This is a genomic window from Deefgea salmonis (genome assembly GCF_020531905.1).
Taxonomy (GTDB): Bacteria; Pseudomonadota; Gammaproteobacteria; order Burkholderiales; family Chitinibacteraceae; genus Deefgea; species Deefgea salmonis.
In genome coordinates this window covers 57,074-114,744 of the sequence record NZ_JAJAWG010000006.1, presented here as the reverse complement: position 1 = coordinate 114,744, position 57,671 = coordinate 57,074, and the positions used below count along the sequence as shown (strand labels likewise).

The 57,671-nt window shown below is 47.5% G+C and carries 50 protein-coding genes (2 of these 50 running past the window's edge); 15 read left to right on the top strand and 35 right to left on the bottom strand.

Going from position 1 to position 57,671, the window contains the following annotated elements; genetic code table 11:
* The 4 genes from dprA to LG219_RS10630 form a co-directional block, all read left to right on the top strand.
* Positions 1–762, top strand: the 3' portion of a protein-coding gene (gene dprA / locus LG219_RS10645) for a DNA-processing protein DprA (protein WP_226764471.1). 348 nt of this gene lie to the left of the window's left edge; the window shows 762 of its 1,110 coding nt (coding positions 349–1,110); the start codon falls outside the window, past its left edge; it ends in the stop codon at positions 760–762.
* Positions 763–770: 8 nt separating this feature from the next.
* Complete coding sequence (locus tag LG219_RS10640; protein WP_226764470.1) at positions 771–1,229, top strand: DUF494 family protein; 459 nt, start codon at positions 771–773, stop codon at positions 1,227–1,229.
* Between the two features lie 53 nt (positions 1,230–1,282).
* The gene (gene topA, locus LG219_RS10635; protein WP_226764469.1) at positions 1,283–3,577 is read left to right on the top strand and encodes a type I DNA topoisomerase; all 2,295 of its coding nucleotides are present in this window, start codon (positions 1,283–1,285) and stop codon (positions 3,575–3,577) included.
* 177 nt (positions 3,578–3,754) lie between these two features.
* Positions 3,755–6,271 (top strand): sensor domain-containing phosphodiesterase, encoded by a 2,517-nt coding sequence (locus LG219_RS10630; protein ID WP_226764468.1) that lies wholly within the window; start codon positions 3,755–3,757, stop codon positions 6,269–6,271.
* An 81-nt stretch (positions 6,272–6,352) separates the two neighbouring features.
* Here the strand turns inward: LG219_RS10630 and LG219_RS10625 are convergent, their stop codons facing one another.
* From LG219_RS10625 to LG219_RS10585, 9 genes are all read right to left on the bottom strand, one after another.
* Positions 6,353–7,081 carry an amino acid ABC transporter ATP-binding protein gene (locus LG219_RS10625; protein ID WP_226764467.1) on the bottom strand — a complete coding sequence of 243 codons (729 nt, stop codon included), beginning with the start codon at positions 7,079–7,081 and terminating at the stop codon, positions 6,353–6,355.
* Positions 7,078–7,743: an amino acid ABC transporter permease gene (locus tag LG219_RS10620; protein WP_226764466.1), complete on the bottom strand. Its 666-nt coding sequence runs from the start codon at positions 7,741–7,743 to the stop codon at positions 7,078–7,080. The genes LG219_RS10625 and LG219_RS10620 overlap by 4 nt, the downstream gene beginning before the upstream one ends.
* Entirely contained in the window at positions 7,744–8,490 is a 747-nt protein-coding gene (locus LG219_RS10615) for an amino acid ABC transporter permease (protein ID WP_226764465.1), read from the bottom strand.
* Between the two features lie 67 nt (positions 8,491–8,557).
* The gene (locus tag LG219_RS10610; RefSeq protein WP_226764464.1) at positions 8,558–9,457 is read right to left on the bottom strand and encodes a glutamate/aspartate ABC transporter substrate-binding protein; all 900 of its coding nucleotides are present in this window, start codon (positions 9,455–9,457) and stop codon (positions 8,558–8,560) included.
* A 308-nt stretch (positions 9,458–9,765) separates the two neighbouring features.
* Positions 9,766–10,506, bottom strand: coding sequence for an amino acid ABC transporter ATP-binding protein (locus LG219_RS10605; RefSeq protein WP_226764527.1), 741 nt, complete (start codon positions 10,504–10,506; stop codon positions 9,766–9,768).
* Between the two features lie 72 nt (positions 10,507–10,578).
* On the bottom strand, positions 10,579–11,364 hold the full coding sequence (gene rsmA / locus LG219_RS10600; protein ID WP_226764463.1) for a 16S rRNA (adenine(1518)-N(6)/adenine(1519)-N(6))-dimethyltransferase RsmA: 786 nt from the start codon (positions 11,362–11,364) through the stop codon (positions 10,579–10,581).
* A 129-nt stretch (positions 11,365–11,493) separates the two neighbouring features.
* Positions 11,494–12,513, bottom strand: coding sequence for a 4-hydroxythreonine-4-phosphate dehydrogenase PdxA (pdxA, locus tag LG219_RS10595; RefSeq protein ID WP_226764462.1), 1,020 nt, complete (start codon positions 12,511–12,513; stop codon positions 11,494–11,496).
* On the bottom strand, positions 12,513–13,802 hold the full coding sequence (locus LG219_RS10590; RefSeq protein ID WP_226764461.1) for a peptidylprolyl isomerase: 1,290 nt from the start codon (positions 13,800–13,802) through the stop codon (positions 12,513–12,515). Before LG219_RS10590 ends, pdxA begins: the two co-directional genes overlap by 1 nt.
* 15 nt (positions 13,803–13,817) lie before the next feature.
* Entirely contained in the window at positions 13,818–15,995 is a 2,178-nt protein-coding gene (locus tag LG219_RS10585; protein ID WP_226764460.1) for an LPS-assembly protein LptD, read from the bottom strand.
* Positions 15,996–16,091: 96 nt separating this feature from the next.
* Here LG219_RS10585 and LG219_RS10580 point away from each other — a divergent pair, with 96 nt between their 5' ends.
* The 3 genes from LG219_RS10580 (at position 16,092) to tkt (ending at position 20,534) form a co-directional block, all read left to right on the top strand.
* A complete protein-coding gene (locus LG219_RS10580) occupies positions 16,092–17,084 on the top strand; it encodes an aminoglycoside phosphotransferase family protein (protein WP_226764459.1) in 993 nt (330 codons plus the stop codon).
* A gap of 152 nt (positions 17,085–17,236) precedes the next feature.
* Entirely contained in the window at positions 17,237–17,932 is a 696-nt protein-coding gene (gene murU, locus LG219_RS10575; protein WP_226764458.1) for an N-acetylmuramate alpha-1-phosphate uridylyltransferase MurU, read from the top strand.
* A gap of 601 nt (positions 17,933–18,533) precedes the next feature.
* Positions 18,534–20,534: a transketolase gene (gene tkt, locus LG219_RS10570; RefSeq protein WP_226764457.1), complete on the top strand. Its 2,001-nt coding sequence runs from the start codon at positions 18,534–18,536 to the stop codon at positions 20,532–20,534.
* Between the two features lie 456 nt (positions 20,535–20,990).
* Here tkt and LG219_RS10565 read toward each other — a convergent pair whose 3' ends face one another.
* The 4 genes from LG219_RS10565 to LG219_RS10550 form a co-directional block, all read right to left on the bottom strand.
* Positions 20,991–21,446, bottom strand: coding sequence for a copper chaperone PCu(A)C (locus tag LG219_RS10565; protein ID WP_226764456.1), 456 nt, complete (start codon positions 21,444–21,446; stop codon positions 20,991–20,993).
* 145 nt (positions 21,447–21,591) lie between these two features.
* Positions 21,592–22,545: a diguanylate cyclase gene (locus LG219_RS10560; RefSeq protein WP_226764455.1), complete on the bottom strand. Its 954-nt coding sequence runs from the start codon at positions 22,543–22,545 to the stop codon at positions 21,592–21,594.
* 5 nt (positions 22,546–22,550) lie between these two features.
* Positions 22,551–23,162 (bottom strand): chemotaxis protein CheX, encoded by a 612-nt coding sequence (locus tag LG219_RS10555; RefSeq protein WP_226764454.1) that lies wholly within the window; start codon positions 23,160–23,162, stop codon positions 22,551–22,553.
* A gap of 2 nt (positions 23,163–23,164) precedes the next feature.
* Positions 23,165–23,527 carry a response regulator transcription factor gene (locus tag LG219_RS10550; RefSeq protein WP_226764453.1) on the bottom strand — a complete coding sequence of 121 codons (363 nt, stop codon included), beginning with the start codon at positions 23,525–23,527 and terminating at the stop codon, positions 23,165–23,167.
* A 93-nt stretch (positions 23,528–23,620) separates the two neighbouring features.
* Here LG219_RS10550 and LG219_RS10545 point away from each other — a divergent pair, with 93 nt between their 5' ends.
* A complete protein-coding gene (locus tag LG219_RS10545) occupies positions 23,621–24,283 on the top strand; it encodes an energy transducer TonB (protein ID WP_226764452.1) in 663 nt (220 codons plus the stop codon).
* A 22-nt stretch (positions 24,284–24,305) separates the two neighbouring features.
* Positions 24,306–24,707, top strand: a complete 402-nt coding sequence (gene arfB / locus LG219_RS10540; protein WP_226764451.1) for an alternative ribosome rescue aminoacyl-tRNA hydrolase ArfB — start codon at positions 24,306–24,308, stop codon at positions 24,705–24,707.
* A 162-nt stretch (positions 24,708–24,869) separates the two neighbouring features.
* On the opposite strand, the gene LG219_RS10535 is transcribed toward arfB, so the two are convergent.
* From LG219_RS10535 to LG219_RS10520, 4 genes are all read right to left on the bottom strand, one after another.
* The gene (locus LG219_RS10535) at positions 24,870–25,367 is read right to left on the bottom strand and encodes a hypothetical protein (RefSeq protein WP_226764450.1); all 498 of its coding nucleotides are present in this window, start codon (positions 25,365–25,367) and stop codon (positions 24,870–24,872) included.
* Positions 25,368–25,522: 155 nt separating this feature from the next.
* The gene (locus tag LG219_RS10530; RefSeq protein WP_226764449.1) at positions 25,523–25,918 is read right to left on the bottom strand and encodes a YkgJ family cysteine cluster protein; all 396 of its coding nucleotides are present in this window, start codon (positions 25,916–25,918) and stop codon (positions 25,523–25,525) included.
* A 148-nt stretch (positions 25,919–26,066) separates the two neighbouring features.
* Positions 26,067–26,645: a hypothetical protein gene (locus LG219_RS10525; protein WP_226764448.1), complete on the bottom strand. Its 579-nt coding sequence runs from the start codon at positions 26,643–26,645 to the stop codon at positions 26,067–26,069.
* An 88-nt stretch (positions 26,646–26,733) separates the two neighbouring features.
* Positions 26,734–27,948 carry an MFS transporter gene (locus LG219_RS10520; RefSeq protein WP_226764447.1) on the bottom strand — a complete coding sequence of 405 codons (1,215 nt, stop codon included), beginning with the start codon at positions 27,946–27,948 and terminating at the stop codon, positions 26,734–26,736.
* A gap of 425 nt (positions 27,949–28,373) precedes the next feature.
* Between LG219_RS10520 and fba the strand changes: the two genes are divergently transcribed.
* Positions 28,374–29,408 (top strand): class II fructose-bisphosphate aldolase, encoded by a 1,035-nt coding sequence (fba, locus tag LG219_RS10515; RefSeq protein WP_226764446.1) that lies wholly within the window; start codon positions 28,374–28,376, stop codon positions 29,406–29,408.
* 169 nt (positions 29,409–29,577) lie between these two features.
* Here the strand turns inward: fba and LG219_RS10510 are convergent, their stop codons facing one another.
* The 7 genes from LG219_RS10510 to LG219_RS10480 all read right to left on the bottom strand — a co-directional run bounded on the left by LG219_RS10510 (position 29,578) and on the right by LG219_RS10480 (position 38,119).
* A complete protein-coding gene (locus LG219_RS10510) occupies positions 29,578–30,678 on the bottom strand; it encodes a response regulator (protein WP_226764445.1) in 1,101 nt (366 codons plus the stop codon).
* A gap of 168 nt (positions 30,679–30,846) precedes the next feature.
* The gene (locus tag LG219_RS10505) at positions 30,847–34,056 is read right to left on the bottom strand and encodes a hybrid sensor histidine kinase/response regulator (RefSeq protein WP_226764444.1); all 3,210 of its coding nucleotides are present in this window, start codon (positions 34,054–34,056) and stop codon (positions 30,847–30,849) included.
* Positions 34,053–34,652 carry a SpoIIE family protein phosphatase gene (locus tag LG219_RS10500; RefSeq protein WP_226764443.1) on the bottom strand — a complete coding sequence of 200 codons (600 nt, stop codon included), beginning with the start codon at positions 34,650–34,652 and terminating at the stop codon, positions 34,053–34,055. Before LG219_RS10500 ends, LG219_RS10505 begins: the two co-directional genes overlap by 4 nt.
* 136 nt (positions 34,653–34,788) lie before the next feature.
* Positions 34,789–35,202 (bottom strand): anti-sigma regulatory factor, encoded by a 414-nt coding sequence (locus LG219_RS10495; protein WP_226764442.1) that lies wholly within the window; start codon positions 35,200–35,202, stop codon positions 34,789–34,791.
* The gene (locus tag LG219_RS10490; protein WP_226764441.1) at positions 35,192–35,560 is read right to left on the bottom strand and encodes an STAS domain-containing protein; all 369 of its coding nucleotides are present in this window, start codon (positions 35,558–35,560) and stop codon (positions 35,192–35,194) included. Before LG219_RS10490 ends, LG219_RS10495 begins: the two co-directional genes overlap by 11 nt.
* A complete protein-coding gene (locus tag LG219_RS10485; RefSeq protein WP_226764440.1) occupies positions 35,560–36,447 on the bottom strand; it encodes a protoglobin domain-containing protein in 888 nt (295 codons plus the stop codon). Before LG219_RS10485 ends, LG219_RS10490 begins: the two co-directional genes overlap by 1 nt.
* A gap of 253 nt (positions 36,448–36,700) precedes the next feature.
* On the bottom strand, positions 36,701–38,119 hold the full coding sequence (locus LG219_RS10480; RefSeq protein ID WP_226764439.1) for a cryptochrome/photolyase family protein: 1,419 nt from the start codon (positions 38,117–38,119) through the stop codon (positions 36,701–36,703).
* Between LG219_RS10480 and LG219_RS10475 the strand changes: the two genes are divergently transcribed.
* From LG219_RS10475 to LG219_RS10455, 5 genes are all read left to right on the top strand, one after another.
* Entirely contained in the window at positions 38,109–38,279 is a 171-nt protein-coding gene (locus LG219_RS10475; RefSeq protein WP_226764438.1) for a hypothetical protein, read from the top strand. The two genes, LG219_RS10480 and LG219_RS10475, sit on opposite strands and share 11 nt — an antisense overlap.
* A 252-nt stretch (positions 38,280–38,531) precedes the next feature.
* Positions 38,532–39,086 (top strand): YqgE/AlgH family protein, encoded by a 555-nt coding sequence (locus LG219_RS10470; protein ID WP_226764437.1) that lies wholly within the window; start codon positions 38,532–38,534, stop codon positions 39,084–39,086.
* Complete coding sequence (gene ruvX, locus LG219_RS10465; RefSeq protein WP_226764436.1) at positions 39,083–39,499, top strand: Holliday junction resolvase RuvX; 417 nt, start codon at positions 39,083–39,085, stop codon at positions 39,497–39,499. Before LG219_RS10470 ends, ruvX begins: the two co-directional genes overlap by 4 nt.
* Before the next feature lie 137 nt (positions 39,500–39,636).
* A complete protein-coding gene (locus tag LG219_RS10460) occupies positions 39,637–40,599 on the top strand; it encodes an aspartate carbamoyltransferase catalytic subunit (RefSeq protein ID WP_226764435.1) in 963 nt (320 codons plus the stop codon).
* Positions 40,600–40,739: 140 nt separating this feature from the next.
* Positions 40,740–42,011 (top strand): dihydroorotase, encoded by a 1,272-nt coding sequence (locus tag LG219_RS10455; RefSeq protein ID WP_226764434.1) that lies wholly within the window; start codon positions 40,740–40,742, stop codon positions 42,009–42,011.
* Between the two features lie 103 nt (positions 42,012–42,114).
* On the opposite strand, the gene mltA is transcribed toward LG219_RS10455, so the two are convergent.
* The 11 genes from mltA to LG219_RS10400 form a co-directional block, all read right to left on the bottom strand.
* Positions 42,115–43,332, bottom strand: coding sequence for a murein transglycosylase A (gene mltA / locus LG219_RS10450; protein WP_226764433.1), 1,218 nt, complete (start codon positions 43,330–43,332; stop codon positions 42,115–42,117).
* 12 nt (positions 43,333–43,344) lie between these two features.
* Complete coding sequence (locus tag LG219_RS10445) at positions 43,345–43,596, bottom strand: PhaM family polyhydroxyalkanoate granule multifunctional regulatory protein (protein ID WP_226764432.1); 252 nt, start codon at positions 43,594–43,596, stop codon at positions 43,345–43,347.
* Complete coding sequence (locus tag LG219_RS10440; protein WP_226764431.1) at positions 43,589–45,874, bottom strand: NADP-dependent malic enzyme; 2,286 nt, start codon at positions 45,872–45,874, stop codon at positions 43,589–43,591. Before LG219_RS10440 ends, LG219_RS10445 begins: the two co-directional genes overlap by 8 nt.
* Before the next feature lie 209 nt (positions 45,875–46,083).
* Entirely contained in the window at positions 46,084–47,265 is a 1,182-nt protein-coding gene (locus tag LG219_RS10435; RefSeq protein ID WP_226764430.1) for a response regulator, read from the bottom strand.
* 243 nt (positions 47,266–47,508) lie between these two features.
* Positions 47,509–48,540, bottom strand: a complete 1,032-nt coding sequence (gene trpS, locus LG219_RS10430; RefSeq protein WP_226764429.1) for a tryptophan--tRNA ligase — start codon at positions 48,538–48,540, stop codon at positions 47,509–47,511.
* Positions 48,541–48,967: 427 nt separating this feature from the next.
* Positions 48,968–49,237: a hypothetical protein gene (locus tag LG219_RS10425; protein ID WP_226764428.1), complete on the bottom strand. Its 270-nt coding sequence runs from the start codon at positions 49,235–49,237 to the stop codon at positions 48,968–48,970.
* A 13-nt stretch (positions 49,238–49,250) separates the two neighbouring features.
* Complete coding sequence (locus tag LG219_RS10420; protein ID WP_226764427.1) at positions 49,251–51,518, bottom strand: mechanosensitive ion channel domain-containing protein; 2,268 nt, start codon at positions 51,516–51,518, stop codon at positions 49,251–49,253.
* A gap of 155 nt (positions 51,519–51,673) precedes the next feature.
* Positions 51,674–52,618 (bottom strand): DUF4396 domain-containing protein, encoded by a 945-nt coding sequence (locus LG219_RS10415; RefSeq protein ID WP_226764426.1) that lies wholly within the window; start codon positions 52,616–52,618, stop codon positions 51,674–51,676.
* A 135-nt stretch (positions 52,619–52,753) separates the two neighbouring features.
* On the bottom strand, positions 52,754–54,343 hold the full coding sequence (locus LG219_RS10410) for a peptide chain release factor 3 (protein WP_226764526.1): 1,590 nt from the start codon (positions 54,341–54,343) through the stop codon (positions 52,754–52,756).
* A gap of 61 nt (positions 54,344–54,404) precedes the next feature.
* Positions 54,405–57,293, bottom strand: coding sequence for a PAS domain S-box protein (locus LG219_RS10405; protein ID WP_226764425.1), 2,889 nt, complete (start codon positions 57,291–57,293; stop codon positions 54,405–54,407).
* A 4-nt stretch (positions 57,294–57,297) separates the two neighbouring features.
* Positions 57,298–57,671: the 3' portion of an ATP-binding cassette domain-containing protein gene (locus tag LG219_RS10400; RefSeq protein WP_226764424.1), read on the bottom strand. Its footprint extends 1,516 nt past the window's final position; only the last 374 of its 1,890 coding nucleotides appear in the window; the start codon falls outside the window, past its right edge; it ends in the stop codon at positions 57,298–57,300.

Sequence of the window (57,671 nt, the reverse complement as noted above, 5' to 3'; positions counted from 1 at the left end):
GCACTCAGTATAGTAGGTAGTCGAAATGCCACGCCGCAGGGGATTGATCATGCTGAGCAATTTGCTGCGCATTTATCCAGTGCGGGACTGTGCATTGTCAGTGGCATGGCCAGTGGTATTGATGCTGCAGCACATCGTGGTGGATTAGCCGGCCGTAGTTCAAGTATTGCAGTGGTGGGAACAGGGCTTGATCGGATCTATCCGGCCAGTAATCGTCAGCTTGCCCATCAATTGGCGGCCGAAGGTTTGATTTTGTCGGAGTTTGCGTTGGGCTCGCCGCCATTGCCGATGCATTTCCCACAGCGAAATCGAATTATTGCCGCCTTAGGTTTGGGCTGTTTGGTGGTTGAGGCGGCATTGGGTAGTGGCTCATTGATCACGGCGAGGCAGGCCGTTGATCTTGGTCGTGAAATTTTTGCAATCCCAGGCTCAATTCATTCCCCGCAAGCGAAAGGTTGCCATGCTTTGATTAAGAGTGGTGCTAAGCTTGTTGAGTCTGGAGATGATATTTTGAGTGAACTTTGTTTTGGTAATGATTTATTCTCAGTGGCCGCTACGCCTAAAAAACAGCCACAGCCGTCGGTGGCTGAGGATGCGTTTTGGCAGGCTTTGGGCTGGGATCCTGTGGATATTGAAACTTTAATTCTGCGAACTGGCTTGACGAATGCCGCGCTGTACGAGATTCTGTTGGGTTTTGAATTGGAAGGGAAGCTGGCTTCTTTGCCTGGCGGACGCTATCAACGCATTGGCGGAGGGGTTTAATACAGATTATGTTAGAAGTGCTTGCTTACCTTTTTGAGCAGTTTTATAACGCAGACGGCTTGCCTGATATGTCTCAATTGGCCAAGAAATTATCTTTGGCTGGCTTTGAGGGTGAAGATATACATGATGCGCTGACGTGGTTATCTGAGCTCAAACAAATTGATGTTGCACCCTATAAATTACTCGATTCCAATGAATTTGGCTTTCGCTCCTTGCATCCGATGGAGCTAGAAAGACTGAGTGAAGACGCGGCAATATTTATGCATTCTTTAGATGCCACACGAATCTTGAGTGCGGGCGAGCGCGAATTAGTCCTTGATCGACTTTGGCGTGAACCCGATGGTGAAGTCGCGCTAGAAAGAATTAAATTAATAGTTTTAATGGTGATTTGGCAAAAGCGTGACGCTTTAACCAATCTCCTAATCGAGGAGTTGCTGTTTGGCCGTGAAGGTTTTGCTCTGCATTAGACCGCGCTGCGCCACGCACTCCAGTTTTTGAATCTCTGCTGCCTTGGGGAACCATGCCGGCCAATCTCTTAATCGTTGAGTCGCCTTCGAAAGCGAAAACCCTACAAAAATATTTGGGCAAAGATTTCCAAATTCTTGCTTCTTATGGCCATGTGCGCGGATTAGTGCGTAAATCTGGCTCGGTAGATCCTGAAAAAGACTTCAAAATGAAGTATCAGATCATCGAAAAAAATAAAAAGCACGTTGATGCCATCTGTGATGCTGTTGAAGCTGCTGACCATATTTACCTCGCATCCGATCCGGATCGAGAAGGTGAAGCTATTTCTTGGCATATTATGGAAATTTTAAAAGCTAAGAAATTAATTAGCCCAGAAAAAACCTTTAAACGCGTTGTATTTCATGAGATTACTGAGTCTGCTGTTTTGCAGGCCGTCGCCAATCCACGCGATATTGACTTTAATTTAGTCAATGCACAGCAAGCACGCAGCGCATTAGATTATTTAGTCGGCTTTAATTTGTCGCCCTTGCTATGGCGAAAGGTGCGTACTGGTCTCTCAGCAGGCCGAGTGCAGAGTCCTGCTTTGCGCTTAATTTGCGAGCGCGAGATTGAAATCCGTGCGTTTAATGCCCAAGAATATTGGTCAATCCACCTTGATACCAAAAAAGGTCGCAGTAAAGTCGCTGCGAGACTCACCACGTGGCAAGGGAAAAAGCTCGATCAATTTGATATCCCGGATGAAGCGGCTCAAGCCACTATTTTGGCAGGTTTAGCCGATTTACCCGCTCAAGTGCATTCAGTTGAAAAGAAAAAGAAATCGCGCAGTCCTGCTGCGCCATTTACCACGTCAACCTTGCAGCAAGAAGCGGTGCGGAAATTAGGCTTTACCACCGATAGAGCGATGCGCACTGCGCAGCAACTCTATGAAGGGATTAATCTGGGCGGAGAAACCGTCGGTTTAATCACCTATATGCGTACCGATTCGGTGGCTTTATCGAACGATGCATTAGCTGAAATACGTGGCTATATTGGCGAGCATTTCGAAAAAGAATATTTACCGAAAGACGCGATTGCGTATAAAAACAAAGCCAAAAATGCGCAAGAAGCGCATGAAGCGGTACGCCCAACGTCGATTCATCGCACGCCTGAGTCGGTCAAAACTTTCTTGTCGCCGGAACAATTTAAGCTTTACCAAATGATTTGGAAGCGGACCTTAGCCTGCCAAATGACCTCGGCAAAGTTTGATACCGTTGCCGTTGATATTGCCGTAGGTAGTCCAGAAAATTTATTTCGCGCCACAGGACAGACTTTGGTATTTCCCGGCTTTATCGCGGTATACCAAGAAGATGCTGATGATGTCGACGATGATGAAGATGAAGCTCGCTTACCGGTGATGACTGAAGGAGATGTTTTACCGGTAGAAAAAATCTCTGGTGAGCAGCATTTTACCCAGCCACCGCCGCGCTTTACTGAAGCGAGTTTGGTCAAATCACTCGAAGAGTTTGGCATTGGCCGTCCTTCAACCTACGCCTCGATTATCTTTACCTTAAAAGATCGAGAGTATGTGATTTTAGATAAAAAGCGCTTCACACCAACCGACACCGGTGAAGTGGTGAATAAGTTTTTATCTGAGCATTTCACTCAGTATGTGGATTACAACTTTACCGCCAAATTGGAAGACAAGCTCGATGAAATCTCTAACGGCAGCCGTGAGTGGATTCCAGTTTTGGATGAGTTCTGGACCAAGTTCCATAAGCAAGTTGAAGAAAAACAAGCTTTAACGCGCGCGGAAGTCACGCATGAAGCAATGGATGAGGATTGCCCGAAATGTGGCAAACATAAGCTATCGATTCGCTTAGGTCGTCGTGGTCGCTTTATTAGCTGTAGCTCTTATCCTGAGTGTGATTACACACGTAATATTGGCGATGATCCCAATGCCGCTCCGGTTGAGCCCGAAGTGGTGCCTGATCGCACTTGTCCAAAGTGTGAATCACCCTTACTGATCAAATTGGGTCGTTATGGCAAGTTTATTGGCTGCTCAAATTACCCGAAATGCAAGCATATTGAGCCACTTGAAAAGCCAAAAGACACCGGTATTGAATGCCCAGAGTGTCATAAAGGCAGCTTGATTGAGCGCAAAAGCCGTTATGGCAAGCTGTTTTATTCTTGCAATACCTATCCAGATTGCAAATATGCAACATGGAATCCACCGGTGGCAGAGCCTTGTCCGCAGTGTAAATGGCCGATTATGACGATCAAAGTCACGAAACGCCGTGGTACCGAAAAAGTGTGTCCACAAAAAGAGTGTGGCTACAGTGAAGTACTGATCCCTCCGCCAGAAAAAGCGTAAAATCACACCACAACGGGAATCGATTCGGTTCCCGTTTTTAGTGTTTTTTTGATAAAGCTCATTCAATTGTTACTCAAGGCTTTTGTGCGGTCTGAAAATCTAGTCTCTATTGCAGCGTCGCTTGCGCCTCATGAGGCCCTAGGCCTTTACCAAACCTATTTTAACGCTTTTGACTGTGTGGTTAATTTATTGGCGGTTGCTGATGATCCTGACGCCATGGTTGAAGTCTTGCGCACGCTTGCAGAGGCTTCGCATAGCGGAATGACGGGGCTGTATCTGAATGAGGCCGATGGCAAAATTGCACGGCTGATTGCAGCATGGCGAGATGATGATTGCCACCTAGCACGTAATACCCCCCAGCCGTTTGTGACGCTAGAGTATGACCAGTATCCATTACTGGCCGATACCCTTGCCGTCGGTATGGTGCTCAATAAGTCATTGCTTGAGCTACCGCTCGCTGAGCAAATGCTATTGGCGCAAGTTGGGGTGCGCCAATTATTGTGTATTCCATTGCTAGACAATGGGCAGTTATTTGGATTTTTAACTTTTTTAAATGACGATGAAAGCCGGCAGCGCGATTCAACCGAGCTGCGTTTATTGTCGATGTTAAGCAATCATGTGGCACAGGCGCTGTTAAAAGCCAAAGTAGCCGCCGAGTCCATTGCGAATCAACAACGGTTACGCGCCTTAGTCGGTGCTACGCAAGATATGGTGTTTGAGCTGGAGCCCAATGGCGTGATTTGCCAAGTTTGGTCTGGTCATCCGAGCCTACCTGCGCCTGGCGATTTATTGGGGCGCGCATTAACGATTGCATTGCCTTTTGAGTTGGCCCGAGAATTAGTGCAACGCGTACCTAAATTATTGGCGGGGCTCGCTAGCATGCAATTTCATTGTGTGTTGCAAGATCAAGTCTGCCTTTTAGTGCGTTTGCAATGCGTTGCTGCGGGTAGTCGTCAGCATATTGTGGTGTTGATGCAGGACGTGACGGCGTTGATGCAAGACGCTGCGCGTAAAAAAACCACGCTAGACACCTTAAATCTACTGGAAGAGGCCATTATTGATCTGTCGCCGCAAGGTGTTCTAACTGAGGCAACGGCGGCTTGGACTAAGTTGCGTGGGGTCGATCCGCGTCATTTAAATCAGGACTTATCTCGGTCTATTTTGTCTTGGGTTTATCCGGATGATGCGACATTGGTGGCTGACGTTTTGGCACAATTGGCCAAATCAGCGGTACCCAATCATGTTCGTTTTCGGTTAATGCGTGAAGATGGAGAGTTTGTATGGGTCGAAGCGCGTTTGATCGCGCATTTTGGACCGGATCAAAAAATTACTGGATTGCGCGGCGTATTGCGTGATGTAACGGTGGCCCATTTAAATGAGCAGCATATTACGCAATTGGCACTTTACGATGGATTAACCAGTTTACCTAATCGCCTTTTGCTCGATGATGAATTGCATCGCGCCATTGATCAGGCTCGAATAAATCAGTGTAAAGTCGGTTTAGGCTTTATCGATTTAGATCATTTTAAACAAATTAATGATGCATTTGGACATCAAACTGGCGATGAGTTACTGATTAGCTTATCGAAGCGCCTTAAAGCGGTATTGCCCGAAGATGCCATTTTGGCGCGCTGGGGCGGCGATGAATTTATTGCGTTAATTCCAAATTTAAAAGACAGCAAACAATTAAAAATTATTGCTGAGTCACTTCGATTAGCAGCCAGAGAAAGCATCAGTATTAATGGTATGGAAACGCAGCCGACGATTTCAGTGGGCTTTGCGATTTATCCAGACAATGCCGAAAGTGGTGAAGAATTATTATCTGCCGCAGATCATACGATGTATCACGCCAAGCATGCAGGAAGAAATAACGCCTGTTTTTATGGTGATATCGTTCATTTAAAAGCGCTGGGTCGTGAACATGTTGCGATTCAATCTCGATTGTCGAGTGCGATTCAGCAGGGCGGTTTGCAAGTGTTTTATCAGCCCGTGGTGAATGCTAAAACCGGCGAAGTGGTATCGGTTGAAGCGTTGGCGCGTTGGCTAGATGATAAAAGTGGCTGGATTAGCCCTGAATTATTTATTCCAATGGCAGAAAAAGTCGGTTTAATTCAAGAATTATCAGAGCAGATTATGCTGATCGCATTTGCTAAGTTGCGCGATTGGCGCGATGCTGGTTTGGCGCAAAAAATGATGATTAATATTTCACGTAGTCAATTGTTTTTACCTAGTTTTGTGACGCAATTGGTTGAGCGTTTATCCAGTTTTCGTTTGCGGCCATCGGATATTATTTTAGAAATCACCGAAAGTATTGCATTGACTGATTATTCTCGGCAAATGCGTCATTTACGGCAATTGCGTTTGGCGGGTTTTGAAATTGCGATTGATGATTTTGGTACTGGGTACTCTTCATTGTCGCAATTGCATGAAATGCCGGCGCAGATGCTAAAAGTGGATGTGTCATTTGCGCAGCGTTTACATACAGAAGATGGCAGAAGAGTCATGCATGCGATTGCACAAATGGCGCAAGGATTGCAATTGGAGCTGGTCATTGAGGGGGTTGAAAGCTTAGAAACCGCCCGATTCTTGCAAGGGCTAGGCGTGAATTATATGCAAGGATTTTACTTTAGCGAGCCTGTGCCAGCGGGCGTTGCCGAGCTTTGGATGCGCTTGGGTTTGCAAGCCAAGATGTAAAAAATGGCGTAATGCAAAAGGGCTGCAAGGTATACGCTTGCAGCCCTTTTTTATTAAGGCCTATCGGCTAATACATCGATTTTAGTTATGTAGAATTTTTGACAAGAAGTGTTGTGCGCGCTCGCCACGTGGGCTGCCAAAAAATTCAACGGCACTGCAATCTTCTTCGATATGCCCTTTGTCCATAAAAATCACCCGATTGGCGACTCGGCGCGCAAAACCCATTTCATGGGTTACACACATCATGGTCATTCCTTCTTGCGCCAGTTCGGTCATGACGTCGAGCACTTCATTGACCATTTCTGGGTCTAAGGCACTGGTCGGCTCATCAAACAGCATGGCAATCGGGTTCATTGCCAAGGCGCGAGCGATCGCAACACGTTGCTGCTGGCCACCCGAGAGCTGGCCAGGGAACTTAGCCGCTTGCACCTTAAGGCCAACGCGATCGAGTAGCTTGAGGCCTGTGTCGCGCGCTTCATCGGCGCTACGGCCTAAAACGCGCTGTTGAGCGAGCATTAAGTTTTCAGTGATCGAGAGGTGTGGAAACAGCTCAAAGTTTTGAAACACCATCCCAATTCGCGAGCGCAATAAAGGCAAGTCGGTTTGTGGATCGCCCACTGAGATACCATCAACAATAATTCGGCCTTCTTGGAAAGGCTCAAGTGCATTCACGCACTTAATTAAAGTTGATTTTCCCGAGCCCGATGGTCCGCACACGACAACCACTTCGCCTTTGCTAATATCTGCAGTGCAATCGGTCAGGACTTGGAAATCACCGTACCATTTATTAATGTGTTCAATCGAAATCATACGGTTGTCCTCTTTTTGAGGTACGTCACATAACTAGACGCACCAAAGCTAATAATAAAATAAATTAAACCCGCAAATAATAAAAACTCATGCGGTTGGCCAACAATATCACCACGTGAACGTGCGGTATTTAAAAAGTCCATTAAGCCAACTGCATAAACCAAAGAGGTGTCTTGGAATAAAATGATGGATTGCTGCATTAATAGCGGCATCATTTTTCTAAACGCTTGCGGCAGAACAATCAATTGCATAGCTTGGCGGTAATTAAGACCCAATGCATAAGCAGCATTGATTTGGCCTTTCGAAATCGATTGAATCCCTGCTCGAACGATTTCGCAAAAATAAGCCGCTTCAAATAGCATAAATGCAATTAAACACGAAGTGAGCGCACCAACGGGGCGATTCGTTCCGGTGACCCAGCCAATAATAAAGGGCACCATAAAATAAAACCAAGTGATGACCAAAAGTAATGGAATAGAGCGGAAGTAATTAACATAAAATCCGGCAATCATCGCCAAGAATTTATGATTAGACAGACGTGCTAAAGCCAGTAAAGTCCCAATGATGACGCCACCAATAATGGAGAGCACCGTGAGTTTGAGTGTTAACCACAATCCATCCATCATACTGGGCAGTGCGGGTAAGATATTGGAGAAATCCATTTATTTTCCTCCTAAAGCAATCAAGCCAGGCACTTGCACTCGTTTTTCTAATTTACGCATCAGCAGCATGAGACTCATATTGAGTGTGAAATAAATTAAAGTCGCCAGTGTAAATGCTTCAAATAAATTAGCGGTAAATTCAGCAGTTTGTTTGGTTTGAGCTAATAATTCCATGAGCCCGATTAAGGACGCAACCGATGAGTTTTTAAATACATTCAAAAATTCACTGGTGATCGGTGGAATGATGATGCGGAAAGCTTGTGGCAATAAAACATCTTTATACAGTTGTGGCAAACGTAAACCGAGCGCTAAAGCCGCATTCATTTGTCCCTTAGGAAGTGCCTCAATGCCCGTGCGAATTTGTTCGGCAACTCGAGCCGCGGTAAATAAGCCTAGACAAATCACTGTACTAATAAATGCGCTGGTCGCTGGATTAATATCTTGTTTAAACCAAATCTCTAAATTTTCAGGCAGGTAATCAGGCACCATAAAGTACCAAATAAATAATTGAATTAAGAGTGGTATATTTCTAAATAAAGCTACATAGCCAGCGGCTAAATTGGCAATGATTTTATTCGGTAACGTACGGGCAACACCAACGATTGTGCCAATCAATAAAGCAATAATCCAGCTGGTCAGGGCCAGTGCAATCGTCCAGCCTAAACCGGTAATGAACCAGTCTAAATAAATTTCACTGCCGATACCGGTGGGTTTAAAAAACACACCCCAGTCCCAATGATAATTCATCGTAATTTTCTCCAATGGTAAAAAAGCCGAGTAGTGATGCTACTCGGCTTGCTGAGTATGCGGTGAATTACATTTGTTCGGCTGATTTGTCTGTTGGCTTAGCAATTAATTCTTTAAAATCATCAGACATTGGGAAATTGAGATTTAAGCCTTTTGGCGGAACTGGACTTTCAAACCAGCGTTTGTAAATGGTATTGATTTCACCTGATTTGTAAGTGCTGGCAATTGCGCTATCGACGATTTTTTTAAATTGTGGATCATCTTTACGCAATAAACAGCCATAGATTTCATATGATTGTGGCTTGCCAACGATTTCCCATTCGCTTGGTTTTTTTGCTTTTGCCATTTCGCCGGCCAATAAAGCATCGTCCATCATAAAGGCAACGGCACGATTTGATTCAAGCATCAAGAATGATTCGCCATGATCTTTGGCGCTAATGATATTCATATTCATTTTTTTGTCTTCGTTCATTTTCTTCAAAATGCGTTCAGACGTCGTGCCAGCAGTGGTCACGACATTTTTACCGGCTAGATCAGGAAAATCTTTGATTGCGCTGCCTTTTTTAGTGAGTAGACGCGTGCCGATTTCAAAAATGCCCAATGAGAATGCCGCTTGTTTTTGGCGTTCAATATTATTGGTCGTTGAGCCACATTCAACGTCAACCGTACCGTTTTGCACCAATGGAATGCGTGTTTGTGAAGTCACCAAGTTATAACGAACTTGTAAGTTCGGCATTTTGAGTTCTTTTTTTACCGCTTCAACAATTTTGTTCGAAATATCAACCGAATAGCCAATCGGTTTGGCGTCATTGGCAAGGTAGGAGAAGGGGATCGAAGAGTCACGATGACCGAGTACAATGACACCGCTTTCTTTTACTTTTTTTAAGGTGCCGCTGAGTTCTTCTGCGCCAACGTGTGCGGTGGTGAGTAGAGACATTGCAATGGCCAGAGGAAGTAATACTTTCATGTCGTGCTCCAAGATGTGAGGGTTTTGATTTTTAAGTTTTTTTTCAGTATATGTAGAACTGAATGAAGCAACATCTAGGGATGTTCCTTACGGGAATACGATAGTGCTAAGTCAATTGTTTGTGTGCATAGCCGTTATATACACTGAATTGTTGTTTAGCTAGAAAGACTGTAATGCGGTGGATTGTATGCTGATGGTGGGGTATTGTTTGTAACGGTATTTTAACCAATTGCTACCGCGATATACCCCATAAAAATGGCTGCCATTAGGCAGCCATTTTATTTTGGATAAGCGTATTTTTCGCGTAATTATTGGTCCATGGGACTTAGAATTTGACGTAAGAATTGTTTGGCGCGATCGGTTTGTGGGCTGGTAAAAAAGCTTTCTGGCATGGTGTCTTCAACGATTTCACCATGATCGAGGAAGATCACTCGATCCGCGACTTCGCGCGCAAAGCCCATTTCGTGGGTGACCACCATCATGGTCATGCCAGATTCGGCCAGTTGCTTCATCACCGCAAGCACTTCGCCAATCATTTCAGGGTCCAGTGCGCTGGTCGGCTCATCAAACAGCATGACGCGTGGGTTCATTGCCAAACCGCGGGCAATGGCAACACGCTGCTGTTGGCCGCCCGATAGATTGCTTGGATAAGCATCTTTTTTGTTTAATAGCCCAACACGTTCAAGTAATTCCAAAGCTTGCTGCTTAGCTTGTGCCGCAGGCACTTTTTTGACATTAATCGGCGCTAAGGTGATGTTTTCTAGCACCGATAAATGCGGATAAAGGTTGAAGTGCTGAAAGACGAAACCGACTTCTTCACGCAATTTATTGATATCGGTTTTGGTGCTATTGGCTTGAATGCCATCAACCCAAATTTCACCATCATTAATCGCTTCAAGTTGGTTAATGGTCCGAATGAGGGTGGATTTCCCTGAGCCAGACGGGCCACAGACCACGACCACCTCACCTTGTTTTACTTCAAGGTTGAGGTTTTTTAAGACATGGTGGTCACGACCATACCATTTGTTAACATTATTAAAGCGAATCATGGTCACATTATCGTTCATGGGTGAACCTGTTATTTTGTAAGGGTATTCAGGGTTAGCCTAGCGGGGAAAACCCTAGTTGGCTAAGGCATTACTCAGTGCCACATATTGGGCCACGCTGACATTCTCTGGGCGGCAGCTCGGGTCAATGCCCAAGTCAGCCAGCACTTGGTCGTTGGCGATGCCTTTTAAATTATTACGCAGTGTTTTGCGGCGTTGCGAAAATGAAGCTAACACCAATTTACGCAGGTGATCTTCGTTTTTAGCCGGATAAGGTAGCACGTCATAAGGCACCATTCGCACCACGGCCGAATCGACTTTTGGCGGTGGATCGAATGATTCTGGCGGCACATCAATAATATGATCCATCAGATAGCGATATTGCAGCATGATCGATAGTCGGCCGTAATCGGTGGTGCTCGGTGCCGCAACCATGCGTTCAACGACTTCTTTTTGCAGCATAAAGTGCATGTCGTAAATGACATCGCTAAAGGTGGCGAGATGAAACAGCAGCGGGGTCGAAATATTGTAAGGCAGGTTGCCGACTAATTTAATCCGTTTGCCTGGGGCGATTTGGCGGGCGAGCGCGCCAAAATCAAAATTGAGTGCGTCGGCATTGTGAATCACCAAACGCTCTGGCGGATAAATGCTGGATAAATGGCTGACAATGTCACGGTCGATCTCGACCACATTCAGTTGTGGAACGCGAGCCAGCAGCGGGGCGGTGAGCGCCGCAAGGCCGGGGCCAATTTCGACGACGACGTCGTCCGCTTGTGGGTCGACAGCATTAATGATGCCAGCAATGACGCCTTGGTCTTGCAAAAAGTTTTGTCCAAAGCGTTTACGGGGAATATGAGCCATTTGAATCCTTGCCCCCAACGGGGACATACAAAAATAAAAAGCGAGATGTCTCGCTATTGTAAAGCAGTCGCATCATGTGGTTTTTCCGTTGATCGATTGAGCCGCACCGAATCACACAGAAATGAGCAATCACATCGTGCGCTGAAGTCGTTCCGTGTGTGCCGCCAATGTCGCTGCCAGTTCAGTCGCAGCAATCAAGCTGCCGACATCGGCCAGCCCTTTGCCGGCTAAATCGAGCGCGGTGCCGTGATCGACCGAGGTTCGAATAATCGGTAAGCCCAGCGTGACATTAATGCCAGCACCAAAGGTGGCAAATTTTAAGACTGGCAGCCCCTGATCATGATACATCGCTAAAACAGCGTCGCCTTGTGCCAAAATCGGTGGATTAAATAAAGTATCAGCAGGCAGCGGTCCGATTAAGTGCATGCCTTCGGCGCGTAATTGCTCGAGCACCGGCATGATGACATCAATCTCTTCGCGGCCCATATGGCCACTTTCACCAGCGTGTGGGTTGAGCCCCGCGACGATGATTTTGGGTTGAGCTAGGCCAAAATGCTGCTGTAAATCATGCTGCAAAATACGTAAGGTGTTGCGTAATGATTCGCTGGTAATCGCACTGGCGACGTCTTTAAGCGGCAAGTGCGTGGTTGCCAATGCGACCCGCATCATTTTTGCTTCTGCGCCGTATTCTCCGGCCAACATCATAACCACTTGTGGGGTATGGGTCTTTTCGGCAAGGTACTCGGTATGTCCAGAGAAATACCCCCCCAGCTTGGCATCGTTGATCACCCCTTTATGTAGCGGTGCGGTGACCATTGCGGCGAACTCGCCTTGCACGCAGCCCGCGATGGCGCGATCAAGTAGCGCCAAAACATAGGCTGAATTTTTGGGATCAAGTTGCCCAGCAATGCTGTTGACGACTAAGGGGATATGCAAGACCGAAACCGGGGCGTTGTGCTCGGCTTGGTAATCAGGCCAAGCGGCCACTATGGCGGGGTCGATCCCAACGCAAGCGGCGCGCTCAAGCAGCAATTGGCGATCAGCCAATAAAACAATCGGTGTGGGTATATTGCTCTGCGCTAATTGTATTGCGAGCTCAGGACCAATACCTGCGGGTTCTCCGGTGGTGATCGCCAATGGTTTTTGCATTACTCGTCCTTGAGGCGCAATTGAACGTGGGCGCGATCGCGCAATTGACGTAGCCAATCATCGTATTGCTCTTCAGCTTTACGCTGTTTTAATTCATTGCGTAATTTGAAGCGGGCGCGCTCTAAAGTCACGTCTTGCTTGCGGCGTTCATCGACGCGAATCAAATGAAAGCCAAATGGTGTTTGTATTGGTTGGCTCACTTCACCAAGTTTGAGTGCGTTCATGGCGTTTTCAAACTCTGGGACGGTTTCACCTGGATTTAGCCAGCCTAAGTCGCCGCCCTTGGGCGCGCTGGCGTCATCAGAAAACGCTTTAGCGAGATCTTCAAATTTTTCGCCATGCTCAATCCGGCCACGGATTTGACGTAACTTTTGTTGTGCATCGGTAGTCGAGGTGATTTCATTGCTGCGGATTAAAATATGCCGAACATGGCTTTGATCAACCACGACTTGTTCTTGCTGGCTACGTTTGTCGAGTAGCTTGAATAAATGAAATCCCGCAGGGCTACGCACAATATCCGTAATCCCACCGGGATTGAGTTGGTCGAGTAAGCTGGTAAAAGCCGGCGGTAAAGAGCCGGCAGGACGCCAACCGAGTGCGCCGCCGCTATTGGCGTTTTGATCGGCAGAATAGCTGGCGGCAACGCTGGCAAATGCAGCGCCGGTTTCCAGCTCTTTTTTGGCCGCTTGAATGCGTAAACGGCGCGCTTGAATTTGATCTGGCGCGGCGTTTTCTGGCAATGGAATAAAGATCTGGGCCAAGTTGTATTCCATTTGCTCTTTATTGGCGGCCAATTTGAGGTAATCGTCAATTTCTGACTCGGTCACCACCACTTTGCTATCAATTTCACGATCTTTTAAGCGCGCCAGTAGCATTTCTTGGCGAATCTGATCGCGAAAGCCGCGCCATGACATGCCGGTTTCTTCGAGTTTTTTGCGAAATACCGGCAAGCTCATCTGATTTTGTCCTGCGATTCGGTTGATGGCCATCTCTAACTGATTGTCATCTACTCGGATGCCGAGCTGTTGGGCGTATTGGGTTTGTAGCTGATCCAAAATCATCCGTTCGAGTACTTGTTCTTGCAGTACTTGCTCCGGTGGTAATTGAACTTTTTGTTGCTCTAGATTTTTGCGAATCGAGTTGATTTTTTGATTGAGTTCAACTTGGGTAATCGCATTGCGATTCACAATCGCAATCACCCGATCGGCAGTAATAATTTCGGCCATTGCCGCACTACTAAAGAGCGCTAAAGTTAGCGTTGCGGTACGCAGCAAAGTCATAGTCTTCATACGGTTGTACAGCCTTTAACGAAGTTTTGGAGAGCGATAAGTGTCGGCGTAACCAGGAATCGATTGCTTTAATAAGCTAATTGGATTCATTCCTAAACCAGCCAAACCGCCTAATTCTAAGATTGCAAAGTAATTGGTTTTGTACGTGCTATTGGTGGTGACATAGCTTTGCGCAGCAAAACGCAGCGCCCAACAGCCGGCATTATATTCAACGCCAGCAATCGTCTCTAGTGCTTTGCGATCATTCAGTGAATAGTTGTAGCGGCCCACGGCATACCAGCCATTGCCCAGCGGCCACTGCCCAGAGATATCCGCTTGCTCAATGTCGGATGATTTGTTGTGCACATAGCGTAAGTTGAGGGTCTTATATTCGCTCGGCGTCCAGCTGACGTTCAGCTCCGAATTGACAGTGCTTTTGTTGTGTAGGTCTTGCTGTAATAAGTAGTTCACATTGACATTGTTGGGTAACTGACTGCCCATCATCAAAAATAGATTTGAGCTTTTTTGCTCATCGGTATTATCTGGGCCAGACAATGTCACGCGCGGTGAGGTGAAATAAAACTGTTGGCCGACACCGGCGTAAAAGCGTTCAATCCCAGTGGCATCGTCAAAAATACGACTACTAATGGCCAAAGTCAGATTGTTGGCATCATTAATTCTATCGTTTCCGGTAAATTTATTTTCACTAAACAGCTGCGACCATGACAGGGCGGCAACGGCCGAGTCGTAATTGGGAACATCGCTTTGTGATTTATACGGGGCATACACATAAAAAGCGCGTGGCTCTAAGGTTTGCACAATGTCTGAGCCAAATAAACTGCCTTCGCGCTCGAAAAACAGCCCAGTATCAATACTGGCAATCGGCACGACAAACGATTGATTGCCCATATCTTGGCCTGTTGCGCTTTCGGTGCGATAGGTATTAGCGTGTACGCTGAGGCGAGGGGTAATAAAACCGTAGCTATTACTCATTGGCAGGCTAATGCTAGGGTTAATCCAAGCGCGATCGCCCTGTACCAAGGATTGATTCACAAAGCGGGTAACTTCACCACTGATTTTGGTTTCTAAACCGTAACCAATTTGCGGGCTGGCGGTAAAATACCACTGCGGCATGCGCCAGTATGGATCTGCAACTGGGTTGGTTTCGGTTTGTAGTGTTTGATAGCGTTGAACGCGTAAATACGTGGACCAAAAATCGCCGTTGTAATTGAGTAATGCTTCTTGCGGTAAATTGACTTGCGAGGCACCTGCTAGCGTGTCAGAAAAATCAATAAAGTAATCCGAATCAGATACTTTTTGATAATTAATACTGAGTGACAAGCGATCGCTGAGCAGTTGATTGTGCTGGAAGTAAACGCCATAACGCTGGGTGTCAGTCGATTTGTCGTTAATTCCCGCCGCACGAATGGTGCCGGCGTATTCAGGCTGCAAGTAGCGAAATTCACCACCGAGCATGACGCCACGCTGACCAAAATAGCTGGGCGTAATCGTCGCATCGTAATTGGGTGCCAGATTAAAGTAATACGGTTGGCTGTATTGCAAGCCATTGGTATTACTGTAGCCTAAGGTCGGTAGCAGCAGGCCACTTTTGCGGTCGCCATTGAGTGGGAAATCAACAAAAGGGTAGTAAAAAAACGGCACGCCTTTAAATTCGGCCCAGCCATGCCAAGCTTGGCCATAATTGCTGGTGTAATCGAGATCAATCTCGTTGGCGTGCAAATACCAATCGTCTTGTCCATCGCGGCAAGTGGTCATCCGACCTTTTTGGATGATGTATTTGTCTTTGCCGCCAAATAAAACTTTAACGCCATCACCACGTACTTGGCCTTCGGCCATGTGGTAAATCGGATTGTCCATTTCGCCCAAGCGGGTTTGTACCGTCATATTCAGTGAGTCACCCTCCAGCGTATCGCCTTGTTGGGTGACTTTGACCTTATCGCCGGCATGCACTTGATCGGCCTCGAGTTCGTACTTTACCCAATCGGCGTTAATGACCATGCCGTCGCGATTGACGATGACATTGCCGCGCGCTTCCGAGTATTGCCCTTCTTGGACACTGGCTTGATCCGCTTCGATAAATAAGGGCGGCTCGGCCGCAGGGCTGGATGCAGCGGCATGGCCCAGTACCGGTAAAATGGCCAGTGAGAACGCTACGATCTTGATGGTATAGGGAGGAGAATTACGCACCCGCATGTGGTTGTCGTCATTACTTTGATAGAATTGGTGGATTCTAGCAGTAAACGCGCTTAACTTTCTTAACAAACGTTGTAAACAGGAACGATATTTCTCATGAATCGCAGTGAACAGCTCTCCAATTGGTTGCAACAAGTGCGCGCAGCAACGCCGCAAAGCATTGTTTTGGCGGCTGCTGACGCCAGTGTGCGGCAATATTGGCGTGTCAGCTATGCCGATAGTTCCGTGGTGGTGATGGATTTTGATCCTGCCGTTTTTGATTGCGGCCCGTTTTTAGCCCGTCAGCAACAATTGGCCGGTGCGGGCATTGCCGTGCCACAAGTTTTTGAGCAAGACTTGCAATTGGGTTTTGTCGTTTTAGAAGACTTAGGCGACGTGACTTTGGCCAGTGTCCTGAGCGAGAGCAGTGCAAAAGAGTGGTATCTGCGTGCAATCAAGCTGCTGGTTGAGATGCAGGCCAATACCTCGGATGATGATTTGCCAGTGTTTGATGCCGCTTTTGTTCAGCGTGAACTGGATATTTGCCGAGAGTGGTATTTTGGGCAGCAATTTGGCGTCACTTTGGCGGGTAAAGAATTGGCCACTTGGGAGCGCGCTTGCGCTTTGATTGTGCAGCAAGTGGTGAATCAGCCCACGCTGTTTATGCATCGCGATTTTCACTCCAGAAATATCTTGGTGCAAAACGATGCCTTGCGTTTGATTGACTTTCAAGATGCGGTCAAAGGACCGATTGCTTACGATTTGGTTTCATTATTGCGTGATGCGTATGTTGAATGGGGCGAAACCTTTGTGCTGGATTTAACCATTCGGTATTGGGAACAAGCCCGCGCAGCCGGTTTAGCGGTGCATGACGATTTTGGTGACTTTTACTTGGCATTTGAAATGGCCGGTTTGCAGCGGCATTTAAAAATATTGGGTTTATTTGCCCGGTTAAAATACCGGGATAATAAGCCGCAATATCAAGCCGATATTCCCCGCGTATTTCATTATGTGCGCCAAGTTTGCTTGCGTTATAGCGAATTAACGCCATTGGGGCGGTTATTGGTCAATTTAAATGGCGAAAAAATCGAAACGGGTTTTACTTTTTAATTCGCCGTTTTTTGCCACATGGCGAGCGACTTAGCTGTTGCCGCTTGCGGGCGTTACGCCTTGGCATCTTTGGCTGGGTGTTCGCTTCGCAGTCTCGATCAGCATGGCGCTGATCGAGCTTTTTTTTCGACGTTTTTTTGATTGAGTTTCCAATGAAAGCAATGATTTTAGCGGCTGGCCGTGGTGAGCGGATGCGGCCTTTAACCGATGTGACGCCCAAGCCTTTGCTTGAAGTGGGTGGTCAGCCATTGATTGCTTGGCATTTGGCGCGTTTAGCCGCAGCCGGCATTAACGACGTGGTGATTAATCACGCTTGGCTCGGTGAGCAAATTGAAGCGGCGCTCGGTGATGGCTCGCGTTGGGGCGTGCGAATTGAATATTCCGCTGAAAATACGGCATTAGAAACTGCGGCTGGGATTGCCCGTGCGCTGCCATTATTGGGGGATGCGCCATTTATCGTGGTGAATGGCGATGTACTGACCGACGTTGATTTTGTGGCTTTAAGCCAAACTGCGGCGCAATTAAATGCACAAACGCACTGGGCGCATTTGATGTTGGTGCCTAAGGCGGGTTATCCGACGGGGCGAGATCTGAGTTTGCACGCAGGCATGGTGGTGCCATGCCAGAGCGACGATCAGCCGCTGACGTTTTGTGGTGTGGCGGCGTATCACCCGCGCTTTTTTGCCGATGTGCCCGCAGATCAAGCAATGCCGTTATTGCCTTGCTTGCTAACGGCGATGGCGGCAGGGCGAGTGCGTGGTGAATGTCATCACGGGCAATGGCTGGATGTGGGTACGGTGGAACGATTGGCTTTAGCGCGGGCGCAGTACGCTGTTGATGGGGGCTAGCGTATTTTGGCTGAATAAAAAAGGATGTGATTCGCCAGTATCCAGCGCAATTGCGCGGACGGGGAAAGACTTGTTTTTTGTTGCGCCGCAACGTAAATTGAGACGCTTGATGGTCTTGGGTAGGCCTAAAGCAAGGATCAATACTGCGATTTACCCTATCGACATCGGCAGATATCGTTGGCATTATTCATGCGCAAGCTCGAAATTGAAACGTCACTTTCGGTAAAGCGTGGTCGATACGCTATGCAAATATCGCTGGTTTTGGCGTAAGCTTTTCCGCCCATCGTGGCATTTTATTGTGGTTAATCGCTTGATGCGATCCACGAGGCGCACGGTATTTGGGGCAGCTTGTTTTGGGAATCAATGCGCTGGCATTTGATTTTAAGTTTGATTTAGCTTTTAGTTTGCGCCAAAGCAATATCCCTATTTGGGTAGCATGAGTACAATGCGCTGTAAGCGTTTTATTTCTGCCTTAAAGCTGAGTTAAAGCGAAGATAAGCTTTATTTTGGCGCTGTTGTTGGGCTGTAGTCAGCTTGGACGGCGGTGTGTTTATCAAGTTGGCGCAAAGAGCGCTTAAATATTCAATCTGAGGAAACTGTGATGGCAGCAACGCGTACTGATTTAGCAAATGCAATTCGTGCACTGGCGATGGATGCTGTGCAAAAAGCCAATTCAGGCCACCCTGGTGCGCCGATGGGCATGGCCGAAATTGGTTTGGCTTTGTGGGGCGGAAAAATGCGCTTTAACCCACAAAACACTGCTTGGGCTAACCGTGACCGTTTCGTATTGTCAAACGGCCACGGTTCGATGCTGCAATATGCGCTATTGCACCTCACAGGCTTTGACGTATCGATTGAAGACATCAAAAACTTCCGTCAATTTCATTCAAAAACCCCAGGTCACCCAGAAGTGCATTACACCCCAGGTGTAGAAACGACGACGGGTCCATTGGGTCAAGGCATTACTAATGCCGTGGGTTTTGCCCTTGCTGAAAAACTGCTTGCTGCGCAATTTAATAAACCGGGCTTGGATATTGTTGACCACCATACCTATGTATTTATGGGTGACGGCTGCTTGATGGAAGGCATTTCACACGAAGCTTGCTCACTCGCCGGTACTTTGGGCTTGGGCAAATTGGTGGCATTCTGGGACGATAACGGTATTTCGATCGACGGCCATGTTGAAGGCTGGTTCACCGATGACACGCCAAAACGTTTTGAGTCTTATGGCTGGCATGTGATTGCTGGCGTTGACGGCCATGATGTGGATGCACTCAATGCCGCCATTGATGCCGCAAAAGCCCAAACCAACAAGCCAACACTGATCTGCTGCAAAACCATCATCGGTAAAGGCTCGCCTAACAAAGCGGCGAGCCATGATTGCCACGGCGCACCATTGGGTGATGCTGAAATCGCCGCAACGCGCGAAGCGATTGGCTGGCCGTATGCGCCATTTGAAATCCCTGCTGATGTGTACGCAGGTTGGGATCGTAAAGCCGCTGGTGCTGCGTTTGAAGCCGAGTGGAATACCTTGTTTGCTAAGTACGCGGCACAATTTCCGACTGAAGCGGCTGAGTTTACTCGCCGCATGAAAGGCGATTTACCTGCCAATTGGAATGATGTCGTTGCTGCTGCCGTGAACGACGCGAACAGTAAAGCAGAAACTATTGCAACGCGTAAAGCCAGCCAAAATGCCTTGTCGGCATTGTGTCCACAATTGCCAGAAATGCTCGGTGGCTCTGCCGATTTGACGGGTTCTAATTTGACCAACTGGAAGGGTTCGACCAGCTTGAAAGTTGAAAACGGTCAAATCTCGGGCAATCACATCAGCTATGGCGTGCGTGAATTTGGGATGAGCGCAATTATGAACGGTATCGTGTTGCACGGTGGCTTCCGTCCATTCGGTGGCACGTTCTTGATGTTCTGCGAATACGCTTTGAATGCATTGCGGATGGCCGCGTTGATGAAAACCAATAACATCTTTGTTTACACCCACGATTCAATTGGTCTGGGTGAAGATGGTCCTACGCATCAGCCGATTGAACAATTGCAAACCTTGCGTTGCATCCCGAACATGAACACTTGGCGTCCATGCGATACCGTTGAATCGGTAGTGGCTTGGGCCGCTGCGATTGGCGAGCGTACTACGCCATCATCATTGGTGTTCACGCGTCAAAACTTGCAATTTCAAGCGCGTACTGAGCAACAATTAGCAGATATCGCCAAAGGTGGCTATGTATTGGTAGATGCTGCAAATCCACAATTGGTGATTTTGGCAACAGGCTCGGAAGTCGATTTGGCGGTAAAAGCCGCAGCGCAATTGCAAATTGAAGGTGTTGCAGTCCGTGTCGTATCATTGCCATCGACCAATGTATTTGATAAGCAAGATGCGGCGTATAAAGCCTCAGTCTTGCCAGCTGGTGTGCCACGCTTGGCCGTTGAAGCGGCGACGAGCGACTTCTGGCGTAAATATGTCGGTCTTGAAGGCGATGTGATTGGTATGGATACGTTTGGTGAATCAGCGCCAGCGAATCTGTTGTTCAAGCACTTTGGTTTCTCAGTTGAAAACGTGGTTGCTCGTGCCAAAGTATTGCTGAAATAAGTCAGTCAGTAGCTTAATGACAAAGCGCCTTCGGGCGCTTTTTTTATTGGCGGTTATTTGGGGCTACTGCTGGATTGTCAGCCGGTTTGATGCGAATGCGCTTTTGGGCCCACATGTAAGTTGGCTTGCTGAGAAAACTGACTTAGTCAATATGCATGGCTCGGCCTGATTATTGATTATTAATGGGTATATGTTGATAGATCTTTTATTTAAAGGTCTACACAGATATACCCACTATAGCTGTACTGAACAAACCATTTAAGTGATTGCTGAGTTTGTTGCATCGGATGAGAAAACGGTGCGATTCTTTTAATAGCAACCGCCTTGATTTGCGCTGTCGTTTCAGTTGAGCTTAAGTCCGTGTTCATAGCCTAAACAGGCACTCGTTGAGCTCGGACAGCACAAGCTCAATCGACCGGTGTTTGCTCACTGGCGTCATGATGAAGCGGTATTGGGTTAATGTGCGTGTGCGGCCGCAGCTGGCCTATGCGCGATATTTTGCACGTCAATGGTCACGTTGATGGCACCAGCTTTGGCAAAGTGAAGCGTGAGAGGCAGTTTTTCACCGGCAACAAGGTCTTTTTTAAGTCCAAGCAGCATAATGTGATAGCCGCCAGGCGCCAGCGTCAGGGGTTGCTGGCTGGTGATCGGTAGTCCTGTGGTGATTTGGCGCATTTTCATCACGCCATCAGCCATGATCATTTCATGAATCTCCGTTTTGCGCGCAAGCACTGAGCTAGCCGACAGCAATTGATCTGTCGTTGGGCTAGTGATCGACATAAAAACCCCGGCATTGGCTGCTTGAGGTGGTGTGGCACGCGCCCAAACTTGGTCAATCGATACCGGCTCTTGCGCAAATGAAAGGCTTGCGCTGACTGTCAGCGCTGCGCAGAGGGTGAGTTTTTTTAGCATAATGGATTCCGAAACAAGTCGACTTAAAAAGACCGTCAACCCTGATGGCGTAAGCGCTTATCGATGGCTGGCGAATAAGCTGTCAGTATAACGGGATGGGGCGGCGGTTTAAAAGTGGGGTATGTGTCAGGTGACGGTAGGGAAGTTAAGATTGGCTATCACGAAGCTGGTTTCTGCCATGTTGTTTAGCAAAATAGAGTGCTAGATCGGCCTCCTGAATTAAAACACTCGCTTCTGTCTCTCGATTGGGTATGGTTGAGGCGCAGCCAATGCTCACTGTGGCGATGTGGTGGGGTGAGTCTGGGTGTGGGCGTTCGAGCTCACGTACCGCTTCGAGTAATTGCTCGGCAATCGTGATGCAACCGGCCATTGGCGTGGCGGGGAGTAAGACGATGAATTCTTCGCCACCATAGCGAGCAATAATATCGGTCGGACGACGCAATGCCGCCTGAAGGGCTTTGGCAATATCCTGTAAGCAGGTGTCACCTTGCTGATGGCCAAGCTGATCGTTGTAACGTTTGAAAAAATCAATATCGATCATCAGCACGCTGAGTGGATGTTTTTGCCGCACTGCTCGGCGCCATTCTTCGGCAAGTTTCTCTTCGTAATAACGGCGATTGGGAATGCCGGTTAAGCCGTCTTGATAGGCAAAACGATGCAACTCTGCTGCACGTTCTTGCAAAATTTGCTCTCGAATGACCGATGCAGTTACGTCTTGAATTTGAATTAAGCAAAATTGCTCATCATTAAATTGTCGAAGTGGGGTGATTTGAATTTGTTGCTGCATACGTAGTGGTACTTCGTCATTATTATGCAAACGAAATAAATTAAATGGGGCTCGATTTAAGCATTGCGATAAAAATGAAGATTGATCTTTCTCTATCGCCAGTTTGACGGCTTGTTCCACGCGGGTATTTTTTAATTCTGGAAATACAACGCTTAATGGTAAACCGATTAAACCATCAGAGTGACGGCTAGATGCTTTAACTAGCCAACGATTCCAAAGTGCGATTTCTCCTTTGCTATTTAAAATAAGAACGCCCAGCTCGAGCGCATCAAAGGTACTAAATAATAATAAAGGTGCATGATTACTCATCATTTAGCTTAGCTTTGTACCATTAGGGCACCTAAAAATCGATTAATTGCCTCGTTGAGTAATTCCAAGGAGTTGGCATTCATAATAAAAATGACATGACCATGTAGTTCTCGTGCGGCAAGTGAAAATTGAATTTGTAACACCATCACCACATGATTCGCATCGCATTCTTTAAGTACTGAAATTCCAGAACCAATGTGCAATGCCGGTAAACCACACTGAAAGGGCTGTTTAAAAATATCGGCTAAAGAACCTAAGCAAGAATTTAAAATAATATTACCAATTTCGGATAATGCATCTTGTTCTAATTCAGTGAGTTGTTCGATGGGTAAACTATTTCCCATCATTAAACGGACTAAATCTAAGCTTCGCGCTTCGGGAAAAATCAGCAGGGCGTTACCATGAAAGCTGCCGTCAAAGCTTTGTCTGACGCTACAAACGCGTTGGCTCGACTGTTCTAAATAAGCCGCCGCCTCTTCGACACTGTAAAATTCAACCATGGGCACAGAGAGTAAAATCTCTTCATTAATGATTTGGCTCATGCTGGCAGCAGCTTGGCCCACACTAATATTAAATATTTCACACAGTGCATCGCGTTGTAACGAGCCAAGTTCTAGCATGCTCAAGCCCCTGCGATCGTGAAAACTTTAAGCAGCGTATCTGCAACAATCGGCTTAGGAACGAAATGTAAGCCGGCGTTTAATGCGCGCTCTTGTGTGCTGTTCTGGACATTGGCTGTTAATAAAGCAATAAAACAATTCGGTTGTAACCCTTTGATGGCGGTGCCCGCTTCAATGCCATCGATGCCCGGCATGTTAAGATCCATAGAAATGATATCGATTTTATGTGTTTTTGCTAATTCAATGGCGTCTAAGCCTGACGCCGCTTCGAGAAAAGTCCAGTCTGGGCGTTGTGCGATGGCAAAAGATCGTATCATCATGCGTGAGACACGGCTGTCATCAACAATAAGCATGGTATAGGGCATGTGTTTATTCCAGCGGATAGTCAGTTCAGTGTAGGTATTTACTGTGAAATTGCAATGTATGATGTTTTTAATTGGAGTTGTATAAATTACAAGATGATCTGGCGAATTGCTTTTTTTAGCTCATTACTACTGCATGCATTGGTCGTTTTTGCTTGGCAGGGGCGTTTTGAGCCTGAGGTCAGCGCATCGGATCATCCGCTTGTCGTCGTGTTGCAAGCGCCTGCGCCTGCGGCATTGCATCCTACTCGGACAAAACATCGTGCGCTAAACCATTCAAATTCAGCAGATTTACCGCTACCAACCAAGTCAGAAAAACCACGTGAACCGCGTTTGCTGCCGCCACGTGAAGACTTTGCAGCGCCGTTGGCCGTACCGCCAAATTCAGCAGTAAGCAAAATGGCGCTTCAGTCGCCGCATTCTGCCGAGGTTGATTCAGCGCTTTCATCGCCAACGGTGAGCGCAGCGTCGACGGATTCTGCGGTGCAATATCGTGCGGCGTATTTAAATAATCCAGAGCCTGATATGCCGAGGCTGTCACGCATCAAAATGGAAAGCGGTAAGGTTCAATTGCAAGTGAGGGTCAGCGCAGCAGGTGAGCCAATTGACGTGAAAGTATTGACTAGCAGTCATTACCCGCGCTTAGATGATGCCGCAGTGAATACCGTGAAGACGCAATGGCGATTTATACCCGCGCAAAAAAACGGCGTGGCGATTGAGGCTAATGTTGTTTTTTCGATTGAATTTAATTTGAAATAATGCAAGGTCATAGTTTAACACGATGAAAATACCAGAAATTCCCAGCAATGAGATTGAGTTTAGTGCGATTCGTGCCCAAGGATCGGGTGGACAAAATGTCAATAAAGTCTCAAGTGCCGTGCATTTACGTTTTTCAATTCCCAATTCTTCATTGCCCGCTGAATTTAAAAGCCGATTATTGGCTTTGCATGATCAAAGAATTAATAAAGAAGGGGTGGTGGTGATTAAGGCACAAACTTCGCGCAGTCAGGAGGCGAACCGAGCTGAGGCGACGATGCGCTTAATGGCGCTGATTGAAAGCGTGGCGGTATTGGCCAAGCCGCGTCGAGCAACCAAGCCCAGTTATGGCGCAAAACAGCGTCGTTTAGATGGCAAACAACTGCGAGGTTCGGTAAAGGTACTACGTGGTAAGGTTACGTTTTAAGCGGCGTTGCTGTGTGTCATGCAGTTTGTATCTCGCTTCTGACTCAAGCGTGACGAATGATTCCGGTTAAAAACATTAATCGATACGCGTTGTATGACATAAAAAAACCGACGGCCATGTTGTGCGGCGTCGGTTTGGACGGTGTTGTTGTCGATGAACGGTTTAATTGGTTTTAAAACGGTTTTCGTAGGCGATGCTGGCTTGGATATTAAGCGCTTGGCATAGTTTGAAAAAAGCCGTGAGATGATGCGTTCGAACGAGGAGCATTTGCATTTGCTCACGCTGACTAAAGTCGATCAAGATGAAGTTAGGGTTGAGTTCATCTTGGATGGCTTTGAGGGCCGACGTCTCGCTCAGTTCTGCCAAAGCGCTGGCTTGGAGTTCAAGCTCACCCTCACCAAAAGCTTCGCTGATTTGCTGGTAGAGGGCGGGTATGGATTGGGCATTAAAAATCAAGCCGTCAGCCAATTGCTCCAGTAGCACGATTTCCCAGAGTGGCACGGCCGTTTCGCTAGGATAAAAGTCGGCGGCATGGCGAGCACGATAGGCGATTGGATCTTGTTGTGCGGCAATGACTTCGGCGCTCATCGCGAGAATGTCGTCGTGATCTAAGCCGCCATCGGCGATTAATTCGAAAAGTTCAATGATTTGCGTTTGCATAGCGTTCCAAAATAGTAAGCCGCCCGATGTGGGCGGCAGACGTGATGCGAGCGTTGAGTAAACTCGACGCTCGAGTTAAGCGAAAATTAACTAGGGTATATTCTTATAAACTTTGTTTTATATGGCTTAGAGGGTAATACCCTTATTTTTTAGATTTAAAACCAGCGAATATAAGCGCAAAAACCCGGTTTTGGGCCAATGGTCGGGTGATTACGACAGGTATTTGGACGCTTTTCGTAAATGGTACATAAACGCGTTTCTTCATCTAAATAAATACAGTCACGGGTGCCGCGTCGAGCGAGGGTGTAAATTTCGTGTTTGAAATTAAAATGCTCGATAATTCGGGCTTTCATTAAGCGTTTGGCGATGTTTTTCGCCGGTTCGTCTTTGTCGAATTCATCGACCACACCCATCCGGATTAAATCACCGATTTTGACTTCGACCGGCATGGTGCAACAGCCCGAATAGCAATCGTCGCATTTGCCTTTGGTGAATTTCACCCATGTATCAGGATCGTGGAGTTCGGTACGGTTGAGGATTTGGCGGGTCATGATGCGTTCAAAATCAAGAAAGGTGGGCAGCATACCACAGTCTGACGCTCGCTAAGTAGTTGTTCTGGTACAAAAAATATTACCTAAGGGGCTATTGACGGATGGTTTCTTGCTGCGTGGACGCAAAATGGCGTTGAATGGGCTTTGATTAAAACAATTCAATGCCGTTATCATTGTTTGGGTTGGATTTAGGGTCAAAGTTGATGCTGACATTGCCTGCTTTAATGAGTGCGGTATGGATTGGGTCGCCGTGTAATATGGCGTCAAATAAGATTTTCTCTTGTTCCATTGTGTATTGCGAGCGGATTTTTCTTTGTAAATCAAGCCATGCTTGGGCTTGATGCGGTAAAGCATGGTCAGCCACTAGTACCGCTAGCTCGCTGATGGTGCTGCAAACATGTTCAAGTCGCTGCGATAAGCGATCATAAAATTGAAATGCGATGATCGATTGCATGTTTTGTTCGGTGATTTCGGCGATTTTGTTTTCTAAGTCGAGCGTTGTCGGCAGCGTGGGTAAAATCTGTGTCAGCTGTGTATTGAGTGCCTCAATGTGCTGGCAAGTCATGGCAAATGAATTGGCCAAAGCGGTAAATGACGCGCTACCTTCTTCCATCGCATGGCGAACTTGAGCGACGGCAATGCCCATCATTAAAATGGTTTCTCGTATTTGATCCCAATCTAAATCTGGATTGTGTGCTGCCGAGCCGCCCAAAGGGAGTTCCACCATGGTTCAATCGTCCAAATAAAGGAATAATCCTTTATAGGTTGAAAGATTGAGTTCAGCTTGGGTTTGTGTCGGGCTTAGCTATCAACGTTTAATCGGTGGTGCGAATGACTTTGAGTTGCCAGATCAGTAGTAACATCACCAGTGCCATCGTTAAGCCAAAAATAGGCATGATCCATGTGATACTTAGTTGTGCCGCCAGCATGGCCGTGACCATCGCGTAAGAGACCGGTGACAGACCCATCGACACCATATTATTCAGACTCATCACGCGGCCCAATTTATCGCGATCGGCGGACTGCTGAATCAATGACATCATCGGCACATTATTGCCTGCAACGCCCATCCCAATTAAAAATTGAATGGCCACGGCAGCCCAAATCCAAGGCGTATGCGGTAGTAAGGACAGTAATACACCTTCGAATGCAATAATGACGGTAATCATCAGTAGGCGTTTTTTATTGGGCGGATAAACTGTTAATAAAATCCCGCCTAACACCATCCCCGCAGCAAAAGCGCTTTGTAAAAACGATAAGGTGCTGGCTTCGCCATGCAAATAATCCGCCACGATGATTGGAATGCCTAAGGCCAATGGCCCCATAAAGAGCAGGTTGGCGGTGATGTAAATGAGCATGAGTGCGCGTAAAATCGGCGTTTGGATGGCGTACTTTACGCCTTCTTTTAGTTCGGTGAGCATCGAGCTGGCTTGACGAATCACTTGGCTTTGCGGCTCTTGAATCCCCGCAATACATAACGTCGCAATAAACAACATGCCGCCGGTGAGACTAAATATCGCCTCGTAACTCATGAATGCGAGCATTGCACCACCAAGTACCGGCCCAAACACCATGCCCACTTGATTGGTGGTGAGCATAATCGAATTAGCACGCGTGAGATCACCATCCGTAACTATGGCAGGGGTGAGTGTGTCGCGCGCCGGCCAGAAAAAAGCGTCTAATGCCCCATACAAGAAAGCAAAAGCGGTCAAGGCCCAAATATCCAAGCGCTGTAAATACAGTAATCCAACTAAGCCAAACAGTAAAATCACCCGCAAAGCTAAAGAAACTAAAATAATCCGGCTGCGCGACATGCGATCAGCCAATACGCCACCAACGGCCATTAAGGCGATTCGTGGAATGGAGCCGGCAATCATCACCCAACCTAATTGCTCTTTCGCGCCTAGGGTTTTAACGACGTACCAAGTCTCTGCCATCATGGCGATGGCCAGCGCAAAGTTACCAATGATAGAAGCGAGCCATAAAAGGCCAAAATTACGATTTCTAAATAAGTTAGGCTGTATGGACATAAGTTTTAAAAGTAGGGTGTTTTTATTTTGTATTGCTTTAGTCTTAGTGGCGTGACAGAGCAAGAGGTTGCGGCCGTTTTGTATTGAAATCTGGCGTTCAGAGTATGCAACTTTTTGCGAAAGAATGCAGCTACCATAGCCAGCAATACTGATTTTACTTGCGGTATTGCTGCGTAAATCAGTAATTTAGGCTTGAAGTGGTATTAGATTGGCTCAGCCTTGCGCTGCGTCGTGCCAGTCGTGGGTGTCCGCCGATGCTAAAGGAGCTCGTAATGTAAGGCAGATCGACGACTTCTGTCTTTCAAACGACGTGTCATTCGCCGCTGTAGTGGTTTTAGTGCTTTCCCGAATGATGAATTTCCTGATTTGGCAGCATGTTTATTAGCACCTACAGTGCGCTGGTGCAACGCAACAAGGAAAAAACTATGCCCCTCGTTTCTCTGAATCAAATTTTGGATCATGCCGCCGAACATGGTTATGGCGTGCCGGCTTTTAATGTGAATAATTTGGAGCAAGTCCAAGCTATTTTGCAAGCGGCTGATGCCACGCGCAGCCCCGTTATTTTGCAAGCCAGTGCGGGGGCTCGCAAATATGCGGGTGAGTTATTTTTGCGGCAAATGATTCAAGGCGCGGTGGCCAGTTATCCGCATTTACCAATTGTGATGCATCAAGATCATGGCACTAGCCCTGCAGTTTGTATGAGCGCGATTAGCAATGGCTTCTCGAGTGTAATGATGGATGGTTCATTAATGAGCGATGGTAAAACTCCCGCCAGTTATGAATACAATCTTGAAGTGACTCGCGAAGTGGTGAAAATGGCGCATAGCTTTGGTGTGTCAGTTGAGGGCGAGCTTGGGTGCTTAGGGCGTTTGGATACCGGCATGGGGGAAGAAGAGGATGGTGTAGGGGCCAATCGCGCCTTAACGCATGCTGAAATGTTAACCGACCCTTGGCAGGCCAAAGAATTTGTCTTGGCAACAGGGGTTGATGCATTGGCGATTGCCATTGGCACCAGTCATGGGGCGTATAAATTTTCATCGCCACCGACTGGATCGGTATTGGATATTGATCGGATTAAAGAAATTCACGATGTCATTCCGAATACGCATTTGGTGATGCACGGCTCTTCCAGCGTGCCACAGGATTTATTGCAACAAGTTCGAGATTTTGGCGGTGAGCTCAAGCCGACCTGGGGTGTGCCTGTTGAGGAAATACAGCGGGCGATTCGTTGGGGCGTACGCAAAATCAATATCGATACCGATTTACGCTTGGCAATGACCGGTGCCATACGCCGACATTTGATTGAGAATCCTGCTGATTTTGATCCGCGGCAGTATTTAAAGCCCGCCATTGCCGCAATGGCGGCAGTGTGTCGGGCGCGCTATATCGATTTTGGTGCGGCAGGCCAAGCGGATAAAATCAAACCCAAAGCATTAGAAAAAATGTTAGTTAAGGCATAGCAAAAACAAGGGGTATTTAACTGCAGATATTAATTAATAAGGTCTGTAGCTAAATACCCCTGTTGCTTTATAAGTGTCTGGCTTTAAGACCTCGCCAAGCGAGAAAAAACCGTGACAAGGCCTTCATCGTGCTGCGTTGACGTTCTCTTTGGACCGAGCTGTTTTCAGTTTACTCATCGGGTAAAGCATCTTTAAGCGTTTCAGCGATCTCTTCAAATTCATGCTGTATCACCATAAATGCCTCGATCACGCGTGGGTCAAAATGTGTACTTTTGCCCTCTAGTATGATTTTGACTGCGACTTCATGACTCATTGGCGGCTTGTAGGCCCGTCTTGCGCGCAAGGCATCATAAACATCAGCCAGTGCCATTAAGCGAGCAGAGAGCGGAATTTGATCGCCTTTTAATTGCAATGGGTAACCACTACCATCCCATTTTTCTTGGTGTGAGTAAGCAATTTCTTTGGCATAACATAAAAAAGCGCTTTCTTTGCCCATCACGGTTTCCGCGGCAAGAATCGCATCGCGTCCTAAACGGCAGTGCTCTTTCATGATTTCAAATTCGGCGATGTCGAGTTTGCCAGGTTTAAGCAAAATTGCATCCGGAATCCCCACTTTGCCGATGTCATGCAGGGCTGCCGATTTTTCAAGTAAGGCAATATTGGCCAGATTGAGTTGTTGGCAAAAATCAGGGTGGTGCATTAATTGAGTGGCCAGTCGCCCTACATAATACTGCGTACGGCGAATATGATTACCAGTATCGTTGTCGCGAGTTTCTGCCAATGAAGCCATCGCTAAAATAATCGCATCTTGGGTATGCTCTAATTCTTCGGTTCTTGCTTTCACTTTTGCATCTAAAATTTCATTTTGATTTTTAAGATTATTGAGTAATTGAAACAGCAATAAATGGTTGCGAACCCGCGCTAATAAAATAGGCGGGCTAACGGGTTTTAAAATAAAATCAACGGCCCCCACTTCAAACCCGAGCTGCTCATCAGCCACATCGGTCATTGCGGTCAGAAAAATAACCGGTATTTTGCTGGTGCTGGGCTCAGCTTTTAATCTTCGGCATACTTCGTAACCATCAATACCCGGCATGATAATGTCGAGTAAAATCAAATCGGGCAATTCAAGCTGTACAACTTCGAGCGCTTGTTCACCATTGACCGCGACTTTAAGTCGATAGCTATCCTTTAGTAAATGCATTAATAGCATCCTATTTTCTGGGCTATCATCAACAATTAATAAAGTCGGTAACGGGTTTGTATTCATTGAATTTAATATCCAAAAATATAAAATCGAAGCTAGAAAATAAACGCTATACCATCCTTGTGCTTATATTTAGTTAAGCAAACCCTGCATTTTCGCGTCTTGCCATTGTTGCCTATTGATTGATTTATTTATTTTCCATAAGCCTGTTTGTTGGTATTTAATTGATATTCAATGTGAGTTGCTGGCGAGTAAAAGGTTTAATTTGATATGCGCCGCCGAAAAATCACAGCAGTCAATGGTTGACTTGAGGTTATTAAGGTCATCATGGCTAAAAATAGATGAAAAAGTAGTTCGATGCTGTTCAAAGAAATCCAGCGCTTCACCATCCATTTGTTTTAATAGAGATAATAATTCATCAATTAAGATATGTTCTTCTGGGCTTGCTGAACGTGCGTTGTTTTTAGTGGTATTCGCCTCGTTTGATGGGCTATTAAAATTGGAGAGCACATTAGATATCGCTTGTAATGCCGATTCAATTTTAATGAACCAAGGTGTTAAATTATTTTGGTTGTTTTCTGCGCGTAAAAACTGCTCAATCACGCCGGCATCTTCAGCCAATTGAGTTGCACCTAAATTGGCCGCGACACCTTTAATCGTGTGAGCATAACGAGAAGCGGTTGCTTGGTCATTATTTGCAATCGCCGCGTTGATACGGGGAATGCAATCGAGCTCACTTTGGCAAAATTGGCGGAGTAATTGTAAATATAAAGGTTTGTTATTCATTAAACGGCTTAGCCCGCCGATTAAGTCCATCCCGGGTAATTTGGCAATTGCACTTAATGTGCTACTCATTTCCGCGGCTGGATTATCCGGTAGTGAAGGGGGCACCATTGAGTGGGTCGGCATGGCCGACTCAAGCGGGGTGTCAATCGATTGGGTTGTGGCCCAATGGGGGGGGGATTGGGGCTCAATTGGCGACGTAGATGACAACTTTTGAGTTCTCCAATGCTGTAAGCGCTCAAAAAGAACCGCAGGGTCAATGGGTTTGGAAATATGATCATTCATTCCGAGTGATAGGCAGCGTTCTCGCTCCTCGACCATGGCATGCGCGGTCATGGCTAATAAGGGAATGTGATCGTAGCGGGCGTCGGCTCGGATATGTCGGCTGGCTTCATAGCCATCCATAACAGGCATTTGCATGTCCATTAAAATGACTGAGAAATATTGATTGGGGTGCTGCTCTAAAATCTGAATGGCTTCTTGTCCATGATTAGCAATCGTGACCTCAATGCCGACAGAACTCATTAATTCATAGGCAATTTGTTGATTAATTAAATTGTCCTCTGTGAGTAAAACGCGAATGCCGTTGAGCAATAAATGATTTTCTTGATCATTGCTGATTTGATCGCTGCTATTTGATTTTTGCTCCGGGGCAAAAAGCTCGACCATGCAATCGACTAAACTCGATGCGGTTACCGGCTTGACAATCACCGCATCGAGCAAATCATCACGAACGGTTTGATGGACTTCTTCACGCTCAAAAGCAGTGACTAGAACAATCCGAGGTTGATCTTGTCCGGGGATGTGTTGGCGGATTTCTCTGGCCGCAGTAATGCCATCCATGCCCGGCATTTGCCAATCCATTAAAATCAAATTAAACGGATTTTTATGCTGCAAAGCACCTAGCGCCATTTCGACGGCGGCCGCGCCCGAGTCACAAATTTCAATTTGCACCGGCATGGTCGATAAAATTTCATGCAATAGCTGGCGGGCGCTATCGGTATCATCAACCACTAAAATGCGTAAATTATTCACTTTACTCGGGAAAACTCGCGGTACATTTTCAATGTCATCATGGCCAAACCAAGCCGTAAAATAAAAGCAACTGCCCATGCCGGGCTGGCTAGTGAATGCCATTTGGCCAGACATAATTTCAACCAAGCGTTTGCTGATGGTTAAGCCCAAACCGGTGCCACCATATTTGCGCGTGGTGGTGCTGTCGGCTTGTGTAAATGGCGAAAACAAGCGCTCTTGTTGTTCTGCGGTCATGCCAATGCCACTATCGCTGACTTTAAATTCGAGCTTGACGCGATTGTCGAGTTGTTCAATCAAGTTAATGCGAATATCAACTTCACCGCGATCGGTAAATTTAATTGCATTGTTAATTAGGTTGGTTAAAATTTGCCCAAGCCGTAATGGATCACCAATTAAATGGGCTGGAATACCGGTTAAAGGATGAATAATAAATTCTAGGCCTTTTTCATAGGCTTTTTGGCTGGTGATCGTACTGACATTCACCAGCACTTGATCGAGCTCAAATTTGATCTGCTCGATATGGAGCTTACCGGCTTCTATTTTTGAAAAATCGAGAATGTCATTAATAATACCCAGTAATGACGTGCCGGCATTGTGGATTTTGGCGACATAATCATGTTGTTTTGGGTTTAAATCGGTTTTTAAAGCCAAATGACTCATGCCGATAATGGCATTCATGGGTGTGCGAATTTCATGACTCATATTGGCCAAAAACATCGATTTGACGCTCGCAGCATCTTCTGCTTTGTCTTTGGCGATTTGCAATTCAACTTCATTTTTTTTACGTTGACTAATATCTCGCGCAAATAAAGTGGCAACCCATTCATCATTTTGTTGGTAAATCGTGATGCCAACTTCTATGGATAATGTACTGCCGCTTTTATTTTTTGCTTCTAGATCCCAGAATAAATTACCGACTTTGTTTTTTGAATGTTCATTCAAATGTTGATTTAATATTTCGTAAAGTAGTGATTTTTCAGGTAGTGAAATTAAATCGACAATCCGTTTGCCGATGGCAAATTGTCGTAAAAAACCAAATGTGAGTTCAGCGGCACGATTCCAATCGGTAATCATGCCTTGATTATTGAGTAGTGCCACTGCAACGGGCGCGCCTTCAAGCACCGCGCGAGAACGTGCTTCGCTGTCGGTGAGCGCCATGGTGCGGCGTTCTATTTCTTGTTCTAAACCATTTTGTTGCTCGGCTAATTGTATGTTTCGGCTAGAAAGCTCGGCAAAAAGCGCTTCTCGGCTTGGTTGTGTAATGATTTCTTGAAGGGTTTGCAATATCGCCGGCGAGATATTTTGTCCTGCTAGCGCAAATGAGTAAGACCATTGTTGCTGCGCGTTACGACTGTTTTTTTTAAAAAATGTTTCGATTTCCTGTGGCGCACAGGTCAGTGCGGATGTGGATAAATAGATGGATTGCAGGTCGTAGTCTAGCGTTAAAATGCTATTTTTTTCATTGACTGCGGAGCGAATCAGGAGCGAAAAGCCAATAGCATAAAAATCAATGAGGTGGGTTGGCAATTCGATGATTTGTAACATGCGTCGAAATTTAGTTCGCGCAGTCAATAAACTGGCTTCAGTATTGATCTCGATTTGCCCTAAGGGGGATATTTTCATGGCAGATACCTCACCGCGAGGCAGGTCGCATCATCATGCTCTTTGCCATACTCGCGTAAAATCTCCACACAAAATCGATTGAGGGGGAGCGAAAACCAAGACATCAAACGCAGATTGTCGAGGTGTTCACTAATGCCATCGGTGACTAAAAAAATAAGATCACCCGCAATCAACGGTGTTTCAACAATACGCAGGGTTGGCATAATTTGCCCTAAAATTCCCGATTGCGCCGCAACACCCTTGGGTTGATCTTTCATTCGGTACAAAATGGTGTTGCCAATCCCCACGGTGCGCAGCAACGGTGGTTTTAAGTGGGCCAGCGTCATTGCTGTTCCGCGACTACCTTTGAGTTGAAGGTGTAACTCATGCATCAAACCCAAAATGTCGCTGCTGGCATGGGTTTTTAACCATGACTCACAAAAACGAGCCAATTCATGCGCCTCTTCGCCATGGCCAAGGACGTCGATAATGCCGATGAGTAGGCTGTCCTCAAGGTCAATCACCACATAGCCGTCACCGGTGACGGTTTCACCAAAGCAGGGTCTGCCAATATGGGCGTGCTGATAAGGGCGTGTTGTTGGCTGTGTCATTTCCATTGCGATACCTGCATGCTGCAATTGCAGCGCGAACTTTAGTCGATAAATAAAAATGACGCGTGATTTGAGTGCGTTGATTTGTCCGCATTGACGAGCAACGAAGTCGTGGTCTGCGGTGTTCTATTTGGCGTGCTATTTAATATTGATTAATCCATTTTTTAACGCGAATTCGCGTGCCGTGATTCATTTTTGATTGAATTTCAAACTCATCGACCATGCGTTTAACGCTCGGCAGCCCCAAGCCTAAAGTACCTTTGCTACTGAAATGGTCTTGCATGGCTTGTTCAATATTGGCAATGCCCGGTCCCCGATCTTCGGCGATGATTTCAATGCTGTAATTACTTTGGTAATGAATATAAAGCTCGCCATACTGCGCGTATTTCACAATGTTCATTGCCAGCTCAGAGATACAGGTGGCGATTTGCGTTGCCAATCCGGCATCGTTAAAACGTGACATCATTTCCGAATAACTGAGCATCACAGCGCCTCGGACATCATCCTCGTTATTAATGTCAAAGCGCTCGCTCGGTGAGCCCAAATTAGCGTCCATTTAATAACTCCAGTGCTTGCGTTACGCTATTGGCACCTTGTATCGCATTGAGTGCAACATTGAGCGCACATAAACCGGCAATAATGCCGGGGCGTAAACCAACAACAATGGTTTTGGCGCCAATCAGTTTGAGCATTTGTGTGGTGTTGACGATCTGAACAAAGCTCTCGCCATCTAAAATAGTGATGCCTGAAACATCGAGCAATACGCCTTTGGCACTGTGCTTGATGGTCAAACTCAGTAGATCTTCACGTAGCCATTGCAACAACATGGTATCGGGGTCGAGTTGGATTGAAGCGTAAACAGCGCCAGACACCATCGAGACCGGGATGCGCCGCTCCTCATTGGCAAAATCCATTATGTGACCGTACGACCAATGATTTTAAAAGCTTGCTCAAGTGCATCACGTAGCGTGGCGGTTGAATTCACCTCGTCGACATTAATCCCCAGATTGACAATGGTTTGGGCGATGGCCGGCGAGATACCTGAGATCAGGCTGATACAGCCCATGAGGCCAGTTGATTTGGTGATTTTAAATAAATGATTGGCCACCGCCGAGTCAACGACAGCGACGCCAGAAATATCCATGATAAAAACCTTGGCGCGCGTTTCGCCGATACGCGACAAAATCGTCATCATGATGTCTTGGGCACGTTTCGAGTCGATGATGCCAACCACGGGCAGCATTAAAATGTCTTGCCAGATTTGTGTGACTGGCGTGGACATTTCCATCAACGCTTTACTTTGTTTGCTGATGCGCTCGTTAATCAGGCGTGAATAGGTTTCAACGACAATGGTGATATCAAAGTGCATCAGTTTGGTGAGCGCACTAATGGCCGAGCTGTACTCTTCGCTATACAGGCCGCCATCGTAGAGCTTTTTAGTGAAAATAATAAATGACACATTCATTGCGGCAAAATAGCTGGGTAAAGACAGACCAACGCGGGCATGGACTTCACCAATTTTTCGTCTTTCTTGCACGTAATTATCATCAACACGGGCATTAAAAAAGCTACGCCAATAATTGATTTGCTCGCTACGCGCACGACCCATCACTTCAGGATTGCTAAATAAAACCTGATATTCAGGTAGCTCAGCAATCCATTCATAAAAAAGCACGGCGTATTCTTCGAGTTTGGGGCTGATGATCGCGCCATACTTACGAACCATCACCAAGTCGCTTTCGTCAAGATCATGCATCTTCATTAAGCCTGACGTTTTCATTTCTCTTAGGTCGGTTTGCATTGATTTGGTCCTTTTGACTGGCTGACGAATGCAGTTGGCATTGGTTTGGTATAGCAGACGCATCCAGCGCAAGCAATCCATTCTCGTCGCAAATTGACGTCGTTGGTCGGCGGAAAATCAGGCAGTAAAAAAAGGGGGATGTTGTTAGATAAATGCAGTAAAACCAAGTGCTTGATGTTGGGTGTCATCAAGTGTGCAGCCAGCGTCTTTAGAAAAAACGCTGGCCGTTGCATGTCAGATAAAGTCAGGCGACTTAGTGGTTTTTATACAGCGCCAGTGCCGCAGCGCGTTGCTCGGCATGGTCAACGATGGGTGGGAAGTAATCGGTTTGCTCTAAGAAACTCACAAATAATGCGCCGCGCCGATCATTGGCCGAAAAAGCCCACGGAGAATGGATCGCCACATCGGGTAGCTCAGCTAATTCGGGCACATAGCGACGAATAAATTGCCCCTCGGCATCAAATTTTTCCGATTGTAAAATGGGATTGAAAATTCGGTTGTAAGGTTGTGCATCGCAACCGGTGGACGCTGCCCATTGCCAGCCACCGTTATTACTGGCTAGATCGTAATCGAGTAAGTGTTCGGCAAAGAATTTTTCGCCCCAGCGCCAATCAACCAAAAGATCTTTGACCAAAAAGCTGGCGGTAATCATGCGTAATCGATTGTGCATATAGCCGGTTTGCGTCAATTGGCGCATTGCGGCGTCGACAATCGGGTAGCCGGTTTCGCCAGCGCACCATGCGGCAAATAATTCAGGATGATTCGGGAACGGCAATTGGTCGAGCTCGGGCTTAAACGTATGCTCAACCACATCAGGGCGGTGCCATAAAATTTGCGAATAAAACTCACGCCAGATGAGTTCCGACAGCCAAGTTTCAGCGCCAATGCCGCCGTGTTCATGGGCAAAACGCACGAGTTCACGAATCGATACCGTACCAAAACGGATGTGCGCCGAAAGATAAGAAACGCCTTTAATCGCCGGGAAGTCACGAGCGTCTTTGTAATCATTAATACGGCGTTTGAAGTCTTCGAATAGTTTTTCCCCGCCACTCATGCCCAGTGGTGCTTTTAATTGGGTGAGATTGGTTTTGGCAAAACCCAGTTCTTTAAGGCTCGGAAAGTATTGTGGCTTCAGTGGCTTTAGCTGTTTGATCACGCGGTTGACTGGGTAAGCAGCAACATCTTGCTCGCGTAGCGTGGCCAGCCACGTGCGTTTGTACGGGGAAAACACACTGTACATACCGCCGCTTTGCGACAAGATTTGATCTTGTTCGAAAATAACTTGGTCTTTATAGGTATTGAACGCTACGCCTTTTTCTTTAAGGCTTGCAGCCACATACCCATCGCGCTCAATCGCTTGTGGCTCGTAATCGCGGTTGCAATACACGGCGGTGATGCCAAATTGTTCGACCAGCGCCGGGATTTCTGTGAGTGGATCACCATGGCGCACCACCAAGTCGGTATTGTATTGGCGCAACTCGGTTTTGATTTCTTTGAGCGCTTCCCAAATAAACTCTACCCGGCGGTCTTGCTTAGGAAGGTCTTTTAAGATTGTCGTATCAAACACAAAAGCCAGAATCACTTGATCGGCATTTTTTAACGCTTCATACATCGCGTGATGGTCAAATAAGCGCAAATCGCGGCGCAGCCAGACGAGGGCGGTGGTAGTCATATTTATTCCTTATGTGGGCCTATCAGACCATGAAATCGAACCACTGAATCGGTGTGGTTTGCCGATGATCTCGGCGGCGGCGCTGGATGTTCAGCGACACGAAGATCGACTCGATCTACCTCACTTTGAGCTTGGCGGCGTGGCTAATCAGATGGGGTGAATGTTCTATCGCGACATCTTAACACTGCTCTGTAGGCTTAGCTGAGTTGTGCTTATGATTTAAAAATCGAAAAATACTTATGTTTGCCGCTGGCTTGGCTTTCATTTTGGCCAGAGTCGCAATGAAATTTAAATTTTAGCACCTGCTTTGCTTTGAATCAGGGGTGAAGAAAAACCAGCGATAAATCCATGCAACAGGGCAGGAAAATCTCTGGCCTTGTGCGATAATTGCGCCATGGAAAACGCCAACACTATGAATCTTTCTCAGCACTTTCTGATCGCGATGCCGAATCTGGTCGATCCTATTTTCGCTAAATCACTCACTTATGTGTGTGAACACAATGAAAAAGGCGCGATGGGGGTGATTATGAACCGTCCGCTCGGCATGACGCTGACGACCTTATTTGAACAAATCGATCTGGAAATGCATCGTCCAGATGTGGCTGAATTGCCGGTTCATTTCGGTGGGCCAGTGCAGACTGATCGTGGCTTTGTGTTGCATACCCCATTGGGCGATTGGCAATCTTCTTTAATTATTTCTCCCGAAATCGGTTTAACCACGTCAAAAGATATTTTATTGGCGGTGAGCGAAGGCAAAGGGCCAGAAAAACTGTTTGTTTCTTTGGGCTTTGCCGGTTGGGAAGCGGGCCAGCTAGAAAAAGAAATCTTTGAGAATTCTTGGCTGACGGTGCCGGTTGAAACGATGCAACAACTGTTTGATATCCCTTCTGAAGAACGCTATGCCGCTGCGTTGGCTTTATTGGGCGTGGATGTGGCGATGTTGTCCAAAGAGATTGGCCACGCATGAGTACGATTTTAGCTTTTGATTTTGGTGAAGTGCGAATCGGCGTGGCCACCGGGTCGACCGAAATCGGGATTGCGACGCCCGTTGAAACTATTGCTTTTGAAGAAAACGATAAAAAATTTGCCCGCATCGAGGCGCTGATTAAAGCATGGCAACCTTCGCTGTTGGTGGTGGGTTTGCCGTGTTATCTCGATGGCACCGAGCATGATATGTCGCGGCTTGCGAGAAAATTTGCCAATCGCCTAAATGGGCGATTTTCTTTGCCGGTGCATTTGGTCGATGAGCGCTTAAGTAGTGCGGCGGCCAGCTCGGCTTTAAATGAGACGGGTTTAAAAGGTCGTAAACAAAAAACTGCGTTGGATCAAGTGGCGGCGATGCAAATTCTGCAAACTTACTTTGATACACCACCCGTCTAAAGACGCTAGAAAAAATATGTACCACAGAGGCACGCAGACACAGAGCAAGCGAAAACTGGGTAGTGCAAATTACGCCGTTCTCTGTGCCTTGGTGCCGCTGTGGTGGGTTTAAAACGAATTTACTTCGCGAGGAAGCTATGTATAACCCGCAACTGAACGCCCAAGGTGAGTTGATTCATTTACTCACCACCGAAGGGCTGCCGCGTCGTGTTTTGACGCAGATTTTGGATAAAGCCGCCGAGTTTGTCTCGGGTGGTGAGCTGGTGAATCAAAAATTCGCCGATTTAGCTGGCACTTCGGTGTTTAACTTATTTTTTGAGAACTCAACGCGTACCCGCACGACGTTTGAAATCGCCGCTAAACGCCTGTCGGCCGATGTATCGAGCTTGAATATTCAAGCTTCCAGTACCGCCAAAGGCGAAACGCTGCTCGATACGATTCACAATATTGAAGCGATGGGCGCGAATTTATTCGTTGTTCGCCATTCAGATTCGGGCGCAGCGCATCTGATTGCCAAGCATGTGAAGCCAGGCGTCGCGGTGGTGAATGCGGGCGACGGTCGCCACGCGCATCCAACGCAAGCGATGCTCGATATGTTCACCATTCGCCATTACAAAGGTGACTTTACCAATTTGCGGGTGGCGATTGTGGGTGATGTATTGCATAGCCGCGTGGCGCGCTCGCAAATTCATGCTTTATCGACTTTGGGTTGCCCTGATATTCGTGTCATCGCGCCAAAAACCTTGTTGCCAACCGGCATCGAGCAGCTTGGGGTGCATGTGTATCACGATATGGAAGCAGGCCTGAAAGACGTTGATGTGGTGGCGATGTTGCGCTTGCAAAATGAGCGCATGGCTGGGGCGTATCTGCCGTCAACGCAGGAGTTCTTTAAGGTCTACGGTCTTACCCCAGAAAAATTGGCATTTGCTAAGCCCGATGCGATTGTGCTGCACCCTGGGCCAATGAATCGCGGCGTTGAGATTGATTCGGCCGTGGCCGATGGGGATCAAGCGGTGATCTTGCCGCAAGTGACGTTTGGTATCGCGGTACGCATGGCGGTGCTGAGCATCGTGGCGGCCAATCAACGTGAATTGATTTAGAAAAATCTAACGCAGAGACGCAGAGAAAGACAAAACCTAGATAATTTCAATCAGTATTAGGTTGGCTTGAGAACCTACGAGAATTGACTTGTTTTACCTCTGTGTCTCTGCGCCTCTGCGTTGAAAAAATGGGTTAAAAAATGAAAAATATTCTGATTAAAAATGGTTGCTTGGTCGATCCGATTGCCGGTACGGAGCAAGTGGCTGATTTGTATTTAGCGGGCGGCAAAATCGCTGCGGTGGGCGCTGCGCCAGCTGGGTTTGCCGTTGATCAAACCATTGATGCGACGGGCTTGATTGTGGCCCCGGGCTTGGTTGATTTGGCCGCGCGTTTGCGTGAACCCGGTTTTGAGTACAAAGCGACGCTCAAATCAGAAATGGCCGCTGCCGTTGCCGGTGGCGTAACTAGCGTGGTGTGTCCACCCGATACTGATCCGGTGCTCGATGAATCAAGTTTGGTGATGAATTTACGCCAACGGGCTAAAAGTCTTGATCTAGCGCGCTTATATCCGGTTGGTGCGTTGACCGTGGGCCTCAAGGGTAAAGAAATTACCGAAATGGCGATGCTGGATGAGGCCGGTTGCGTGGCGTTTTCGCAAGGCGATGTGCCGATTGCTGACTTGCAAGTGCTGTACCGCGCAATGCAGTACGCGGCCAATTTTGGCTTTGAGCTGCGCCTGCGCCCTGAAGAAGCGTCGTTGGTGAATGACGGTGTGGCGCACGATGGTCCGTATGCATCACGCTTAGGTTTGACTGGGATTCCGGTGATTGCTGAAACCATCGCCGTGGCACAAATTGTGCAATTGATGCGCGCCACCGGTTGCCGCGTGCATTTAGCGCGAATGTCGAGCGCTGCGGGTTTGGATTTGGTTCGCGCCGCGAAGGCGGAAGGGCTGCCGCTGACCTGCGACGTGAGCATCAACCACATTCATTTGGCCGATATTGATATTGGTTTCTTTGATAGCCAATACCGTTTTGATCCACCACTGCGGGCGGTTTCTGATCGCGATGCGATTGTTAAAGCGCTCAACGACGGTACGATTGATGTCATTTGCTCGGATCATTCGCCAGTGGATGATGACGGTAAATTGCTGCCGTTTGCGCAAGCTGAGCGCGGCGCGACGGGTTTGGAATTGTTGCTGCCGTTAACGCTCAAGTGGGCCAGCAGTCAGTCTGTAAGCTTGCCGCAAGCGCTGGCAAAAATCACCTCAATGCCCGCCAAAATGCTTGGCTTTGAAGCGGGATTAGCCGTTGGCAATCGCGCTGATTTGGTGGTGTTTGACGCCAACGCACATTGGCAAGTGATTCCTGAACGCCTAAAAAGCCAAGGCAAAAACACGCCATTTATTGGGCATGAAATGCTGGGTAAAGTGAAGTTCACCTTGGTGAAGGGCAAAGTGGTTTTTGCTTAATTGGTGGGTATATTTATGCAGACTATATACTAATTGGTTTGTAGCTAGATACTTATGGTGGGTATAAAAGGGCAGCGCGGAGCTGCCCTTTTTGTTGCCTTGATTATTTCGGCAGTGCTTGCCCTTTTGGCCACAGTAGCCACAGGCTACCGCTTTGCTTCATTTCTCCAGCGAGTTCACCCGCCGCGTCGCCCGTACCCCAAAAAAAATCGGCCCGGACACTACCGCGAATGGCGCCGCCAGTGTCTTGCGCTGCGACTAAACGATGGATGCCGCCGGCGTTATCAGGCCGTGTAGTGGCGATAAACACCATGCTGCCCAGCGGGACGATATTCGGGTCGACAGCGATACTGTACGCCGCAGTAAGTGGCACGCCGAGCGAGCCGATTGGACCGTCATTGCTGGCCGGTAAAGTGCGGAAAAACACATAGCTTGGATTGCTATTGAGTAATTCATCCACCCGTTTGGGGTTGGCTTTGGCCCAAGCGCGAATGGTTTGCATTGAGACTTCGCTGGCTGGCAGCAAGCCTTGTTCGACCAACCAGCGGCCGACTGGCTTATACGGGCGACCATTTTGGTCGGCGTAGCCTAAGCGTAATTGTTCACCATTGCTGAGTTGAACGCGCCCTGAGCCTTGAATTTGCAAAAACTGCACGTCCATTGGATCGTTCAGCCAAGCCAATACCGGGGCATTGACACCATTTTTGACAATCTCGGCGCGGTCAGCAAAAGGCACTAATTTATTGCCGGCGACTTTACCGCGTAAGCGTTTGCCTTTGAGTTCAGGATAAACGTTATCCAAGGCGACGGTAATCATGTCTCGCGGTGGGCCATAAACGGCTTGATTGGCGGTATGGGTCTGCAGGAGGCTACCGGCATAGACTGGCTCGTAATACCCTGTGATTAAGCCCGTGGTGCTTTGGTCTGGATTTTGTAACTGGTAGGGTGTAAGTCGGGTTTGTAAAAACTGGCGAATGGCCGGTGTGGTTAGCGCGACATTGGCGGCGTCTTGACAAATTGGCGACCAAACTGGATTTTTTTGTAGTCGAGCGCAGCCATTACGCCACGCTTGAAAACCTTTGACCAGTTCATCTTGCGACCAAGCCGGTAGCGCTTGCCAGCTGCTGGCGACATAGCGCGGTGCGGCTGTTGCTGTGGGGCTGGTGAGTTCGGTGCTGGGGGTGACTGGGGATGGGCTAGGTTGCGCTGGTGGCGTGACTGGCGCAGTGCCGCAGGCGGTAAAAAAACTGGCCAGCAACAAGCTGGCCAGTGTGTGCTTTAACGCCAAAGTAGGGCGTTTGGCGGGGCGACGTGCAATCATTGTGATCCGTTTTTAACTGTGTTCAGGGTTAGGGTCGATGTTTTGTTTAAAAGCGGCTAAGCCGGCTTTTTGCATTTCGAGCGTTTTAACCGTCATTTGCAGCATGCCAATTTGCATGCTGAGCCATTGTTCGACGGTTTTGCACTCGATAATTTTACGCTCGATTTCTTCTTCGGTCAGCGGTGGAATAAATGGATTACTCGCACCTTGCTTGAGCATATTGGCAAAAAAGCCAAAGGGATCGCTTGGATTAAACTCACTCATTATTTTGCTCCTCAGCCATTGCGGCTTCAACGGCAGCCAATGCAGCCATATTAATAATACGGCGAACGGATGCGGTTGGGGTCAAAATATGTACCGGTTTGGCCATGCCCATCAGAATCGGGCCAATCGTCACGCCATCGACTGCGGTGGCTTTGAGTAAGTTAAACGAAATATTCGCCGCATCCAAATTCGGCATGATCAGAATATTGGCTTCCCCTTTCAGGCGAGAATTGGGGAATACTTGCGCCCGAATCGCAGTTGAGAGCGCGGCATCACCATGCATTTCACCATCGATTTCTAAATCAGGCGCTTGCTCAGTGACGATGCGCAGTGCCTCTTGCATTTTACGTGCCGACGGACTTTCGTTGCTGCCAAAGCTTGAGTGACTCAATAGCGCCGCTTTTGGCGCAATCCCGAATTTACGCACTGCTTCTGCGGCCATCAAAGTGATTTCAGCCAATTGTTCGGCGTTCGGGTCGGCGTTGACATAGGTGTCGGTGATGAAAATATTGCCCGAGTGCAATAGCAAAATATTCATTGCCGCTGTCGTTGAGACGCCCGGTTTTAAGCCCAATACGTTTTTAATGTGCGCCAAATGGTTGTGATACAAGCCGTAAGTGCCGCAAATCATGGCATCCGCTTCGCCACGCTCGACCATTAATGCGCCAATGAGGGTGGTTTTACGGCGCACTTCGGCTTTGGCGAGGTCTTCTGAAACGCCTTTGCGTTGCATGATGCTGTAATACAGCTGCCAGTATTCGCGATAGCGCGGATCATTTTCTGGGTTACAGACTTCAAAGTCGACCCCAAGGCGAATGCGTAAACCGAGCTTATCAATTCGTGCTTGAATCACCGGTGGGCGGCCAATCAAGATGGGCTGGCATAAACGCATATCAAGTAATTCTTGGACGGCATGCAAAATGCGTTCATCTTCGCCTTCACAAAACACTACGCGTTTTTGGGCTTTTTTGGCGGCCATAAATACCGGTCGCATAAAGAGGCTCGATTTGTAAACAAACTGCGTGAGTTCTTCGATATACGTTGCCCAGTCTTCAATCGGGCGTGTGGCGACGCCGCTGTCCATCGCTGCTTTGGCGACAGCCGGCGCAATTTTAACGATCAGGCGCGGATCAAACGGGGTGGGAATTAAATATTCAGCACCAAAAGCCAGTGTTTTTCCGCTATAGGCATTGGCAACCACATCGGACAATTCGGCGTGTGCCAGCTCGGCAATCGCGTTCACTGCCGCGTGTTTCATCGCCTCATTAATCGTCGTGGCCCCGACATCGAGTGCACCACGGAAGATAAATGGGAAGCAAAGTACGTTGTTCACTTGATTCGGATAGTCCGAGCGACCCGTACAAATAATCGCATCTGGGCGTGCTGCGCGGGCTTCTGGCGGAGTCACTTCAGGATTTGGATTGGCCAGCGCCAAGATCAATGGCGAAACCGCCATGGTTTTGAGCATTTCGGCATCAATCGCGCCCGGGCCTGAAAGGCCTAAGAAAATATCGGCCCCCACTAACGCTTGGGCTGGTGTGCGAATATCAGTGTCGCGCGCGTAACGCTGCTTGGTTTCGTCCAGTGGGCCACGGCCGTTATAAATCACGCCTTTGGAGTCGCAAACAAAGATATTGCTTTTTTGTACGCCCAAAGAAACCAGTAAGTCTAAACACGCAATTGCGGCGGCACCGGCGCCGGAGGCGACTAATTTAACGTCGGCGATGTTTTTATTGAGTAAGGCGAGGGCGTTTTTGACCGCCGCGCCAACAATAATCGCGGTGCCATGCTGGTCATCATGAAACACCGGAATATTCATTCGCTCGCGAAGTTTTTTTTCTACATAAAAACATTCGGGCGCTTTAATGTCTTCGAGGTTGATGCCGCCAAAAGTCGGTTCCAGCGAGGCAATGATTTCAATCAGTTTGTCGGGATCGTTTTCGTCGATTTCAATATCAAAAACGTCGATGCCGGCGAATTTTTTAAATAGGACGCCTTTGCCTTCCATCACCGGTTTACCGGCCAGTGGGCCAATATTGCCCAAACCTAAAACGGCGGTGCCATTGGTGACCACGGCAACTAAATTACCGCGCGCGGTTAAATTGCGCGCTTCAGAGGGGTCGGCAACGATGGCATCGCAAGCGGCGGCCACGCCAGGAGAGTAGGCCAGTGCTAAGTCGCGTTGGCTGGCTAATCCTTTGGTGGGTACGACTTGAATCTTACCCGGCTTTGGGAAACGGTGATATTCAAGTGCTTTCTTTCTGAGTTCTTCGTCCATGATCTGCCCCTAGTGCGTGTATCGATGTGAGTTGATGCTGGGGGAATATGGCGCTGAAAAGTATTAGGGATATTCCCACAGACGTGGATAAATGATGTCGATGGCTAAAAAAATAAGTCTAAATCTTATAGGTATTGCTCGCAAATGAGTATGGTTAATAGTTTACGTGGCTATACCCATTATGATTATCATCGTTGTAGAGTGAGTAATTAAAACAACATGATGTCATCGCTATCATTTTCGGCCTCTGGCGCGGTGGGCGTTATGGCGTGTGGTGATTGCTGAGTGAGGTAAATTAAGGTGGCAATCACATGAGAAAACTCATCGTCGAGCGATAAGCCTTGATCGTAAATTTGTGTGGCGGCCGCTAGGCTTTGCGCAATCATATCCAGTAGTGCCCCTTCTTGTGAATCGGTGAGGCCTAAATACACCATCTTGTGCTCAAATTTCTCTTGTAATTCGCTAAACAATCGCATCGAAGAGCCAGCTTGCTGGCGGTATTCATTTTCTAATTTTTGAATAGACGATTGAATCAGTGTGATGGCGTTGAGGGTGAGCTGCTGCTGGCCACGAATTTGTCCTTCATTCAAAATGCCATCCAATCTGGTTTCTGCGGCCTCGACCAAAATGGCGATATGGTCACGTAAACGGCCACATAAATCGGGCTGGCTGATGGGCATGTCTTTGACTTGCAAAATAATTCGGGGGAAGTTGATGACCAGTCGTTTGCCCATTTCATAAATGCGCTGCGGGTCTTGCGCTAGCGTTTGCAACATATGCTCTTCCAGTGGGCTGCTGCGTCCTTGGCTATTGAGCGTGGCAAGGGTGCCTTGGTGATGAATTTGGGCAGCGACTTGAACTTGAAACTTGGCGGTGGTTTGTACCAGTGCTTTGAGTAAGCTGGCTTCGTCGGGGGCTAGACTGGCTTTTTTAAAAAAATTGATCACCGTACCCAGTTCAGCTGAGTTTGAAATGGCTTGCATCGCGGTATCGGTGGCCGCTTGCACCGAGCTACGCAGCTGCTGGGTTTCTTCGATGCTGCGTTTAAACAAAATGAGTTTTTGTTGCAGCTCGTCATTAAAAAACGGCTTGCTGATAAAGTCGTCAGCACCGGCATCGTAGGCGGCTAAATAATCGCCTTTCTCGGTGCTGGCGATGAACAGTAGCTGGCCATTGGGGTTGTTTTTTTTGTATTTTTGGCAAACGGCATAAGCGCTTTGGTCGGCTAAATTGCCGTCGATTAATAAAATATCGGGTGCAATATCAGCCAGCACGGCCATTGCTTGATCGCTGCTCTGAGTCATTTGTATTGTAAAGTGCGCACCGAGTTTTTCTTGCAGTGCTTCGTAGGCAGAACAATCTTGATCAACAATCAGTAGCGTGAGTGACATTGGCTAACTTTCCATTAAAAATGGCTGATAAGTATGCGCACAAAAGTTGGGTGACAAAGCGCCCAAGCCGCAGACAGTACGTTGAGTACGAATAGGGCGAGGCCGCGCGGTGAGAAACTTTTGTTTTAATACTTAAGTGCAATGGCCTTCGCTTGAGCTAGGCCAAGAGCAGAACGTGCCTGCATCTTGGCGTTATAGATTAAATTTTGCAATGTGGCAGCTTAGTGACAGTTTGGCGTTGGATTAAAAATAATACATCCCCATGGCGGTTTTTACTTTATGCAAAGTCAGGGCGGCAGTTTGTCGCGCTTTGGCTGAGCCGCAGAGTAAGAGTGACAAAACGGCATCGGGATCTTTGGCCAATTGCGCACGGCGCTCACGTATTGGCGCAATTAAGGCTTGTAGTTGTTCATCGAGGCGCGTTTTGATCACTTGGTCGGCTAAGCCGCCATGTTGATATTGCGCCTTGAGTTGCGCAACGTGCAGTGGATCGACGTCAAATGCATCTAAAAAGCGAAATACCACATTTCCTGCAACTTGCCCGGGGCTAGCGATGGTGAGGTGTTGGGCGTCGGTGTACATGTTGTTGACGGCTTGATGAATTTTGTCGGCACTGGCAGAGAGGGCGATGTGATTGCCCGCCGCACGGCTCATTTTCTTTTTGCCATCAATACCGGGTAAGCGACTGGTGTCGGACAATAGCGCGCTGCATTCACTGAGAATGTCTTCGCCCACCATCCGGTTAAAGCGGCGAACAATTTCATTGGTTTGCTCAATCATCGGTAATTGATCGGCCCCGACCGGAATTAAAGTGCCGCGTAAGGCGGTAATGTCAGCGGCTTGGCTAACGGGGTAGCTTAAAAAACCAGCGGCTACATTGCGATCTTGCCCTTTGGCTTTGAGCTCGGATTTAACGGTGGGATTGCGCTCTAAGCGAGCAATGGAGACCAGATTCATCAAGTAAAACGATAGCTCCGCTAGTTCAGGCACCATCGATTGAATCAAAATGGTCGACTTTTTCGGGTCAATGCCGACGGCAAGGTAGTCCAGTGCCACATCAATCACCGACTGCCGCACCGCACGATAATCGCCTTGATGGTCGGCCAAGGCTTGCGTATCGGCTAATAAAATAAATGGCTGGTGCGTTTCTTGTAGGCGTAGGCGTGTTTGTAATGAGCCAACATAATGGCCTAAATGCAAAGGGCCCGTGGTGCGATCGCCAGTGACCACGATGCTGGACGCCGATGAGGTCGGATGAGTAGAGGGTTGTGACATGCTGCTGCTCCTTAAATCGGGAGCCGCCGGATGGGATAGGGGTAGAAAACAAAAAAACCTGTCACCGTAATCCGGCGGCAGGTTGTGTCGAAACAAACAAACCCAGTGCCGCCTAGAGGCGCCACCAGTAATAAGAAACTGAAAGAGTGTGTTTGCTTAAGTTCATGCGCCAATAGTGACAGTGTTGACTTTAGGCCGTCAAGTGTTTTGCTTTTTTGCTGCGCCGTGATGATTGAATCAACTAGGGTATTGGCTTGAGAGACTTTATTTTAAAGGTGTTTATCAATATACCTAAAATTTTTTGGCCATATTCCGATTACGTGTTGATGGTTTTAAGTGCCTGCGGCACAGCATCAACACCAAGTCTAAACATGGCCAAGTTTTTGTGAGTCGTTAGTGGGGTTTGGCCCGTGCGGATACGGCCGATTTAGCGCAGCACAGGCTTTCGGCAGAGGCGATAGTAGGCGATGGGGGCGGCTTGTGGTTTGCTGCTGCGCGCAACGCTCACAAAAATATGCCAATCGCTATCAACGAGCTTTTGGTTGATTGCAGCAATCAATCCATGTGGATTAGCAATTGAACAGTGCTTAATCAGCTCCGTGCTGGTGCATTGCCGTTGCCGACGGAGTCTTTGATAAACAGTGCTTTCATCGGGGTTGAACTGGGCAAGAAGGGTGGGAGACATCGATTCGGACATGGTTCAATAAGCCTTAATTGGCCGCCGTCTTGCCGGATGCAAGTGCGGGGTCTGAGGTTTGGAGTTGGATTTTGAGTGGGCTGCTGACATCCAGATGAACGTCTCGTTGCGGGTAAGCAATGCAAATATCGTGTTTGCGAAAGCTCGCATCGATCATAAAGCGCAAATCGCTGGCGACTTGACGACCAATCGTTCCTGCGCCGATATCGAGCCAGTAATAAATGCCAAAGGTGAGCGCATCGGCAGCAAAGTCTTCGAGTAGGATTTCAGGGGTTTTATTTTTACAGATTTGCCCGTGGCGCAGGACTTCTTCTTCGAGTAATTTTGCAACAAGGCGTAAATCACTGCCATAGGCGACACCGACCTGAAAACCTTGGCGAATGATGCTGTTGGTGTAACTCCAGTTGGTGACATTTTGTTCGAGAAAAGTACTATTGGGCACCAAGGTATCGATGCCATTGACGTCGCGCACCACGGCTGCGCGTACATTCATATCGACCACTGTGCCTAAAATGCCCGCCACGGCAATGGTGTCACCGGGGCGAAAAGGGCGCTCGAGCAGCATCATCAAGCCGCTGATTAGGTTTTTAAGTAGTGTTTGCATGCCAAAACCCAAGCCAATGGCAATCGCACCGCCTAAAAAAGCAAAAGCGGCGAGTGGGATTTGGACAATCAGTAATGAATTAATCAGTAGGCCAATAAAGGCAATCGATAAGATCCAGCGTTTGGCGATTCGAATTGAGACTTCAGGAAATCGGCTACGTTGGATGAGGGCTTTTTCGATGAAATGGCTGATGAAAATACACAGCGCGAAACCGACTGTAATGAGTAAAACGGCGATGCACATTTTGCCGATGGTCACCCCGCGTGAAATATTAATACGCTGGCCATCTACTTCGATATGGTCGTTAACGCTAAATAATTCATAGTGCCAAACTTGGCTCAGCTGTGTGTGCATCTTTTCTTGCCAATAATCGGTGCGCATGGACAGCGTTTTATCTTGCTGTGCGGTTTCATTGAGCCAGCGATTAAATTTTTCATCTGAGCGGCGTAAATCAATGGCAGATTCGCGGTAGATGGCTTCTCTTTCTTGCCAAGTCTGTCGTAGAACTGCTGGGGTATCGCTCGCTTTACTCAGTTGATCTAGCTGGTCTTGAGCAATACCTGCCGATTTTTGCATGGCAGCCCGCATGTTGCGCAAGGTGTTTAACCAGTTTTGTGCTTCTTCATTTAAGCGCTGAATTTCAGCTTGTTTGCCACTGTTTTTAAGTGAAACGCGTTTTTTCCAAAAACGATTTTCTATGGTGTTGGTCATCATCAAGTCAGACAAAACCCCCGATTCAATGGCGAGTGTTTCAAGCTGCTGTTGCAGCGCTTGTTCTTGTTGATCCAAAGTGGATTGTTGTGTTTGCAATTGGGTTTTATTGCTTGTTTTTGCACTGTCCAATTGGCGATTGAGTGTTGTGCGCTGCGCTTTGATTGCGTTGAGCTGTTGGCGTAGCTGTTGCTCTTTATTGATTTGAATGTTTTGTAATTGGGCGTAGTGCTGTTGCTGCTGGGTAATGTGTTGCAGCTCGTCATTGAGCACTTCGCCTTGCAATTGATTTTGATTGGGGCCTAGCGCGGTATCCAGTGCCAATACCTGCTCACGGCGCGCTTGCAATTGCGCACGGTTAAATTGTTGTCGCGCGTCGATACTGGCCAGCGTTGCTAGCCAAGTGTCTACTTTATGTTGTGAAATGGCGACTTGGGCGGCGATTTGCGTACGCGTGCTTTGCGTCGTGGTTTTTTCAAGTAAGCCTTGATGGAGGCGGAGCTCCGCTTGGGCTTGGCCTAGTTCATCGTGAATGGTATTGAGATAGGTTTCTTGTACGCTGAGGTTGTTGCGTAACACATCGATTTCTTGCTCAAGCAATTGGCGCTCATTTTGGCGCTGTACATCGCTTTGGCTGGCATGGATGGGGGTAATGCGATTGTCTTGCTGATCTAAGGCGTTTAGGCCATTGAGTGCGGCAATGTGTTGGCGGTAGGCATAAATTTCGAGCGTGAGCCAAAATCGACTTAATTCACGATCGGGTGAGTTGGTGTTTTTTTCTAAGGTGGCAAGGGCCGACTGGGCTAGTTCCAGCCGCTGATTTAAGCGTACAAATTCACTATCGCTGCTGATGAGTGCTGCGCTACTACTGGCGTTATTCTCTGGTCGCGCCAACAGTAAATCAATGGGCGCCGCTACGACGTTTGAGAGTAGCAGTAGCAAAAATACAGCAAGAAAACGAGTCATAACATATGTAGTCTGTGGCAGAGGTTGTGGTATTTTACGCGTTCCCACAGGGAATGATTCAGAAATATGCAAGCTTTGGAGCGCACGGTATCGCGATTCAATCGGATCGCCATTGAGGGGGGATTGAACCGCGTGCCATGACCGATGAATGCCGTTTACATGGCGGTTTTAATGCCGGTTTTGACTAAAAACCAGTTCATCGGGTAGGCGGTGATAAAGCCGCAGGCCATGGCGATTTGCATCATGAACCAAAATATCGGCTCAGTGGGCGACATTGGCCCGATCAACGCAAAAATAGCTAGTGCCATCCAGCCATACATGCCAATTTGCCATGAAGTTAAAGACAGTGAGTCCACTTTGAGTGCCCGCCACCAGAGCGCAGCGCCGGTTTCAGGCACCATGCCGAGCAAACCACCGTACTGGAAGGTAACACCAATAGCGAGTGCCAGCAGGTAATCGAGCGCCCATTCGCCAAAGACGGGACTGCCCCATAACAAAAAGGGGCTGGCAGCAAACAGCCATGGGCCGATCAAATCGGCCAGGCTACAACCAGCGCCACAATGCAATGTGCCGGCGGTAATGCTTTGCCAGAACGGTTTTTTTGCGCCCATCTGCATCGGCATATCCATCTTCATATCCATTTTTATATGCGCTGGCATATTCATTTTCATTTCCGGCATGGACGACATTGAGTTTGGCGTTGAAGTAGGGGCAGGGGTAGGCATCTGCATATTGGACATGTCCATATTGGGCATATCCTTCATGGGCTTGTCTTTCATTGGCATGTCTTGCATCGACATGCTGTGCATCATTGTGGGCTTGCCTTCGTCGCTCATTGCTTGCGGTTTTGACGATTGAGCGGGCATTGTTACTGTATGGGCAATCCGAGGTTTGCTGCCGTTGCCAATGTGTCGGTAAGCCCAAATTGCCAAAGGGCCAGCCCACAATGCATTAATTGGCCACACCCAGAGCATGATTGACATCATCGGTTTGGGGCGTTGGCGTTGATCGAGCAGGATGTATACAAAGCAAGCAATACCGACGAGTATGCTGTAAATGGCCAGAGTGCTGAGCCAATCGGGTAGGGGAGTGTGAGGCATGATGGCACTACTTCTATAAAAGAAATAATCTAGTTATAGCCCATCACTTTGGAGATGCCATGTTTGATTTTGGTGATATTTACACGGGGTATCTGGATGCAACGAATTAAAATCATTGCATCCAGAGCAATACCCTTAGAGCGTAATGGCGTGTTCCCGCGTAGCGTGGAAACGCAATTCAGGCCAACGTTCCATCGTTAAATCGAGATTCACGCGGCTGGTGGCCAAATAAGCCAAGCTGTTGGCCGCATCGCGGCCGAGGTTATTGGTGAGCGTGCGCTCGAACTCAGCGAGTTTTTTCGCGTCATCGCAAGATACCCAACGGGCGGTGTAAATCGTCGTCGATTCAAACATGGCTTCTACACCGTATTCGTTCAGCAGGCGCGAAGCGACGACTTCAAATTGCAATACCCCCACCGCGCCGAGAATCAAATCGCCACCATTGAGCGGCTTGAACACCTGAACCGCACCTTCTTCGCCCAGCTGTTGCAAACCTTTTTGCAATTGCTTAACTTTGAGTGGATTTTTGATGCGCACGATGCGGAACATTTCTGGCGCAAAGTAAGGAATGCCGGTAAACGACAGCAATTCGCCTTCGCTGAAACTATCACCAATCTGGATATTGCCGTGGTTCGGCAGACCAATAATGTCGCCAGCGTAAGCTTCTTCGACTTGTTCACGACCTTGCGCCATAAACGTGACCACCGAGTTAGCGGCGATGTCGCGGTTCAGGCGCAAATGCTTGAATTTCATCCCGCGCGTAAATTCGCCCGAACACACGCGCAAGAACGCAATCCGGTCGCGATGTTTCGGATCCATATTGGCTTGGATTTTGAACACAAACGCTGAGAATTTGGGCTCAACAGGCGAAACGGCGCGTTGAATCGCCGCGCTGTCTGACGGTTGTGGCGCCCAATCAACCAGCGCGTTCAAGATTTCACGAATCCCGAAGTTGTTGATGGCTGAACCAAAGAAGACCGGTGTCAAGGTGCCATCGAGGAATTCTTCGAGCACGAAAGGATGCGAAGCGCCACGAACCAGTTCCAATTCCATCCGGGTTTGGTCGATTTCGAGCGGGAAAAGCTCGTCCAAACGGGGATTGTCGATGCCTTTGATGACTTCGACTTCATCAAGCGGGCCTTTGCCCGGCGTGAAGATAATCACTTCGTCTTTGAGGATGTGATACACCCCACGGAAGGTTTTACCCATCCCAACTGGCCATGTAATGGGCGCGCAACGAATTTCGAGCACGCTTTCGACTTCGTCGAGCAATTCTAAAGAATCGCGCACTTCACGGTCGTACTTATTCATAAACGTGATAATCGGCGTATGGCGCATACGGCAAACGTTCAAAAGTTTGATCGTTTGCGCTTCAACACCTTTGGCCGCATCAATCACCATTAAGGCTGAATCGACTGCGGTTAAAACGCGATACGTGTCTTCCGAGAAGTCTTGGTGACCGGGCGTGTCGAGCAGATTGACCACATGATCGCGGTAATCGAACTGCATGACCGATGAGGCAACGGAAATCCCACGTTGCTTTTCGATGTCCATCCAGTCGGAGGTGGCAAATTTGCCGCCTTTTTTACCTTTGACGGTCCCCGCATTTTGAATCGTGCCCGAGAAGTACAGCAGTTTTTCGGTGAGTGTGGTCTTACCCGCATCGGGGTGGGAGACAATGGCGAAAGTACGGCGGCGCGCCACTTCACTGATGATATCCGGCATGATATTGATTCGGCGGGGAAAAACGCGCAATTGTACGCGAATGTGGCGATAAGCAAAACCTTTAGCGCGGATGGCTTGGCAGTAGAACGGTAAAAATAGCGCCGCCTTCTGGGTGATTGCTGGCGATGATTTGTCCGTCATGATCGCTGATAATTTGTCGGCTAATCGCTAGCCCTAGTCCTGTGCCACTGCCATTGCGGGCACGACTGCTCTGGATAAATTTGTCAAAAATGTATTCGAGTTCATCATCCGGAACCCCGGGACCATGATCGCGTACACTGACACCAATGGCGGGTAAGTCATGCGCTAAAATCGCATCGGCAATAAAATGAATTTCGATTTCACCCCCATGCGGACTAAATTTAATGGCGTTGGATAATAAATTGACCAGCACTTGAGTTAAACGTGCTTTATCAAAATGAGCACTCACTTCAATGCCCTTGTCTTGAATGTGCAATTGTAATTGCTTGCTGCTAATCAGCGAGCTAATTTCGGCACACGCCATTCTCACGATCATTTGTAAACTATAAACGCCTTTGTCATAGGTCATTTTATTGGCTTCAAGTCGCGACATATCCAGCAAGTCATTCAGTAAAACTAATAATCGTTTTCCAGAGGCATTAATTCGTTCAAAGTAACGATTTAAATTGAGGTTTTCGCTTTGGGTTTGATTTTGTGTCTTACCTAAGCCCATTTCAGAAAAAGATAAAATCGCATGCATCGGCGTGCGTAATTCATGTGACATATTGGCAAGGAAAGAAGACTTGGCAAAGTTGGCACTTTCCGCCGCTTCTTTCGCTTCAACCAAATGGCTCTCGATTTTCTTTAAAACGGTAATGTCGGTAAAAAATGCGTAGGCATATTCAATGGCTTTTTGTTCATCCAGCACCACGCCGCTATTAATGAGAAATGGGTGCGCGATGCCTTCGTGATTGAGTAGTTCCAAATCAATTGGCGCATAGTGTTTATCAATTAAATTGGCCAATTGTTCGGGGAAGAATCGTTGCGCGTGCTCACCCCATAAATCGAAAGGGTGCCGACCAATTAGATTCTCTCGGCTAAAGCCCAGTAAGCGGGTGAATGAATGGTTGACGTCACAAATGCGATGCCCGGCATCGATCAGTAAAAAGCCGTCTGCGGTTTGATCAATAATGGTGCGATTAAGACGCTCTGATTGGCGCATTGCTTGGGCCGCAATGCGCTGAGAGGTGATGTCTTCAATCACCGCGATCAAGCCTTTGGACATATCACCAGGGACTAGGGCTTTGGCGTAAACCATGGCCCAAAACGGCGTATGGTCACGGCGATACAGCTCGATTTCACCGCGAAATACCCCGCCGCTGGCAATCTTGCTCCAAATGCGTTGATTGGCTTCACTAAATTGCTCGGTTGACGAAAAAATATTGTGTGTTGGCGAGCCAATAATATCGCTGGCGGCGTAAGCAAATAAGAGTTCAAAAGCGGGGTTGACTAAACGAATGGTACCGCGCATCGACAACATAATAGCCAAGGGGCTGGCATCAAGTACCGTGCGGATTTCAGCGGTGCGCTCCATCACCATTTCTTGCAAATGGTCGCGATGGCGACGTAATTCTTGTTCGGCTTCACGCCGGGCAGAAATATCGCGCGCATTGCAGCAAATATAAGATTGTTTTTGAAATTGAATCAACGATAAAGTGATTTCCATTGGGGTTATTTTTCCCAATGAGTTTTTGAGTAAGCCTTCAAAGTTAATGGTGTTGTTGTCGTGTAGCTGCAGTAAAAATTGTCGCCAATCGGCTTCTGATATTTCGGTAAATAAATCATTAAAATTGAGGCTACTGAGTTCGTCGCTATGATAAGCAGAATGCTTGGTGAGGCTTTTATTGGCGTAATAAATTCGACCTGACTCATTGCACCAAAATGTCATATCGGGAGATTCGTCAACCGTAAACTGTGTTAGGTAAAGACGGGCTTCAATTTGTTCCGCGCGTTTGATTTGCCGCATTAAAATATAAGTCAAAATAGAAATGACCAGCATTAATAAAGCGGCCAACGTCGTGCGAATATAAGTTTGGGTTTTAAAGTGCGCTAAAATAAGATCAACATTAAAAGACAAGCGAATAATGAGCGGGTTGTCACTTTGATTTACAATGAAGGTGATGAGTTTTTCGCCATTGTCATCTTTAATATAGGTACTGGTGCGCTTGAGTCGCAGTTGCTCAAAGAGTAATGGGTCATCATTGCGAATGTTTTTGTTGAGTGCATTTTCATCAAATGGATAATTAATTAACACCACGCCATCGCTGCGCAATAATTGGATTTGCATGCCTTTGGGGAGCTGCAAAGAATCATAAAACTTAAGAAAATAAGCCGGTTCCATTCCGGATAATAAAACGCCACCAAATTCGCCATTAGGCAAATTGACTCGACGTGTTAAAGGTAGCAGCCATTTGCCATCGGTTCGAGATAAGATGGGTTCGCTAATGTAGGGGCGAATTGAATCAAAGTCGCGGTGATAATTAAAATAAGCACGATCTGCCAGTGATATTTTCCGAGCTGGGTATTCAAGGCCGTGGCTATGCAAAATGCCGCTTGGACCAATTGTAATAATGCCGCGTATTTGCGGTGTTAAACGTACTTTGTCTTTGAGTAGTAAATGCATGACGTATTCGTCAGCTTTATCGACGCCACCTTGTCGATCTAAATCTTCAGCCACATTTTGCATGGCTTGTTCAACAGAAACATAAGCCCGCGTAGCGTTTTCATCTAATGCCCGAGCCAATGATAAATTATAGTTTTCTGCCTCTCGCATTGTTTGTTGATAATCGCGAATCGTAATCCACGTTAACGTCATCAATACGACAAAAACGGTCACGCCATAAAAAGTCAACAAGCCAATTCGCAATACACGAAGTGTTTTATGCGTATTTTGTTCGGTTGATAAATTGTTTTGGCGTGACCTTATCATGCTTTTATTTGGCCTCTAAAGCTTCCCAGCGTTCCATTTTTTCAATGGTGATTGCATCAATCTCATCGATTCTAGCCTGCATTGCTTTGGCCTTTGCAGGAGAATCGCGATAAATTGCTGGATCAAGCAAAGATTGTTGTAATTCTGTCTGTTCTTGCTCGAGTAAGGCGATTTCTTTGGGGATGCTTTCTAATTCACGGGATTCATTAAAGGTTAATTTGGTTTTTGGCGTTTTGCTGCGCTCAACCGGTTTGCTTTCTTTGTTGGTGTTGGTTTTATTGCTAGGCTCACGGCTGGCGAGCATGCGTGCTTTGGCATCAATCCAGTCTTGATAGCCGCCGACGTTTTCAATGATTTGGCCGTTAGGTTCAAAGACGA

What these genes read in the sequence shown, in the direction of transcription:
- LG219_RS10500 (WP_226764443.1), bottom strand. Translation starts at nt 34,652, where the DNA reads ATGGAAATGACACAGCCAACAACACGCCCTTATCAGCACGCCCATATT.
- LG219_RS10565 (WP_226764456.1), bottom strand. Translation starts at nt 21,446, where the DNA reads ATGCTAAAAAAACTCACCCTCTGCGCAGCGCTGACAGTCAGCGCAAGC.
- mltA (WP_226764433.1), bottom strand. Translation starts at nt 43,332, where the DNA reads ATGATTGCACGTCGCCCCGCCAAACGCCCTACTTTGGCGTTAAAGCAC.
- topA (WP_226764469.1), top strand. Translation starts at nt 1,283, where the DNA reads ATGCCGGCCAATCTCTTAATCGTTGAGTCGCCTTCGAAAGCGAAAACC.
- LG219_RS10440 (WP_226764431.1), bottom strand. Translation starts at nt 45,874, where the DNA reads ATGGACGAAGAACTCAGAAAGAAAGCACTTGAATATCACCGTTTCCCA.
- LG219_RS10485 (WP_226764440.1), bottom strand. Translation starts at nt 36,447, where the DNA reads ATGCAAACCGACCTAAGAGAAATGAAAACGTCAGGCTTAATGAAGATG.
- LG219_RS10525 (WP_226764448.1), bottom strand. Translation starts at nt 26,645, where the DNA reads ATGGTGGAACTCCCTTTGGGCGGCTCGGCAGCACACAATCCAGATTTA.
- LG219_RS10545 (WP_226764452.1), top strand. Translation starts at nt 23,621, where the DNA reads ATGATCTGGCGAATTGCTTTTTTTAGCTCATTACTACTGCATGCATTG.
- trpS (WP_226764429.1), bottom strand. Translation starts at nt 48,540, where the DNA reads ATGTCACAACCCTCTACTCATCCGACCTCATCGGCGTCCAGCATCGTG.
- LG219_RS10590 (WP_226764461.1), bottom strand. Translation starts at nt 13,802, where the DNA reads ATGAAGACTATGACTTTGCTGCGTACCGCAACGCTAACTTTAGCGCTC.
- arfB (WP_226764451.1), top strand. Translation starts at nt 24,306, where the DNA reads ATGAAAATACCAGAAATTCCCAGCAATGAGATTGAGTTTAGTGCGATT.
- LG219_RS10460 (WP_226764435.1), top strand. Translation starts at nt 39,637, where the DNA reads ATGTATAACCCGCAACTGAACGCCCAAGGTGAGTTGATTCATTTACTC.
- ruvX (WP_226764436.1), top strand. Translation starts at nt 39,083, where the DNA reads ATGAGTACGATTTTAGCTTTTGATTTTGGTGAAGTGCGAATCGGCGTG.
- tkt (WP_226764457.1), top strand. Translation starts at nt 18,534, where the DNA reads ATGGCAGCAACGCGTACTGATTTAGCAAATGCAATTCGTGCACTGGCG.
- LG219_RS10420 (WP_226764427.1), bottom strand. Translation starts at nt 51,518, where the DNA reads ATGACTCGTTTTCTTGCTGTATTTTTGCTACTGCTACTCTCAAACGTC.
- LG219_RS10580 (WP_226764459.1), top strand. Translation starts at nt 16,092, where the DNA reads ATGAATCGCAGTGAACAGCTCTCCAATTGGTTGCAACAAGTGCGCGCA.
- LG219_RS10510 (WP_226764445.1), bottom strand. Translation starts at nt 30,678, where the DNA reads ATGAATACAAACCCGTTACCGACTTTATTAATTGTTGATGATAGCCCA.
- fba (WP_226764446.1), top strand. Translation starts at nt 28,374, where the DNA reads ATGCCCCTCGTTTCTCTGAATCAAATTTTGGATCATGCCGCCGAACAT.
- pdxA (WP_226764462.1), bottom strand. Translation starts at nt 12,513, where the DNA reads ATGCAAAAACCATTGGCGATCACCACCGGAGAACCCGCAGGTATTGGT.
- LG219_RS10535 (WP_226764450.1), bottom strand. Translation starts at nt 25,367, where the DNA reads ATGCAAACGCAAATCATTGAACTTTTCGAATTAATCGCCGATGGCGGC.
- LG219_RS10495 (WP_226764442.1), bottom strand. Translation starts at nt 35,202, where the DNA reads ATGGACGCTAATTTGGGCTCACCGAGCGAGCGCTTTGACATTAATAAC.
- LG219_RS10560 (WP_226764455.1), bottom strand. Translation starts at nt 22,545, where the DNA reads ATGATGAGTAATCATGCACCTTTATTATTATTTAGTACCTTTGATGCG.
- LG219_RS10470 (WP_226764437.1), top strand. Translation starts at nt 38,532, where the DNA reads ATGAATCTTTCTCAGCACTTTCTGATCGCGATGCCGAATCTGGTCGAT.
- LG219_RS10585 (WP_226764460.1), bottom strand. Translation starts at nt 15,995, where the DNA reads ATGCGGGTGCGTAATTCTCCTCCCTATACCATCAAGATCGTAGCGTTC.
- LG219_RS10615 (WP_226764465.1), bottom strand. Translation starts at nt 8,490, where the DNA reads ATGAATTATCATTGGGACTGGGGTGTGTTTTTTAAACCCACCGGTATC.
- LG219_RS10505 (WP_226764444.1), bottom strand. Translation starts at nt 34,056, where the DNA reads ATGAAAATATCCCCCTTAGGGCAAATCGAGATCAATACTGAAGCCAGT.
- LG219_RS10410 (WP_226764526.1), bottom strand. Translation starts at nt 54,343, where the DNA reads ATGCCGGATATCATCAGTGAAGTGGCGCGCCGCCGTACTTTCGCCATT.
- rsmA (WP_226764463.1), bottom strand. Translation starts at nt 11,364, where the DNA reads ATGGCTCATATTCCCCGTAAACGCTTTGGACAAAACTTTTTGCAAGAC.
- LG219_RS10425 (WP_226764428.1), bottom strand. Translation starts at nt 49,237, where the DNA reads ATGTCCGAATCGATGTCTCCCACCCTTCTTGCCCAGTTCAACCCCGAT.
- LG219_RS10415 (WP_226764426.1), bottom strand. Translation starts at nt 52,618, where the DNA reads ATGCCTCACACTCCCCTACCCGATTGGCTCAGCACTCTGGCCATTTAC.
- LG219_RS10550 (WP_226764453.1), bottom strand. Translation starts at nt 23,527, where the DNA reads ATGCCCTATACCATGCTTATTGTTGATGACAGCCGTGTCTCACGCATG.
- LG219_RS10610 (WP_226764464.1), bottom strand. Translation starts at nt 9,457, where the DNA reads ATGAAAGTATTACTTCCTCTGGCCATTGCAATGTCTCTACTCACCACC.
- LG219_RS10480 (WP_226764439.1), bottom strand. Translation starts at nt 38,119, where the DNA reads ATGACTACCACCGCCCTCGTCTGGCTGCGCCGCGATTTGCGCTTATTT.
- LG219_RS10555 (WP_226764454.1), bottom strand. Translation starts at nt 23,162, where the DNA reads ATGCTAGAACTTGGCTCGTTACAACGCGATGCACTGTGTGAAATATTT.
- LG219_RS10435 (WP_226764430.1), bottom strand. Translation starts at nt 47,265, where the DNA reads ATGTCACTCACGCTACTGATTGTTGATCAAGATTGTTCTGCCTACGAA.
- murU (WP_226764458.1), top strand. Translation starts at nt 17,237, where the DNA reads ATGAAAGCAATGATTTTAGCGGCTGGCCGTGGTGAGCGGATGCGGCCT.
- LG219_RS10445 (WP_226764432.1), bottom strand. Translation starts at nt 43,596, where the DNA reads ATGAGTGAGTTTAATCCAAGCGATCCCTTTGGCTTTTTTGCCAATATG.
- LG219_RS10405 (WP_226764425.1), bottom strand. Translation starts at nt 57,293, where the DNA reads ATGATAAGGTCACGCCAAAACAATTTATCAACCGAACAAAATACGCAT.
- LG219_RS10640 (WP_226764470.1), top strand. Translation starts at nt 771, where the DNA reads ATGTTAGAAGTGCTTGCTTACCTTTTTGAGCAGTTTTATAACGCAGAC.
- LG219_RS10605 (WP_226764527.1), bottom strand. Translation starts at nt 10,506, where the DNA reads ATGATTCGCTTTAATAATGTTAACAAATGGTATGGTCGTGACCACCAT.
- LG219_RS10455 (WP_226764434.1), top strand. Translation starts at nt 40,740, where the DNA reads ATGAAAAATATTCTGATTAAAAATGGTTGCTTGGTCGATCCGATTGCC.
- LG219_RS10530 (WP_226764449.1), bottom strand. Translation starts at nt 25,918, where the DNA reads ATGACCCGCCAAATCCTCAACCGTACCGAACTCCACGATCCTGATACA.
- LG219_RS10620 (WP_226764466.1), bottom strand. Translation starts at nt 7,743, where the DNA reads ATGGATTTCTCCAATATCTTACCCGCACTGCCCAGTATGATGGATGGA.
- LG219_RS10625 (WP_226764467.1), bottom strand. Translation starts at nt 7,081, where the DNA reads ATGATTTCGATTGAACACATTAATAAATGGTACGGTGATTTCCAAGTC.
- LG219_RS10520 (WP_226764447.1), bottom strand. Translation starts at nt 27,948, where the DNA reads ATGTCCATACAGCCTAACTTATTTAGAAATCGTAATTTTGGCCTTTTA.
- LG219_RS10490 (WP_226764441.1), bottom strand. Translation starts at nt 35,560, where the DNA reads ATGGATTTTGCCAATGAGGAGCGGCGCATCCCGGTCTCGATGGTGTCT.